General features: G+C 44.5%; 49 protein-coding genes, 1 rRNA gene and 1 riboswitch (1 of these 51 running past the window's edge). Of the genes, 36 read left to right on the top strand and 14 right to left on the bottom strand.

Going from position 1 to position 57,671, the window contains the following annotated elements; genetic code table 11:
* Positions 1-451, top strand: partial view of an APC family permease gene (locus NV379_RS20365; RefSeq protein ID WP_258209186.1) — the final stretch only. It extends 878 nt beyond the left edge of the window; the window shows 451 of its 1,329 coding nt (coding positions 879-1,329); its start codon lies off the left edge, out of view; the stop codon is at positions 449-451.
* A gap of 100 nt (positions 452-551) precedes the next feature.
* On the opposite strand, the gene NV379_RS20360 is transcribed toward NV379_RS20365, so the two are convergent.
* The gene (locus NV379_RS20360; protein ID WP_258209185.1) at positions 552-1,214 is read right to left on the bottom strand and encodes a hypothetical protein; all 663 of its coding nucleotides are present in this window, start codon (positions 1,212-1,214) and stop codon (positions 552-554) included.
* 134 nt (positions 1,215-1,348) lie between these two features.
* Here NV379_RS20360 and NV379_RS20355 point away from each other — a divergent pair, with 134 nt between their 5' ends.
* Positions 1,349-2,467, top strand: a complete 1,119-nt coding sequence (locus NV379_RS20355; protein WP_258209184.1) for a winged helix DNA-binding domain-containing protein — start codon at positions 1,349-1,351, stop codon at positions 2,465-2,467.
* Between the two features lie 13 nt (positions 2,468-2,480).
* On the opposite strand, the gene NV379_RS20350 is transcribed toward NV379_RS20355, so the two are convergent.
* Both NV379_RS20350 and NV379_RS20345 read right to left on the bottom strand, forming a co-directional pair.
* Positions 2,481-3,926: a VanW family protein gene (locus NV379_RS20350; protein WP_258209183.1), complete on the bottom strand. Its 1,446-nt coding sequence runs from the start codon at positions 3,924-3,926 to the stop codon at positions 2,481-2,483.
* Between the two features lie 175 nt (positions 3,927-4,101).
* Complete coding sequence (locus tag NV379_RS20345) at positions 4,102-5,214, bottom strand: acyltransferase (protein ID WP_258209182.1); 1,113 nt, start codon at positions 5,212-5,214, stop codon at positions 4,102-4,104.
* 171 nt (positions 5,215-5,385) lie between these two features.
* On the opposite strand from NV379_RS20345, the gene ftsE reads away from it, so the two are divergent.
* The 5 genes from ftsE (at position 5,386) to NV379_RS20320 (ending at position 11,132) form a co-directional block, all read left to right on the top strand.
* On the top strand, positions 5,386-6,072 hold the full coding sequence (gene ftsE, locus NV379_RS20340; protein ID WP_258209181.1) for a cell division ATP-binding protein FtsE: 687 nt from the start codon (positions 5,386-5,388) through the stop codon (positions 6,070-6,072).
* Positions 6,062-6,961 (top strand): permease-like cell division protein FtsX, encoded by a 900-nt coding sequence (gene ftsX / locus NV379_RS20335; protein ID WP_258209180.1) that lies wholly within the window; start codon positions 6,062-6,064, stop codon positions 6,959-6,961. The genes ftsE and ftsX overlap by 11 nt, the downstream gene beginning before the upstream one ends.
* Positions 6,962-6,989: 28 nt before the next feature.
* Positions 6,990-8,213 (top strand): murein hydrolase activator EnvC family protein, encoded by a 1,224-nt coding sequence (locus NV379_RS20330; RefSeq protein ID WP_258209179.1) that lies wholly within the window; start codon positions 6,990-6,992, stop codon positions 8,211-8,213.
* An 83-nt stretch (positions 8,214-8,296) separates the two neighbouring features.
* On the top strand, positions 8,297-9,745 hold the full coding sequence (locus NV379_RS20325; protein WP_258209178.1) for a S41 family peptidase: 1,449 nt from the start codon (positions 8,297-8,299) through the stop codon (positions 9,743-9,745).
* A 94-nt stretch (positions 9,746-9,839) separates the two neighbouring features.
* Positions 9,840-11,132, top strand: coding sequence for a PDZ domain-containing protein (locus NV379_RS20320; protein ID WP_258209177.1), 1,293 nt, complete (start codon positions 9,840-9,842; stop codon positions 11,130-11,132).
* A 63-nt stretch (positions 11,133-11,195) separates the two neighbouring features.
* Here NV379_RS20320 and NV379_RS20315 read toward each other — a convergent pair whose 3' ends face one another.
* The 4 genes from NV379_RS20315 to NV379_RS20300 all read right to left on the bottom strand — a co-directional run bounded on the left by NV379_RS20315 (position 11,196) and on the right by NV379_RS20300 (position 15,434).
* Positions 11,196-12,512: an oligosaccharide flippase family protein gene (locus tag NV379_RS20315; protein ID WP_258209176.1), complete on the bottom strand. Its 1,317-nt coding sequence runs from the start codon at positions 12,510-12,512 to the stop codon at positions 11,196-11,198.
* Positions 12,513-12,614: 102 nt separating this feature from the next.
* A complete protein-coding gene (locus tag NV379_RS20310) occupies positions 12,615-13,754 on the bottom strand; it encodes an amidase domain-containing protein (RefSeq protein ID WP_258209175.1) in 1,140 nt (379 codons plus the stop codon).
* Positions 13,755-13,888: 134 nt separating this feature from the next.
* Positions 13,889-14,650 (bottom strand): flagellar motor protein MotB, encoded by a 762-nt coding sequence (locus NV379_RS20305; protein WP_258209174.1) that lies wholly within the window; start codon positions 14,648-14,650, stop codon positions 13,889-13,891.
* Positions 14,637-15,434, bottom strand: a complete 798-nt coding sequence (locus tag NV379_RS20300) for a flagellar motor protein (protein ID WP_258209173.1) — start codon at positions 15,432-15,434, stop codon at positions 14,637-14,639. Before NV379_RS20300 ends, NV379_RS20305 begins: the two co-directional genes overlap by 14 nt.
* Positions 15,435-15,614: 180 nt before the next feature.
* On the opposite strand from NV379_RS20300, the gene uvrB reads away from it, so the two are divergent.
* From uvrB to NV379_RS20280, 4 genes are all read left to right on the top strand, one after another.
* Entirely contained in the window at positions 15,615-17,612 is a 1,998-nt protein-coding gene (gene uvrB / locus NV379_RS20295) for an excinuclease ABC subunit UvrB (RefSeq protein ID WP_258209172.1), read from the top strand.
* A gap of 18 nt (positions 17,613-17,630) precedes the next feature.
* The gene (uvrA, locus tag NV379_RS20290; RefSeq protein WP_258209171.1) at positions 17,631-20,519 is read left to right on the top strand and encodes an excinuclease ABC subunit UvrA; all 2,889 of its coding nucleotides are present in this window, start codon (positions 17,631-17,633) and stop codon (positions 20,517-20,519) included.
* A 154-nt stretch (positions 20,520-20,673) separates the two neighbouring features.
* Positions 20,674-21,354: a DUF3990 domain-containing protein gene (locus tag NV379_RS20285; protein WP_258209170.1), complete on the top strand. Its 681-nt coding sequence runs from the start codon at positions 20,674-20,676 to the stop codon at positions 21,352-21,354.
* Positions 21,326-21,718, top strand: a complete 393-nt coding sequence (locus tag NV379_RS20280) for a hypothetical protein (RefSeq protein WP_258209169.1) — start codon at positions 21,326-21,328, stop codon at positions 21,716-21,718. The genes NV379_RS20285 and NV379_RS20280 overlap by 29 nt, the downstream gene beginning before the upstream one ends.
* A 78-nt stretch (positions 21,719-21,796) precedes the next feature.
* Here NV379_RS20280 and NV379_RS20275 read toward each other — a convergent pair whose 3' ends face one another.
* Entirely contained in the window at positions 21,797-22,525 is a 729-nt protein-coding gene (locus NV379_RS20275; protein ID WP_258209168.1) for an alpha/beta fold hydrolase, read from the bottom strand.
* 134 nt (positions 22,526-22,659) lie between these two features.
* Here NV379_RS20275 and NV379_RS20270 point away from each other — a divergent pair, with 134 nt between their 5' ends.
* On the top strand, positions 22,660-23,610 hold the full coding sequence (locus NV379_RS20270; RefSeq protein WP_258209167.1) for a helix-turn-helix transcriptional regulator: 951 nt from the start codon (positions 22,660-22,662) through the stop codon (positions 23,608-23,610).
* A 368-nt stretch (positions 23,611-23,978) separates the two neighbouring features.
* Here NV379_RS20270 and NV379_RS20265 read toward each other — a convergent pair whose 3' ends face one another.
* Positions 23,979-25,592, bottom strand: a complete 1,614-nt coding sequence (locus tag NV379_RS20265) for a nitrite/sulfite reductase (RefSeq protein ID WP_258209166.1) — start codon at positions 25,590-25,592, stop codon at positions 23,979-23,981.
* Positions 25,593-25,894: 302 nt separating this feature from the next.
* Between NV379_RS20265 and NV379_RS20260 the strand changes: the two genes are divergently transcribed.
* On the top strand, positions 25,895-26,095 hold the full coding sequence (locus NV379_RS20260; RefSeq protein ID WP_258209165.1) for a hypothetical protein: 201 nt from the start codon (positions 25,895-25,897) through the stop codon (positions 26,093-26,095).
* 100 nt (positions 26,096-26,195) lie between these two features.
* Here NV379_RS20260 and NV379_RS20255 read toward each other — a convergent pair whose 3' ends face one another.
* Positions 26,196-27,188 (bottom strand): polysaccharide deacetylase family protein, encoded by a 993-nt coding sequence (locus NV379_RS20255; protein ID WP_258209164.1) that lies wholly within the window; start codon positions 27,186-27,188, stop codon positions 26,196-26,198.
* Positions 27,189-27,408: 220 nt separating this feature from the next.
* Positions 27,409-28,413 carry an acrylyl-CoA reductase family protein gene (locus tag NV379_RS20250; protein WP_258209163.1) on the bottom strand — a complete coding sequence of 335 codons (1,005 nt, stop codon included), beginning with the start codon at positions 28,411-28,413 and terminating at the stop codon, positions 27,409-27,411.
* Between the two features lie 212 nt (positions 28,414-28,625).
* Between NV379_RS20250 and NV379_RS20245 the strand changes: the two genes are divergently transcribed.
* The 13 genes from NV379_RS20245 to NV379_RS20185 all read left to right on the top strand — a co-directional run bounded on the left by NV379_RS20245 (position 28,626) and on the right by NV379_RS20185 (position 43,134).
* Positions 28,626-31,190: a U32 family peptidase gene (locus tag NV379_RS20245; RefSeq protein WP_258209162.1), complete on the top strand. Its 2,565-nt coding sequence runs from the start codon at positions 28,626-28,628 to the stop codon at positions 31,188-31,190.
* Positions 31,191-31,370: 180 nt separating this feature from the next.
* Positions 31,371-33,131 carry a methyl-accepting chemotaxis protein gene (locus NV379_RS20240; RefSeq protein ID WP_258209161.1) on the top strand — a complete coding sequence of 587 codons (1,761 nt, stop codon included), beginning with the start codon at positions 31,371-31,373 and terminating at the stop codon, positions 33,129-33,131.
* A gap of 62 nt (positions 33,132-33,193) precedes the next feature.
* Complete coding sequence (locus NV379_RS20235) at positions 33,194-34,258, top strand: acyl-CoA dehydrogenase family protein (RefSeq protein WP_258209160.1); 1,065 nt, start codon at positions 33,194-33,196, stop codon at positions 34,256-34,258.
* Positions 34,259-34,479: 221 nt separating this feature from the next.
* Positions 34,480-35,499: a hypothetical protein gene (locus tag NV379_RS20230; RefSeq protein WP_258209159.1), complete on the top strand. Its 1,020-nt coding sequence runs from the start codon at positions 34,480-34,482 to the stop codon at positions 35,497-35,499.
* Between the two features lie 319 nt (positions 35,500-35,818).
* Complete coding sequence (locus NV379_RS20225; RefSeq protein WP_258209158.1) at positions 35,819-36,103, top strand: hypothetical protein; 285 nt, start codon at positions 35,819-35,821, stop codon at positions 36,101-36,103.
* A 173-nt stretch (positions 36,104-36,276) separates the two neighbouring features.
* On the top strand, positions 36,277-36,762 hold the full coding sequence (locus NV379_RS20220) for a DUF2975 domain-containing protein (protein ID WP_258209157.1): 486 nt from the start codon (positions 36,277-36,279) through the stop codon (positions 36,760-36,762).
* Positions 36,763-36,851: 89 nt separating this feature from the next.
* A riboswitch (TPP riboswitch) is annotated at positions 36,852-36,949 on the top strand.
* Positions 36,950-37,052: 103 nt separating this feature from the next.
* Positions 37,053-37,730: a thiamine phosphate synthase gene (locus NV379_RS20215; protein WP_258209156.1), complete on the top strand. Its 678-nt coding sequence runs from the start codon at positions 37,053-37,055 to the stop codon at positions 37,728-37,730.
* Positions 37,715-38,845: a glycine oxidase ThiO gene (gene thiO, locus NV379_RS20210; RefSeq protein ID WP_258209155.1), complete on the top strand. Its 1,131-nt coding sequence runs from the start codon at positions 37,715-37,717 to the stop codon at positions 38,843-38,845. Before NV379_RS20215 ends, thiO begins: the two co-directional genes overlap by 16 nt.
* A gap of 6 nt (positions 38,846-38,851) precedes the next feature.
* Positions 38,852-39,055 (top strand): sulfur carrier protein ThiS, encoded by a 204-nt coding sequence (gene thiS, locus NV379_RS20205; protein ID WP_258209154.1) that lies wholly within the window; start codon positions 38,852-38,854, stop codon positions 39,053-39,055.
* Between the two features lie 4 nt (positions 39,056-39,059).
* Positions 39,060-39,890 carry a bifunctional hydroxymethylpyrimidine kinase/phosphomethylpyrimidine kinase gene (gene thiD / locus NV379_RS20200; RefSeq protein WP_258209153.1) on the top strand — a complete coding sequence of 277 codons (831 nt, stop codon included), beginning with the start codon at positions 39,060-39,062 and terminating at the stop codon, positions 39,888-39,890.
* The gene (thiE, locus tag NV379_RS20195; protein WP_258209152.1) at positions 39,880-40,551 is read left to right on the top strand and encodes a thiamine phosphate synthase; all 672 of its coding nucleotides are present in this window, start codon (positions 39,880-39,882) and stop codon (positions 40,549-40,551) included. Before thiD ends, thiE begins: the two co-directional genes overlap by 11 nt.
* 5 nt (positions 40,552-40,556) lie before the next feature.
* Positions 40,557-42,350 carry a phosphomethylpyrimidine synthase ThiC gene (thiC, locus tag NV379_RS20190; protein ID WP_258209151.1) on the top strand — a complete coding sequence of 598 codons (1,794 nt, stop codon included), beginning with the start codon at positions 40,557-40,559 and terminating at the stop codon, positions 42,348-42,350.
* Between the two features lie 13 nt (positions 42,351-42,363).
* Entirely contained in the window at positions 42,364-43,134 is a 771-nt protein-coding gene (locus NV379_RS20185) for a thiazole synthase (protein ID WP_258209150.1), read from the top strand.
* A gap of 91 nt (positions 43,135-43,225) precedes the next feature.
* Here the strand turns inward: NV379_RS20185 and NV379_RS20180 are convergent, their stop codons facing one another.
* The 3 genes from NV379_RS20180 to NV379_RS20170 form a co-directional block, all read right to left on the bottom strand.
* Complete coding sequence (locus NV379_RS20180; RefSeq protein WP_258209149.1) at positions 43,226-44,269, bottom strand: BMP family lipoprotein; 1,044 nt, start codon at positions 44,267-44,269, stop codon at positions 43,226-43,228.
* 99 nt (positions 44,270-44,368) lie between these two features.
* A complete protein-coding gene (locus NV379_RS20175; RefSeq protein WP_258209148.1) occupies positions 44,369-45,718 on the bottom strand; it encodes a DUF4179 domain-containing protein in 1,350 nt (449 codons plus the stop codon).
* Entirely contained in the window at positions 45,663-46,256 is a 594-nt protein-coding gene (locus tag NV379_RS20170; protein WP_258209147.1) for a sigma-70 family RNA polymerase sigma factor, read from the bottom strand. The genes NV379_RS20175 and NV379_RS20170 overlap by 56 nt, the downstream gene beginning before the upstream one ends.
* 238 nt (positions 46,257-46,494) lie before the next feature.
* Here NV379_RS20170 and NV379_RS20165 point away from each other — a divergent pair, with 238 nt between their 5' ends.
* From NV379_RS20165 to NV379_RS20120, 10 genes are all read left to right on the top strand, one after another.
* Positions 46,495-47,568, top strand: a complete 1,074-nt coding sequence (locus tag NV379_RS20165) for an ABC transporter ATP-binding protein (protein ID WP_258209146.1) — start codon at positions 46,495-46,497, stop codon at positions 47,566-47,568.
* A complete protein-coding gene (locus NV379_RS20160) occupies positions 47,561-48,277 on the top strand; it encodes an ABC transporter permease (protein WP_258209145.1) in 717 nt (238 codons plus the stop codon). The genes NV379_RS20165 and NV379_RS20160 overlap by 8 nt, the downstream gene beginning before the upstream one ends.
* Positions 48,278-48,282: 5 nt before the next feature.
* Entirely contained in the window at positions 48,283-49,665 is a 1,383-nt protein-coding gene (locus tag NV379_RS20155; protein WP_258209144.1) for a GldG family protein, read from the top strand.
* Positions 49,662-50,582: a DUF4340 domain-containing protein gene (locus NV379_RS20150; protein WP_258209143.1), complete on the top strand. Its 921-nt coding sequence runs from the start codon at positions 49,662-49,664 to the stop codon at positions 50,580-50,582. Before NV379_RS20155 ends, NV379_RS20150 begins: the two co-directional genes overlap by 4 nt.
* A gap of 145 nt (positions 50,583-50,727) precedes the next feature.
* Positions 50,728-51,147 (top strand): DUF6130 family protein, encoded by a 420-nt coding sequence (locus NV379_RS20145; protein ID WP_258209142.1) that lies wholly within the window; start codon positions 50,728-50,730, stop codon positions 51,145-51,147.
* A 284-nt stretch (positions 51,148-51,431) separates the two neighbouring features.
* Positions 51,432-51,800 (top strand): hypothetical protein, encoded by a 369-nt coding sequence (locus NV379_RS20140; protein WP_258209141.1) that lies wholly within the window; start codon positions 51,432-51,434, stop codon positions 51,798-51,800.
* A gap of 199 nt (positions 51,801-51,999) precedes the next feature.
* The gene (gene pcrB, locus NV379_RS20135) at positions 52,000-52,692 is read left to right on the top strand and encodes a heptaprenylglyceryl phosphate synthase (RefSeq protein WP_258209140.1); all 693 of its coding nucleotides are present in this window, start codon (positions 52,000-52,002) and stop codon (positions 52,690-52,692) included.
* A 15-nt stretch (positions 52,693-52,707) separates the two neighbouring features.
* Entirely contained in the window at positions 52,708-55,023 is a 2,316-nt protein-coding gene (pcrA, locus tag NV379_RS20130) for a DNA helicase PcrA (RefSeq protein WP_258209139.1), read from the top strand.
* A 21-nt stretch (positions 55,024-55,044) separates the two neighbouring features.
* Positions 55,045-57,069: an NAD-dependent DNA ligase LigA gene (ligA, locus tag NV379_RS20125; RefSeq protein WP_258209138.1), complete on the top strand. Its 2,025-nt coding sequence runs from the start codon at positions 55,045-55,047 to the stop codon at positions 57,067-57,069.
* Positions 57,070-57,397: 328 nt separating this feature from the next.
* Positions 57,398-57,671, top strand: a 16S ribosomal RNA gene (locus tag NV379_RS20120); the annotation flags it as partial.

The following is a 57,671-nucleotide window of genomic DNA, read 5'->3' as shown; positions in this document are numbered from 1 at the left end:
ATCCCTGTCTTCACACACAAGTGCATCTCGTTTGCTGTATGCAATGGGACGCGAGGGAGCGTTGCCAAAGCGTATTTTCGGATACGTAAGTGCGAAACGTGGAACACCTGTATTTAACATCATTATTATTGGTGCCATCTCGATGACAGCTGTATTCGGGGAGCTTGAAGTAATTTACTCGTTTATTAGCTTTGGCGCTCTAATTGGTTTCTTATTCGTTAATTTATCTGTTATTGCACATTATTACATTCGTGAGAAACGCCGTAGTGGTCTCGATTTCGTTCGCTATTTCTTAGCACCAGCGATCGGTGGAGTATTCTGTGTTTGGCTCTTCGTGAGCTTGAACATTTCTGCTTTACTCGTAGGTTCCGCATGGCTTGTACTAGGAGGATTGTACTTGTATTTCAAGCTAAAGCAAAACCCTTCTTTAGAATTCAATTTTACAAAATGAACGGTTAGTAGCAAGAAAAAGGAAGAAAACTGCCCATAGATTCTTAAGTAAAGCGCACTTTGCGACTTAAGGATCTATGGGTTTTATTTATGTAAGGATATTATTTCGGTTGTAAATTCAACGTTTCCACCATGTAACTTGCTAACGATTCGAGATGGTTGCTGATCGGAAGATTCGTGCTCTGAGTGGCTAGTTTCGCAGCGGGAACCATGGATAATTGAGCAGCAATGATGCGTGTAGACGGATTTTCTAATGCAAAAGTACTTAATCCACGTTCTACATTTTCTAAATATTCTGACTTCTTACCTTTCATAATGAGTTCAAAAGAATGCGGAATGAGCACAGATTGTGCCTCAATCTCCACACCTTGATTAGCAGCGAACTGACGAAACTGCGCCATCGTACCCTCAATCGTATTCGGATTCGTGAAAGCGAAGATAACAGGCTGCTCAAGCCTACATGTATCATGGAAGAGTGGCTGGTCGATTTTGATAATCGGAATGGAATAGCTATGGTTGTCAGGGATTGTTGCTGTGAAAAAGGTACAGGTGACGAGAATCGCATCGACGTGGCTTTTGACGATCCAATTGAGCGTTTCACTAACTTTGTGCTGGACCGTATCGGGTGTGAAGTCGGCATCCTTCTTCATTCGATCAAGACCCGGATCTACATAGTGAATCAATTCGATTTGATACGGACTTAATGCTTGCTCAATATGCTCGATGTTCGAGTAGTGGGCGTGAAAACAACCAATTCGAATCATAGGTGAACCCCCTCTTCAAGTTTGTAAGGGATTATAGCGTGTTTAATGGGATCTTGTAAATTGCTAGATTTGTTCGGATATAATAGGAATAAAAAAGGTAGTGTGCGTACTTAAACTCAAAAAGGGGTGGTTGTATGGGACAATCGCATCAGGATACAAACGCAGTGTTAAGTGTAAGGACGTTAAATCGAACGTTGCTTGCACGACAATGTCTGTTAGAACGCTCTGAGATGCCTGTCATGGACGCTGTGGAGCATTTAGTCGGATTGCAATCTCAAATGCCAACCTCGCCTTATTATGGACTGTGGACACGCTTGAAAGGATTTAGAAATGAAGATTTATCTATGCTCATACAAAATCGACAGATTGTGCGCCTTGCGATGATGCGTTCGACTCTACATTTGGTTACAGCAAAAGATAGTTTGGCACTTCGACCCGTACTGCAATCGATGATGGATCGGGAGTTAAAAGGAACTTTCAGCAAGCGATTGGAAGGAATTGATCTAGAAGAACTTAGTGCTATTGGGAGGCAATATGTAGAAGTAGAGCCGCGTACGCTAAATGATGTCGGATTATTTTTAAGTGAGAAATGGACGGATCGTGATCCGAAAGCATTGGCGAGTGTGATTCGCAACAAGGTTCCTCTTGTTCAAGTGCCGCCGCGTGGCTTATGGGGTAGTAGCGGACAAGCCATGCATACGAGTGCGGAGTTATGGCTTGGGGATGATCTGGCAAGGCAAGACGATTCGAAAGAAATGATCTTGCGTTACTTGCGTGCATTCGGACCTGCTACGGTAGCGGATATCCAGGCGTGGTCAGGGTTAAACAAGTTACGGGATGTAGTAAAGGAGTTGAAGCCACAATTGCGGATGTTCTTCGATGAACAAGGTCGAGAGTTATGGGATGTGCAAGATGCGCCGATTATGGATTCGGACCTACCTGCTCCACTACGATTTATCGGTGATTTTGATAATATACTACTCTCTTATGTAGATCGGAGCCGCATTATAGCAGATGCGTATAAACCTATTGTTTTCACGAAGAACGGAATCGTTCGACCAACAGTATTGCTTGATGGTTTTGTGAAAGGGGTGTGGAATATCGAGAGGGAGAAAGATTCAGCTAAGCTTGTCATCGAACCATTCGAACCTTTTTCCAAGGAAGATCAAGAGTTATTAACGCAAGAAGGTCTGCAGCTCCTTCAGTTTGCTGCTGAAGAAGCACAGACCTTCGATGTTCAATTCGTAGATTAAATGAATTCGTTCATTATATGCCTTCCTTATCGGTATAAATTGGCCCGCTGACACCATCTTCGATTTTCGGTTTTTCTTCTGATTTTTTCTCAGGAGGCGAAGTTAATTTTTGTACAGCAATGACCGTTGGTTGGGCGTAGTAAGTGTCACGGGATATTTTCTCACGACTAACGAATTGTCCGTTCTTGCGCATCGTTCGATACGTCTCGACAATATACCCGGGTTTACCTGCTAAGACTTGGACTTCTTGGTTGGGTGCTAGATCAGGGTTGGCTACATACTTCACTTCAGGTGGAATTTGCTCCACAACTTTGGACTCGATTTGATAGGTCGTGTCTTCTTTCAGTGTGCCGAAAAGTTTGACTGTGAAGCGCTCATTCGATGTCTCGGTACGTATGAGCAAATAACCATCCGTATTGTTGCGGAATCGGAAATTAATATATCCCGTTGAAAAAGTCGCGTCCTGCCCAAGCGGTGCATAGGAGATCGGCAGCGAATGGTTCCTGCGTTCGACAATGGCTAGACCGCTGCGCAGAACGGCATTATACAGCGTTGTGGAGACTTGGCATATACCGCCGCCGACTCCGGGGACGAGCTTGCCATTAAGGATAACCTTTGCTTCTTGGAAGCCGTAGCGCTTAGCAGTTGCTTCAATAACTTTCTCATAATCAAACACTTCACCGGGCTTTAGAAGCATGTCTTGGATGACAGCAGCGGTGGCTTCGACGTTGTGAAGTCTGCCAGGAGAAGGATCGACAATGGGCGTAGAGAATTCAACAATTTTACGAGTAATTCCTTGCGTCTTAAGGCTTTCAAGTGTGATCTCAGGTGGCATCGCATACGTTGGAATTTCGAGTGTAATCGGTTTGGCGTTTTGGACGATATATCCGATTGTCGGTAGGGACTTGATCAGCAGATCTTTCAATTTTTTTGATTCGATGCGAAGGGCTGTTTTCTCAGGGATGTAGTGAATTTCATCGGTCTCTGTGACCGTTCGTTTAGCAGAGAGTGGGAGTTCGCGGTAAAGGCCTGGCCAGCTTTGGGTAACTTGTGTGGTTAGTATGTTCTCATCGAAAGTTAGTGGGACTTGAATGCTCTGATCATCGAACGTCCATCTTGATTGGGCGCGATTGAGCAGCGATCCTGTAAACAAGCGATTGAGTGTGGCTTGTACGGCCGTATAATCTACACGAAGCCCTAATTGCTCAAGTGTAAACCTGCGAGGAGCAAGCCCCTTACTGGTCGCTTGGAGGACGACAGGTTGACTCTTTAGCAGCCTAACTTGTTCCTGCCATACTTTACGAAATTGCGTCAGCGATTGACCACCAGCTTCAATGCCTTCTACGCGAAACTCAGAAGGCATCGACTGCTGCTTAGCATATCCAATAAACGACCCCACAAGGGTAATTGTACTAACTATAGAAGTGACGAGAATTATAAGACGGCGATTCCATTTCATCGTCGAGAAGCTCCTTTTTTTATTTTCGAATGTATATTAAAAATTTTTAATGTAATGCAGTGACCGGACTTTTTCATTACATGCACTTCAGTCTCAAACATAAAAAATAAGCCTGTACCCCCAGTGTATTCTCCGACTTGGAGAAGTAGCACCATGAGGTACAGGCTTATTCGGTTTAGGACTTACTTGCAGCCGATGCAGTGACAGGTTTGGTTGCACGAAGCTGCTGTCTTCCTTTATGATAGAGCACTATGATCAGCCATGCGCCGCCGAAGCTGACGATCAAGCTGCCCATAGTATATAGATGGTAAGCAAGAGCAGTTCCGTTAATCGGATGTATGAATGTGCGATAGCCGCTTAACAGTGCCTGATGAATGAGATAGATGCCGAAGGATGCTTTTCCGACGCTTACACAACATTTCATTAATAGTGGCATATGCTTACGAACCCAAGTTCCGAGCCACAGAAGAGCGATACCTGCGCATATGGCATAAAGATTGTAAACCCCGTACCACCACTGCGATGTGAACCTCACCCCATAGTACGTACTTGCAATAAACGTACCGACATGCAGCACCGCCATGAGGAGTGCACTTGGCACGATCCATTTGGCATTTGTTTGCACCCACGCGATAAATTTGGCATAATGAACCCCAATTGCTGCTCCTAGTAAGAAAATGCCGAAATATGTCACACAAAGGGAGGCGGTGTGGTTAAACGTAAGACCGTAGAAGCGAAGTACATAGAAGGTGAGCTGAATGGCTACACCGATCGGAAGCAGCAATCGACAAAACCATTTCGATGCTTTTGCCAGTGTAATAAAGACTGGAAAAACAATGTAGAATTGGAAAATTATAATTAAATAGTATAGATGGTATGCGGCATCAGACCATTTTAATAGACTCAGGAAGTAGCGTGGATGGAATTCGACAGGTCCACCTGCGAGCCACTGGTTGTACAAATAGTAGAAGAGCGAGAAGACAAGGTAAGGAATTGCGATACTTGTCACTCTTTTGTAATAAAAAGTAAGACTCTTCTTCCAATCCCATTCGTCAAAATAATTATAGAAAAGTACAAGGCCGCTAATGAGTAAAAATACAGGAACGGCGAATGCGCCGAGATTGTTGAGGATGTAGTAACCCCAGTGTGATGTGCTGCCTTTTGCCAGTTCAACAGTCCCGTAGGACGTAGCGTGAATGAGGACAACAGCTAGGATACATATTGTGCGGACAACATCAATTTCTTCAATCTTAGGTCTGCGCTTTTTTGTCGATATCTGGCTTGACATACGTAACCTCCAGTTTGTAATAGAGACATTATATCTTATGTTTCTAGCAAATGCCCAAAAATATATTGGGTAAATAGTGTTATAATAGTCAAGGATGGCTGGAGAAGTACAAAGGATTTTAGGCGAAGTTGTCGAATACATAATATCGAATGATGGACAGGATGTGATAATGTGATTGAAATGCAGGATGTATGGAAAACGTACAAAAACGGAACACATGCACTGCGTGGTATAAATATTCAAGTAGACCGCAATGAATTTGTATACGTCGTAGGGCCATCTGGTGCTGGTAAATCAACATTTATGAAGCTTATTTATAGGGAAGAACGCCTCTCTAAGGGGCATATTTTTGTGAGTGGATTTAACATTGAGAAACTTAAAAATCGCAAAATCCCATATTTTAGACGCAATATCGGGGTGATTTTTCAAGATTATCGATTGTTGCCTAAGCTTACTGTCTATGAAAACGTCGCTTTCGCTATGGAAGTTATTGAAGCGCCAGCTAAACATATTAAAAAACGCACAATGGAAGTGCTAGATTTAGTTAAACTTAAAGATAAGGCGAGTTCCTTGCCAAGCCAATTGTCGGGTGGAGAGCAACAACGTGTCGCAATTGCCCGGGCAATAGTGAATAATCCGTCGGTAATTGTCGCAGATGAACCTACAGGTAACCTAGACCCGGAAACATCATGGGGCATTATGAAGTTGCTTGAGGAGATTAACTTCCGCGGTACGACGATTATTATGGCGACTCATAACAAAGATATCGTGAATGGCATGCGTAAGCGCGTTGTCGCGATTGAAAACGGACTGATCGTCCGGGATCAACAGCGAGGTGAATACGGATATGAAGATTAGAACTCTACTACGCCATTTACGAGAAGGATTGAAAAGTGTTATCCGTAACGGTTGGATGACATTTGCTTCTGTTGCCTCGATTACAATCTCCCTATTTATTCTAGGGATCTTTCTCATACTTAACTTAAACGTGAATTATATTACCTCGCAAATTGAGGATCAGGTTCAAATCCAAGTGTATCTGGAAGTCGAACTACAGAAGAATCAAGTCGATCAGATCGGCCTGAGCATCCAGCAGATGCCGGGTGTGAAGAAAGTGACCTACATTTCGAAAGAACAAGGCTTGCAGGATTTGAAGAAAAAACTCGGTGATGTACTGGAAGGTATCGATGAGAATCCACTCATGGATGCTTATACCGTAGAAGTCGATGATCCGAAGAATGTAGCCACAATTGCAGACTCGATTATAGCGCTGAATAAAGATCAAGCGATCAAGCCTATTTTTAAAGTGAATTATGGAAAAGGAACGGTTGAGACGCTCTTTAAGGTGACGCAATCGATTCGAAATGCAGGGCTAATTATCGTAGGACTTCTTGCCTTTACTGCTATTTTCCTAATTGCCAATACGATTAAGCTGACGATTCTAGCACGTGAGCGAGAAATTTCGATTATGAAGCTGGTAGGTGCTACGAACTGGTTCATTCGTTGGCCGTTCTTTGTTGAAGGCGCAATACTTGGCTTTGTCGGTTCCATTATCCCTGTCGGCATTCTTCTATACGGCTACTGGCAGCTAGAGAATTCATCGATGCTCAAAATCAAGTTGTTACTTATCGAATTTAAACCTTTTGCAGAGATTTCGTGGACGATTGCAGGCTTGTTAATTGCTCTCGGTGTACTCATTGGGGTATGGGGAAGTATTTTGTCCGTTCGAAAATCACTTAAAGTGTAAATGACAACCTTTAAGGAGGCCATTAGAATTGAAAAAGAAAATCGTACCGTTCGTACTGGTAGCAGCCATGCTGCTCACGATTAATCAACCGACAATCAGTCTCGCAGCATCTTCTGCGAAAATTAATAAGGAATTAGAGGCGATTCGTAAGGAAAAAGAGGCGGCTGAGAAGGCGGCTCGTAATACGAAGAGTCAAATTCAAGAGGTGAAGAAGGACCAAGCTACAACAAAACTAGAGCTTGCAGACATCAACACGCAGCTAAACAAAAGTTATGCGGAGCTGAATAAGCTTAATGTCAAATTGGAAGCAACTGAAACCGAGCTAAATAATCAAGCGAAACAATTGGATGAAGCCGAAGCACGTGTAGAGCGTCGTAATGATCTGCTCGAATCCCGTGTGCGTATGATTTATACGAATGGTCCTGTTTCCTATTTGGAAGTACTGTTCAGTGCGACAAGTTTCTCTGACTTTATTAACCGATTGGATTTGCTCAAATCTATTGTTGGACAAGATAAGGATATTCTTGAGTCTAACAAAAAAGATCGTGATATTGTCGTCGACAAGAAGCAGCAGGTGGCTGTTAAGCTTGGAGAAGTGAAAGTACTTCTAAATGAAGCAACAGCGGTGAAGCTTGCCCTGCAAAGCAAAGAACGAGAGAAAGAAGTTCGCGTTGCGCAACTGGAGAAGAAAGAAGAACAGCTTGAACATATCTCCGAGGAAGACGAAGAGCGTCTGATTGCATTCGCTCGTAAGGAAGCGCAGAAAATTGCTGAGCGCAACAAAGCGATTCAAGACGAGAAGAACAAGAATAACAATAACAACAACAATAATAATCAGCCAGCCTATAATGGTGGTAAGTTTGGGTTCCCACTTCCTAAATCCTATCCGATTACTTCCGGTTACGGCAGTCGAATTGACCCGATTACGGGTAAAGCAGACGTCTTCCACAAGGGAATTGATTTTGGTGCGCCAAGAGGGACAGCGATTCTAGCTGGTGAAGCTGGTAATGTCATTCTAGCTGGTCAGTGGAGCGGTTATGGCAACACGGTTATTATTGACCATGGTAAAGGGGTATGGACATTGTATGGACATATTCGCGAAGGTGGCATCATTGTGAAGCAAGGACAAGCTGTGAAGCGTGGTCAGAAAATTGCCGAGGTTGGTTCGACAGGCCAATCCACAGGTAACCACTTACACTTTGAAGTGCGTATTAATGAGAGTCCGGTAAATCCAGGTCCTTATTTGAAATAGGTTCATTTTCATAAAATGGAAGCGCCCTTCATATACTATGCAGACAAGCCAGCAGGCTATCGATCAAAAGGTGGTGTAACAACTTGCAGTTCAAAGGGCGCACTGTACTCGTATTTGTCCTACTTGGGATGCTTGCCAGTGCAGTATTAACAGTAATGATTGTTGATTCCAGAGCCGGACTGTTTGCCTCTACTCATGCTTCCAGCCCGAATGCGGAGAATTCGAATCTGACGAGCAAGGATTTAGGTAAGCTATCCTCTGCGTATAAGTTAATTGAAGAGCAATTCTATACCAAAGTGGATCACGATAAATTAGTCGATGGTGCAATTAACGGGATGTTAGGATCACTTGAAGATCCTTACTCGGTGTATATGGATGCGCAAGAGGCGAAGAAATTTGAAGAGGCTATTTCCTCCTCTTTTCAAGGAATTGGGGCAGAAGTGACGCTAGAAGAAGGTAAGGTCATCGTCGTAGCGCCGATTAAGGGTTCTCCTGCGGAGAAAGCAGGCGTACATGCCAATGATGTAATCTTATCTGTTAACGGTGAGAAACTCGATGGTATGACGCTAAATCAAGCCGTGATGAAAATTCGTGGTGCGAAAGGCACTCAAGCGAAGCTTGAAGTTGTACGAGCTGGCGTAAATACACCTATCCCATTCACGATTGTTCGCGATGATATCGATGTCGAGACCGTTGAAGCAGCAATGCTCGATCAAGGGATTGGCAAGATTGAAATTCATCAATTCTCCTCCAATACAGCAAAGCGATTCTTAGATGAACTTGCGAAGCTTGAGAAGAAGGGACTAAAGGGCTTAATTATCGATGTGCGTAACAATCCAGGAGGATTGGTTACTTCCGTAACAGAGATCTTGAATCCTTTTGTACCGAAAGATAAAGCACTGCTTCAAGTGGAAAGTCGAGACGGCAGTGTTGAAACGACGCATTCCAAGGGTCCGGGTAAATCGTATCCGGTCACTGTGCTAATCAATAAAGGAAGTGCCAGCGCTTCGGAAATATTAGCAGGTGCGCTTCAAGAAAATGTTGGAGCGAAGCTTGTTGGTGAAACAACGTTCGGCAAGGGTACGGTTCAAATGACATTTGGCAAAGAGCTCGGCGATGGCAGTAACATGAAGATGACTGTCTTCAAGTGGTTAACACCAAATGGTAATTGGATTCACAAAAAAGGGATTGCACCCGACTTTGCAGTGGAACAGCCAAGTTACTTCAAGGCAGCACCTTTATCCAAGAAGGAAGCTTTGAAGGCGGATACTACAGGTGATGATGTGAAAAATCTACAACTGATGTTATCTGGACTTGGTTATACGCTTGATCGTACAGATGGTTACTTTAGTTCAAAGACTGAGGCGATTGTGAAGCAATTCCAACAAGAGAATGGCTTGCCTGTAACGGGAAAAGTGGATAGCCCTACAGCTTCCAAAATTGAGAAAAAGTTGATCGAAACCGCGCGCAAGCCGGAGAATGACCTTCAACTTAAAGCGGCTAAGGATGAGCTTGCAAAGCTGCTTAAATAAACTGGCAGGAAATAATTAGATGAAAGTCGAATAGAAATGGGAGGGCTGCATAGCGGTCTTCCCATTTTCTTTTTAAACAAAGGAGAACTTGAATATGAATGTTGGATTTGAGATTCTGAATCAATTCGGACGAGCAGTGATTCAATTACTCATCAATCCATTCCTATATGTGAGTGCGTTATTCCTTGTAATGCAGTATCGCAAGCAGATTCAATTAGAGCGCAAATTGTTTCATAGCCGATTACATTCCTTGCGAAAAGAAGTGCTGCGTTCCATTATCGTTGGCCTGGTTGCGGGGATCCTGATTTCGGTGGTTATGGCGATGCTCGGCATTGTTATAACGCAGGGTACGGTCATCGTCTTATGGATCATCACGGTGCTAATGGCGATTGTACGCGTTCGGTTTATGTGTCTGGCTTATTCGGTTGGTGTGCTGGGCATCTTGCATGTCGGACTCTCATGGTATCCTGAAGCAATGCAGTGGGAAGTTATTGGTACGTTATTCAAGTGGATTCATGAGGCGCAGATGCCGGGATTAATCGCACTAGTTGGTGTACTCCACTTGGCGGAGGGATTGCTTGTAAGTAAGCAAGGGGCGAAGATGGCATCCCCGATGTTTTTTGAAGGAAAACGGGGGAAGCTCATTGGAGGTTATTCCTTACAAAGTTTTTGGCCGATTACGTTGTTCCTGATTGTACCGATGACAGGAGGCAGTCACGTAGAGTTGCCATGGCAAGCTTTATTTAGCGGTGATCTGTGGGGCGCTGGTTGGGCGATTCTAGGCTTTCCAATCATGATGGGGTATAGTGAACTCACTTTAACGTCTACACCGCCTGAAAAGGTGCGTAGAAGCGGCAAGCTGCTGATGATCTATGGTGTGGTCATCGTAATGCTTGCGGTGGGTGCTTATTATTGGAGTCCGGCGATCCTCATTGCGGCTGTCTTAAGTATCGGTTTACATGAAGGCATAATGGTTTATTCTCGTTATGTGGAAGCACGGCAGGTTCCGCTTTATGTTCATGATAATCGAGGACTACGCATACTAGCGGTATTACCAGGAAGCGCAGCAGAAGAGATCGGACTGCAATCGGGTGAAATCATTCGTAAAATCAATGGAATGCAAGTGCATAGTCGAATCGAGTGGCATGAAGCGATGCGAATGAATGCAGCATTTTGCAAATTAGAAGTGCTAAATATTAAAGGGGAAATTAAATTTGCGCAGCGTGCGATTTATGCAGGCGATCATCATACGCTTGGCATTATTCTAGCCCCAGACCAAGAAGCACAATACTTTGTGGAAATGCGTCAAACAAACTTATTCCGTTATTTGCGCAGCAAGCTATCTGGACGTACGATCAAGGCGGAACAATCAGAAGGTCAGTTATAGACAGTTATATACAGATTGGTGAGGCTCCTTTTACTTCGGTAGAGGGAGCTTTTTTAGGAACAATTAAGTCATCTTACGCATGTATTTGCGAATCGCAACAAGGTTCCACATTAAAGCGAGTAGCTCGAAACTGATCATCCCTATCGCGATTCCTTCGCGTCCGAAGCCGGGCAGACCGACCAATACATAACCGAGCAAGAGGTTGCAGCAAGTTCCGAGTAACAATCCGTTAAAAGGTTCCTTCCTTCTCCCGATCGACCACAGAATTAATGTTGATATTTCTCGCATACCAGCGATTAAAGGAATGATGGCTAAATAGCGAATACCTGTTGCCGCTTGGGTTGTGCCGTATAGGAGCATAGAGAGCTGCTCACTGCTTAATAGGAGGACTACTCCTGAGCCAACGCCCCAAATCCAACCGATATGAAGCGCAAGTCGCATTCGTCTAAAGAAGCTCGTGTACTGCATACTCCGCCAGTCAGAACTTAGTTTGGCAGCTAGGGTGTGCGTGAGTGCAGCTGTAAAGATGAGAGGCATATAGATGATCGTGGCTGCCATTCCGGTCATTTCACCATACAGTGCGCTAGCATGGGAAAAAGATAGCCCCGCATCTTGTAGTCTACGCGGAATAATGAGCGCATCAAGAAAGTCGGATATCGGAATGAGAAAGCGGCTTAACGAGATCATGTAGGAATCGTGGAACAATTGACGGATGTTACGACCAATGGCGAAGATGCCGAATTTTTTCTCCCGATACAGACCTTCAACGGGTCTTTTGGCAATCGCGAGAACGAGAAATATTAAGGCAGCAAGCGCACCAACGAATGTGCCTAACATGGCCCCGCTTACCGCAATTGCTGAACCACGAGTCACCCATAATACGACCAAAGCCAGCATAATGGCAACCCGAAATATTTGCTCAATGAGCTCGGATACCGCAATGCGTCCATACGCCTCAACACCTTGTAAGAGGGATCGAATAAGCGATAAGAAGGGTACGATGAGCAGAGTTGGTGCGACACACCGTATGGCAAAGGTCAGGTCAGAGTCGCCAAGCATACGAGCGAGAGCAGGGGCGTAGGTGAAGCAGAGAAAGCTGGCAATACCGCCAAGCAGAACGAACAGGACGGATATGATTTTGAAAAAACGCCAACCTTGATTTCGATCATTCGCAGTGGTGAGCGCGAGCACGGTCGGAAAGCCGCTTGTAATAAAAGTTAAGAGCAGCACATAAAAGGCATACACCATCTGATAACGGCCAATACCTTCAGGTCCTAATATTCGAAACAGCGGGATACGTGCAAAAAAGCCAAGTAGTTTGACAATCAGAATTGAGCTTGTCCGAAGTGCCATCTGCTTGGCGAGTGTAGGTAACGTCATAGATTCACCTCTAACATACCGCGAAGAACAGCTATTCCTCATTTATATGACAAGCTGTATGCAGATATGTTAGAAGGATTTGATCAAGGGCTTACTTGGTTATTAGTCCTTGATATGAATGAGTAAATATTGAGTTGTCTGGTCCCAGCCTAAATCAAATGGAACACGGTAGCGATCGGCTGTGTGTGAATTGACCAGCGGATAACCGTTACTGTCATAGCCTACGAATATGGAAAAATGATCGACATTCCCCTCCAGCATGTAAGCAATAAGATCGCCAGGGACTAGCTTGGCAATGGCTCCTTGAGGATGTTTGATCGTTCGTTTCACGATATCAGAGAAAGTTCCAGTTGTAATTAGGCTGGCATAGCCGTTATAGAGGAGAAAGTCTTTGAATCGATCTGTTTGAATCCATGCACGGCTCCCACCCTCATGAAGGATGTATTTCCACTGTTCGGTCATCGCGAGCCCGCCACCTTCTAGGGGGTCACCAATGACTTGTGAGGAGAAGTTGGTGCAGTCCCCACCTAGATACGTGTAATCGCGGTATTTGGTATTGTATTTTCCATTATTCCCAGTTCCCCATGCTGCACCTGCATATTTCGTCGCATAAGCGATAGCTTGCTCTCGATTGAACCGCTTTTTTTGTGCAGCACTTTGAGTGTGTTGCGAGTGACGGATGATGTCTGGGTTTGGAAAACCAGCAATGTGCTCCGGAGCGATTAAGTCGGGATTCTCGTCCATTGGGTCGAGATACCACTCACCAATTACTTGCCAGCCGTTTGCTGCATGTCGAAGGGTAAGAGCATGACGTGTACCCACTCCGAATGACTGGACGGCAATATCTGGACGTTCTTTATATTGATACGAGATTTTACTCGTTTGGAATAGAGCGACTTTGACGGTCGATCCTTCTTGATTGTAACGAGTAAGATTGATGCTCGCTGTTGCGTCGGTCAGCACGATACCTCTTTTTTCAGCCCAAGTTATTAGGTAGTGGGTACGATGCAATTCTTGCTCCATAGCACCTTTACTGGTTGCATTTTTCGAATCATAGTAGGGTTGAATTGCGCTAGGGTCACCGCTTTTAATAAACTGATTGCGTGCAGCATACAAGTTCGCCAGAAAGTTTGTTACTTCTTGTTTATCGGCTTGTGGTGCTGTATATGCACGAACGGAACTAGCAGATATTATCGATGTAAGCATCATCATGATGCATAAGTGGATCATTGTCTTTTTCATGATTTAACCTCGTTATCTAAGTCATGATAGCTAAAGGTTAGGATTGCCGTTCTCGTCTATTTTTATCAAATGAAAAGAGCCCTCCACGTAAATGTGAAGAGCTCTTACTTATAGGCATGGATAATATTTAGCGTTTAGCGAAGAATGATAATTTCAACTCGGCGATTCTTAGAGCGATTTTCCGCGGTATCATTATCTGTTTTAGGGACGGTATCTGCATAGCCTGTCGCGACAAATTGAGTCGGATTGAGGTTATTCTTCTGCGTTAAGTAACGAAGCACGTTCAGTGCGCGCTCACTAGATAGCCCCCAGTTGTCTCGAAACACGGAACCTGTAGCAACCGGTACGCTGTCCGTATGTCCTTCGATGGACACTTTGTTCTTTAGTCCTGGAAGCAGTGTTGCCAGCTTGTTCAGAATGTCGAAGGCAGGTGGTTTGAGTACGGCTTGTCCAGAGTTAAACAGGAACACATCATCAAGTGTAATTGCAATGCCGCGTTTGGTGTCGGCTACGTTAATTAGCGCATCCAATTGATGCTCACTGATGTAAGTGTCGATCTTGTTCTTAAACTCTTGCAGTTCTTTCTCTTTCTTCTCGTGCTCAGCCTTGTCCTTGTCGTTCTTCTGATCCATCTGATCGGTCTGTTTCTGATCTTGATTGGAGTTCGTATTGCTCATCTTGCCTGCAATCCCGTTATTCTTCGGGAGGAATGTCTCCGCTTGTTTGAACTGGTGCTGTAGGGCGGAAGCGAGCACGTCGTACTTACTAACATCAACTTTACTCATCGCATACATAATGATAAAGAATACGAGGAGTAAAGTAATTAAATCGGCATATGTGATTAACCACCGTTCATGATTGACGTGTTCTTCAGCTTTTTTTTTATTTCTCCTCACCTTCAAGAGCACCTTCTTCCGGTTGGTTCTTTGTAGCTTTTTTGTCACTAACGAAAGAAGTCAATTTCTTCTTGATTAATTGTGGATTTTCACCGGCTTGTAATGCCAGAATACCTTCTAACATTAATTCCATCTCAGCGATCTGCTCTTTGGAGCGGATTTTAATTTTGTTCGCGATTGGCAAGTAGATCACATTCGCACTAAGTACGCCGTAAAGTGTCGCTGTAAAGGCAACCGCAATTGCAGGTCCGAGTGATCCTGGATCATCCAAATTTCCAAGTACGTGAATTAGTCCCATTACCGTACCGATAATTCCCATTGTTGGCGCGTAACCACCTGCTGCTTCGAATACTTTGGTCATGCCATCACCTTTATGTTCGACAGCATCGATTTCAAGTTCTAGGATCTGACGTGTCAATTCAGGGTCAGTACCGTCAACAACCATTAATAATCCGTCTTTGAGGAAAGGATTGTCATGTTCTTGTGCGCGCTGCTCAAGTGCGAGTACGCCTTCACGGCGGGCAACAGTTGCCATCTCTACGATCTCTTCAATATTCTTAGATGAATCGCGTTTCGTTTCTTTAAATGCAACCCCAAGTGCTTGTGGAATTGTTTTGAGGACGTGTAGGGGAAAACCTACTGCTACCGCTCCGAAAGTTCCTCCAAATACAATAATAATTGCGCTCGGAATGAATAGTGATGAGAGATGTCCTCCATCCATAAGGTAGCCGCCGATAATGCCGCCTAAACCCAATAGTAATCCCAGCAGTGTTGTCAAATCCACTCGTGTACCACCCCTAGATCATCGTATGTGTACTTCATTGTTCACTCTTTGTTTGCAACAAAAAAGAAAAAAATGTATAATTTAATGAGAACAAACATTCTATTTCTTTTCTATTAGAATGCATAGTTAATTATCGGAAGTTCGATGTTAAAAGTTTATAGAGAAAGCCGGAGGAATTCGATGAGTGAATCTACGTTAAGCCAAAAGCCGTTTAAGCTGGTATCCGATTTTTCACCGCAAGGGGATCAGCCGCAGGCCATTGAAGAGTTAGTACAAGGGGTTCAAGCTGGCAAGAAATATCAGACACTGCTGGGTGCAACAGGCACAGGCAAGACGTTTACCGCTGCACAGGTTATTGCGAAGTTAAACAGACCAACATTGATTATAGCGCATAATAAAACTTTAGCCGCACAACTGTGTTCGGAGTTCCAAGAATTTTTCCCGGAAAATGCAGTTTCCTACTTCGTGTCCTACTACGATTACTTCCAACCGGAAGCTTATATCCCATCTTCAGATACTTACATCGAGAAAGATTCCAGTATTAATGAAGAGATTGACCAACTGCGCCATGCTGCAACAGCATCCCTTTTCGAAAGAAAAGATGTTATTATCGTTGCGTCTGTTTCGTGTATTTATGGTCTAGGTTCGCCAGAATCCTATGGATCATTGTTATTAGAAGTGCGAGTAGGTCAGGAGAAGTCACGTAATGAGATTTTGTCTAAATTAGTTGATATTCAATACGCACGTAATGATCTGAACTTTGTGCGCGGAACTTTCCGTGTTCGCGGTGATGTCATCGAAATATTCCCGGCATCGTTTAATGAGCAAGCATTTCGAGTGGAAATGTTCGGCGATGAAATTGAGCGTATTACAGAAATTGATGTACTAACAGGCGAAATCATAGGTGACAAAGACTACCTCGCAGTCTTTCCAGCGTCTCACTTCGTAACGGATGAAGTATCGATGAAGAAAGCGCTAGTGAATATCGAGCAGGAGCTCGAAGACCGATTGAAGGAGCTTCGAGACAATGGCAAGCTGCTTGAAGCACAGCGTCTCGAGCAGCGTACACGATACGATATTGAGATGATGCAGGAAATTGGCTTCTGTTCGGGAATTGAGAATTATTCAGGACCTCTGACGTTCCGTGAACGGGGAGCGACTCCATATACCTTGCTTGATTACTTCCCGCAAGATTGGCTCGTTATGGTCGATGAGTCTCACGTTACCCTGCCGCAAATTCGCGGGATGTATAACGGAGACCGCGCACGTAAAGAAATGTTAGTAGAGCATGGATTCCGTCTGCCTTCCGCACTGGATAACAGACCGCTTCGATTTGAAGAATTCGAGAATAAAGTGGGTCAGATGGTTTGTATCTCTGCGACACCAGGTCCTTATGAATTGGAGCATTGTCCTGAGATGGTCCAGCAGATCATTCGTCCGACAGGACTTCTTGACCCGATTATTGAAGTGCGTCCGACTAAAGGGCAAATTGATGATTTACTAGGTGAAATTCATGATCGGATCAAGAAGGCAGAACGTGTGCTTGTTACAACATTAACGAAGAAGATGTCAGAAGACTTAACGGACTACTTGAAGGAAGTCGGTATTAAAGTCCGTTACTTGCACTCCGATATTAAGACATTAGAACGGTTGCAAATCTTACGTGAACTGCGCTTAGGCGTATTCGATGTGCTGGTAGGAATCAATTTGCTTCGAGAAGGATTGGATCTACCCGAAGTGTCATTAGTCACGATTCTTGATGCGGATAAAGAAGGTTTCCTTCGTTCGGAACGCTCTCTGATTCAAACCATTGGACGTGCGGCTCGTAATTCCAATGGTAAAGTCATCATGTATGGAGATAAGATTACCGATTCGATGGAGAAAGCGATTGGGGAAACCGAGCGCAGACGCAGTATTCAAGAAGCTTATAACGAGAAGCATGGCATCACACCTACGACGATTGCTAAGAAGGTACATGCTGTAATTGAATCAACTAAAGTTGCAGAGTCCAACGCAGAATATACAGCAGAAGTGAAAGCACAGAAGCTGTCGAAGAAAGAGCGTAAGGCAGTAATTGAACGGTTAGAAATTGAAATGAAAGATGCGGCGCGTAACTTGCAATTCGAACGTGCAGCACAGCTTCGTGATGCGTTATTAGAATTAAAAGCAGAGGGCTAGGAGAGGGGCGTAGCTTCATTGGCTAAAGATCAGATTGTCGTTAAAGGCGCACGAGCGCACAATTTAAAAAATGTAGATGTCACGATTCCACGTGATAAATTTGTCGTATTAACAGGGCTAAGTGGCTCGGGTAAGTCGTCACTCGCCTTTGATACGATTTACGCAGAAGGACAAAGACGCTATGTAGAGTCTTTGTCCGCGTATGCGCGTCAGTTCTTAGGACAGATGGATAAGCCTGACGTAGACTCGATTGACGGGTTGTCACCTGCAATCTCCATTGATCAGAAGACAACAAGTCGTAACCCACGTTCAACAGTAGGTACGGTGACGGAAATTTACGATTACTTGCGTCTATTATTCGCACGTATTGGTCGTCCGCATTGTCCGACTCATGGAATTGAGATTACGTCCCAATCTGTGGAACAGATGGTCGATCGAATCATGGATTATCCGGAGAAGACGCGGATGCAAATCTTAGCTCCGCTTATTTCGGGACGTAAAGGTGAACATACGAAATTGTTTGCAGATATTCAAAAGCAAGGTTTCGTTCGTGTGCGTGTAAACGGCGATATTATGGATATATCTGAGAAAATTGAGCTTGAGAAAAATAAGAAACATACAATTGAAGTTGTTGTCGATCGTATCGTTGTGAAACCAGATGGGGCGTCACGTATTGCGGATTCCCTGGAGACAGCGCTGAAGTTATCAGGCGGTCAAGTACTGGTGGATGTGATCGATAAGGAAGAATTGATGTTCTCGCAAAACTTGGCTTGTCCAGTCTGCGGGTTTTCCATCGAAGAGCTGGCTCCACGGATGTTCTCCTTCAACTCGCCTTTCGGTGCATGTGGCGAGTGTGATGGGTTAGGGCAGCAGTTAATCGTTGATCCAGATTTATTGATCTCGGATTATTCGAAGACCATTGCAGACGGAGCGTTTGAAGCATGGGCAGGAGCAACTTCGAATTATTATCCGCAATTTATTGCGTCGGTTTGTGCGCATTATGGCATTGATAAGGACATTCCAGTGAGTGAGATTTCGGAAGAGCAAATGAAGATTCTTCTGTACGGTACTGGTGGAGAGAAGGTTCGCTTCCGTTATGAGAATGATATGGGTGCTTCCAAAGAAGCGTTAGTTCCATTCGAAGGGATTATTCGTAATTTAGAGCGCCGTCACCGCGAATCTTACTCCGAAGCGATGCGTGAACATATTCAATCCAATTATATGAGTTCGAAGAGTTGTCCGAAGTGTAAAGGGCAGCGCTTAAAGCCAGAGACTCTTGCAGTGACAATTAACGGTAGCAATATTGCACACGCAACATCATTATCCATTGGTGATGCGCAGGCATGGTTCGACGAATTGGATTTAACCGAAAAAGAAGCGACGATTGCAAACCTTATTTTGAAAGAAATAAGAGCGAGATTAGGATTCCTTGTGAATGTGGGTCTAGATTATTTAACACTGCATCGTGCGGCAGGAACTTTGTCTGGGGGAGAAGCACAGCGTATTCGCTTAGCTACACAGATAGGTTCATCATTAATGGGAGTTCTGTATATTCTAGATGAGCCAAGTATTGGACTTCATCAGCGTGATAATGATCGACTCATTAAGACACTTGAGCACATGCGTGATCTTGGTAATACATTGATTGTTGTAGAGCACGATGAAGATACGATGATGGCAGCCGACTATATCATTGATATTGGACCAGGTGCAGGTATCCATGGTGGTCATATTGTGGCACAAGGTACACCTAGTGAAATCATGGAGAATCCGAATTCTTTAACAGGTCTATATTTGAGTGGCCGCAGATTCATTCCTGTTCCACTAGAGCGCCGTAAGCCGAATGGTAAGTGGATCGAAATTAAAGGCGCTAAAGAGAACAACTTGCGTAATGTATCGATGAAAGTGCCTTTAGGTGTGTTTACTTGCGTAACAGGGGTATCCGGATCAGGAAAGAGTACACTCATTAATGAGATTTTATACAAAACTCTAGCCCATGAACTAAACGGTGCGAAGACACGTCCAGGTCAGTACAAAGAGATTTTAGGTCTTGAACATGTGGACAAGGTTATTGATATTGACCAATCACCTATTGGTCGTACTCCACGCTCTAACCCAGCGACTTATACAGGTGTGTTCGATGATATTCGGGATGTATTTGCTGCAACAAATGAATCGAAGATCCGTGGGTATAAGAAAGGTCGATTCTCCTTCAACGTGAAGGGTGGTCGTTGTGAATCTTGTCGCGGTGATGGGATTATCAAGATTGAGATGCACTTCTTGCCGGATGTGTACGTACCTTGCGAAGTATGTAAAGGAAAGCGTTACAATCGTGAGACGATTGAAGTGAAGTATAAGGGCAAGAGTATATCCGATATTCTGGATATGACGATTGAAGATAGTTGTGAGTTCTTCAAGAACATTCCGAAGATCCACCGTAAGGTAACGACTTTGCTTGATGTAGGTTTGGGCTATATGAAGCTCGGTCAGCCTGCGACTACACTTTCCGGAGGGGAAGCACAGCGTGTGAAGTTGGCTGCTGAATTGTATCGTCGCTCCACAGGCAAGACGATCTATATCTTGGATGAGCCAACAACAGGTCTACACATTGATGATATTGATCGCTTGTTGATCGTTCTGCATCGTCTTGTTGAGAATGGGGATAGTGTGCTAGTTATTGAGCATAATCTTGATGTCATTAAGACGGCTGATTATATTATCGACTTAGGTCCAGAAGGTGGTACTCGCGGTGGTATGATTGTTGCCTCGGGAACACCTGAGGATGTAATCCGTGTAGAAGCTTCTTACACAGGTAAATACTTAGGTCCAGTGCTAGATCGTGATCGTCAGCGGACGATAGCGCTCAGGGAGCAGGCAGCGGAGCTTGCTACTACGGCAACAACTTAGTGTTGATGATCAAGTCATGATTTTTGCACAATAAACAGCTAAGTTAATAACGGACTGTCTCATGGAGTGATGAACTTGATGAGACAGTTCTTTTTGCATATCGCCGAGACTCATTTTACATAATCTGCTATAATTGCGTTAGAGGTGGAGAAACGTGGAATATGGGCATCGTAAGTTTGAGTCGTCAATTGGCGGACAGTTGCTGTTACCGAAGTACGTGTTTCATGGAACGACAAGTAGTGTGCTCCCCGCAATGAGCGGCAGACTGCTGAATTCGAAGTATTGGCGTAAGACGGATCGAGATTTTGGAGCTGCATTCTATACAACGATTAGTTTCAGGCAAGCAGCAGATTGGGCAATCAGACAAGAGATGTATCAAATTGGCGCAGTAGGTTGTGTGGTCAAAATACATATTCATCCGGAATTACTGCCAAATGAGTTAAAGGGTCTCGTATTTGCAGGTGAAACGAACGAAGAATGGATCCGATTTATTGTCGATCATCGGTATGATTGTGATGAAGAAGGCTATGATCCTTGTGGAGAAGCGCATCCATCGCTCATTATTGGTCCGATGGCAGACAATAAAATTGATGTTGTACGTGCTGAATTTGCAAAACAGCAATCGAACTTGAATAATAAATATAATTGGTTTTACCAATGGATGACTCGTGAATATACTGATCATAGAAGATTGGATGCGATGGAACTGGGTAACCAGATCGCCTTTTGCAATGAAGCATTGAATGACGCCCTCACGTTGGAATCTTACTTTCAATATGATGGCAAGCGGAAGGAGTGGATTGAATATGGCACATCGGAAGCTGACACCATTTGAGGAAGCGATACGTCAGGCGTTAATTGATTACCATTGCGATGAGGCAAAGGCGAAGCGTATTATTCAGACGTATTTACCTGTCATACGCAGACTGGATGATCGACATGAAAGTGCGCGTGTATTGGCACAGCGATACATGCAAGCAGCAGATCAAGGCGTACGTGTGGAAGAATGGCTTCATCATATTGAAGCGACAGCGGCGAAGTATGGCGGAGCAGCCTATACACCTGCAAAGCCTGTAAAGCGAGCAACCAAAGCACGTAAAGTAACCCGCACAACGCGCGTCCGTAACAAGGCGGAATTAAGCGCATTAGCAAGCCCAACTCCTGCTCTAGATGCGAAGAGCAAGCGTGCGATGTCATAAATGAAAAAATAATTAAAAACCAGCCATCGGAATTGTTCCGACGACTGGTTATTTTATTTGAGTTGAATATCTTCACCCTTAGATTGCTTCAGATAGGAATTGATCCAATACGTGACGTAACCCTGTTGGGTTGCTAATCATTGGGAGATGACCGCTGTCTAGTGTACGAATGTGCTCTGGTTTGAGGTTAGCGATCATTTTCTTTTGCATGGTTGCATCGAATTGTCTATCCTTGCTTAATTGTACATACAACTTCGGAACAGGCGGAGGTGTAACGTCGATTGTGTCTGTATACACTCGGATGGATTCAGGTGCAAAGCTTTGCACGATTTGAGCAGCTTGAGCTTCGGATAGATCATTGCATAGACCACTGCGAATAGCGGATTCTGGTGGCTTCGTACCCATCTTGCGTATGATGAGCGACATAATCATGCGCTTCGGGAAAGGAAGAATCGAGAGGAAAGATCCGCCTTTCTTCGGGATAGCTGCGCCTACTGCAACGAAGCCAACAAGACGATCAGACAATGATTTAGCAACTTCTAGTGCTAGAATGCCGCCGAGAGAATGAGCCACAAGAACAATGCGCTTGACGCCCCATGCATCGATTTGTTGTTTGATATCACGAACATAGTCCATTAGAGTAAGATCCTTACGTGAAGCATCTTCTGCTGCACGCATCGGTAAATCAATGGACAAAGACGGATACTGAAAATCTGTTGCAACTTCACTCCAAATGCCACCATTCAAACCCGCCCCGTGAATAAATACGACGCCAACTTGTTCTTTCTTTTGCTCCAATTTTTCCATGTTTCATTCGCTCCTTATTGTTAACGTTGTGTTGTTTGTTGAATTCATCATAACTTATAAATAAGACAAATCTTGTCTTGTTTAAATGGTATAATTAACAAAATTAAAATAATTAAAAAAAGGTCGTGATCACCGTGCTAAAATCCCAACGACTGATTCAATTAATTATAATAATCAATGCGAAGAAGTCATTCACGGTACAAGAACTAGCGGATGAATTTGGCTTGTCTACCCGAACGATTACACGTGATTTACAAGAATTGAGCGAGCTTGGGGTTCCGGTCTATTCGGTTCAAGGTCGAGGAGGCGGGTATCGATTGCTTCAGGAGCGTATTCTACCTGCCATCTCATTCTCTGAACATGAAGCTGTGGCGATGTTTATTGCTTGCCAGTCACTTCAGCGAATGGGTGCACTGCCTTTTGCAGAGGAAGCAGATTCGGCATTGAATAAGTTCTATCACTATTTACCGGCGGATGTGCGAGATCAGGTAGATCGGATGAAGGGAAAGGTAGCGATCTGGAGTCCGAAGCGTAGTAATATGTCTTCTTCCATATTGCGAACACTATTGAAAGCCGTGATGCAGCAAGTCGCTGTGACCATTAAATATAGAAGTGCGAAGGGAGTAGGCTCCCGAGACATTCAACCGATTGGGTTATACGCCAGTCAAGGTTATTGGTACTGTCCTTCATTTAGCTTTAAGCATGAGCAAGTAAGGCTTTTCCGCGTAGACCGGATCGAGAGTGCTGTACCCAATACATCCATTCCATGCCGTCAAGAGGTAGGGCAATGGGACTTGTGGAGCACACCCGAGCAGAGTCACCAATCGTTAGTTACAATGACCGTCGAACTAACAGCCAAAGGTGCACATGAGCTCGAATCAGATGAGTACTTCGGATCTTCAATTGTGCAGCAAGAAGACGGTCGCCATATAGCATCGATCCAAGTGTCGGCAGCAAACTTAAACTTCTATAGTAACTGGATCTGGCGACTTGGAGATAACGCACGAATTATCGAACCTCAGAAAGCAATCACCTATACGCAGCAAAAGATCGAATCGATGCGGGTGCAGTATAGTGGGTCGTAGAATAAAATGAAAAAGCATCCCCTTCACGTTTACGTGAGTCAGGATGCTTTTTCATTTATTCTGGCTGTCACCTAAAGGGACAGCCTTATTTTTTTGCAGAGCCGAGTAATGAGTCGGAACGAAGGAGAAAAGTAGCAACTGCGAGTAAGCTTTCAATGAAGAGCGTGATCAACAAAGTTAAACGAAAAAGAAAGAGGTACTGGAGGAGCGAAGCGTTCGCCTTTGAAATCGTGAAAATACCACTTGGTCAATTCAATATTCACGATTGAGACAGCGACCGGAAGTACCTCTTTCTCTGCAGTGACCCAACTTGTTGATCACGCTTGCCCCGCAAACGAGCTTACTTTTTTCACAGTAAAGCAACCTTTTTACGAGGCAAGGATCTGAGTGAGTTGCTCCTGAAACGCCGCCACTCCCACACGCGTGTAGAACTGGTGGAAAGTTTCTTCTTCACTGCGATTTTCTTTGTAATATAAAATTAGTTGCGCGAGCACAGGACCGACTTGATCACCGACAACGCGACCTTTTAGTACTTTGTTAAACTCGGCACCAGGACCGAGAATACCGCCTACAGCAATGTCGAACGCATCGACCATGCCCTCAGGTGTTTTTACAAGTGAACCTTGCAAGCCGATGTCAGCAATTTGCTTCTGACCACAAGCATTCGGACAACCGACAAAGTGAATGCGAATTTCTTCATCGAGTTCAACATTAGCATCCAAGTATTCGGCTACGCGTACAGCGCGTTCTTTCGTCTCAACGATTGCGAGGTTACAGAATTCATTTCCTGTGCAAGATACCGTGCGGCTAATGAAATGTTTCGGAAACGGGGTTAGACGTTCTAACACAGGCTCGCGAAGTACTTCCTCTACACGATCATTCGGAATGTCAGGCAAAATAATATTTTGCGACATCGTCGTACGAACGACGCCTTGACCGTATTCATCAGCAATACGTGCAAGCTCCGTGAATTCTTCAGCATTTAGACGTCCCACTGGAACGCTAAGCCCAATATACGACAAGCCATCTTGCAACTGAGGATGAACACCATCAAAGTATGCAGCTTTCCAGCCTTCTGTCTTATCCTCACCGCGTGACGGCATTTCACCTATGAGTTCAATCAGCTTCTCAAGGAACTTCTCAGGCCCCCAATCTGCGACTAGGAACTTAAGGCGAGCATGATGGCGCTTTTCCCGATAACCATAATCACGGAAAATCGTTGTGATGCCGACTGCGACCTTTAGTACTTCTTCTGGCGTTACGAATAAATCCAATTGTTTCGCAAGATGTGGTTTCGCAGACAAACCGCCACCTACCCACACATGGAATCCGATCGTCTCCACACCATCAATGACTTTGACCGCAGGCGTATATGCTAAGCAGTTAATTTCGGCATGGGCCGAGTTGAAGGAGCTTGCAGAAATCGACATTTTATATTTACGAGGCAGGTTAGAGAAATCGCGGTTCATTAAGAAGAAGTCATTCACTTCTTCCACAAGCGCGGTAGTGTCCATCAATTCATCCGGATCAATTCCGGCAAGAGGATTGCCAACAATCGTCCGTGGGCAGTCACCACATGCTTCATAGGAATATAAGCCCACATCTTCTAATCTTTTAAAAATATCAGGTAGCTGCTCAACCGTCAGCCAGTGGAATTGAATCGCTTGGCGAGTCGTAACATCAACCAAACCCCGTCCATAATCTTGGGCAATCGAAGCTAATCCACGAACTTGAGCCGTGGTCATAATGCCAGAGTTAATCCGTACACGCATCATGAAGTAGCCGTTGCCTTTAGGCTTCTGCTCGTATACACCTGCCCATTTGAAACGATTTAAATCATCTTCAGGTATAGATGCATATCCTTCAAGTGCGTACTTTTCAATAATCGTGCGAATGACATCAAGACCATCTTTTTCAAGTTTCACCAGCTCCATCTTGTTTAACTTGGACGTATCTTGCGCCCAGATTGGGGTTTGACCCATCTGTAACTCCTCCTCCAACAGCAACCAAATTTATTAATTCCGATAGAAATAGTAAGAATATACTTATGAACATACTACCACACCCCTAAACACCAGTAAATTGATTTTTCTAAAAATAGGTATAAGGATTTTTGAAGGAAAGCTATAACAAAAGTTATAAATGTAGTGAGAAAAATGTGAATAATCGTGACAAATTTGTTACACCCGTTATAAATACATTGCATCCATGGAAAGTTCAAGATAACATAGGGTTAAAAGCTGGAAAAGTATGTGTTTGCATAGTTGAAGGGGAGGAATTACCAATGTTTTTAGCGGCAGAAGAAGTAGCTCAGAGCACATTCAGCGCCTTTGATCCATTCGTGCTTGTTTTGACAGTGCTGATCGCTTTCGGATTTATCCGTCTAGTCATAGCGCCTAAGAAAAATAAGTTTGCAATTGGCTTTGCATTCGTGAGCTTGGCTGTATTTGTTTTCATGGATGTAATTATGATTAAAGGCTGGTAAGTACATAAATAAGCAAGATAAGGCGGAATCCTTGGGAATGAATCCTGAGGGTTTTTTTGCGTTAATATAGCTTTTCTTATGACAAATAAAAAACCCTAGGCTAAATGCCCAGGGTAGTAAATTTATAAGAGCTTTTTAAAGTTCGATCGTCATACTTTTTCATTGTCATCCATAGCTGTTTGGCTGATAAATTCGGAACTCCTGCATTAATGCGGCTGATTAAGGTGGCTCCACGCTTGTTCATGCCTTCCTCTACTGTATAGAAAAGGTTAATGCCAAGCTCCTTACCGATGGAGATCGTATCCTCACTGTACTCGCCATAAGGGAACGCGAGAATGGAACGCGTATTGCTAACTTCTTTTTTCAAAAGTTCTTCGGCCATCATCAAATCTGCCTTGATGCGGGCTCGGTATTCCTCGCGGGTTTCACCTTGTTTATGTTCGCGATTGTATGCAGGGCTGGCGAGTGCACCAATTTTCGTGCCAGCGTCATCGATGTTGATTTTGCGATGGTGATCATAGGTATGGCTGTAAAAACTGAATCCTTTGCTGCGCATTTCTCTGATCTGATCCCATGTCATATGGGGAATGATCTTCGAATTGTAAATGTCAGTTGACTTCACAATAACGAAGTTGGTTGCGGTGACGTTATATTTTTGCAGGATCGGATAAGCATTCTGATAGAAGTCTTCGTATCCGTCATCGAAAGTAAGGACGACGGCATTATCGGGAATCGTTCGTATCTTGCCTGACATATAGTCTTCGAATTGTTCAATGGAGATGATGTTATAACCCTGATGAAGGAGCATTCGGATATGGCTTTCAAAATCAGCCGATGATAGCGCGAACGGTTGTCCGGAGTCTTTGATTTCATGATACATCAAGACGATCGCTTGATTACGATAATGCACTTTGCGCATCGGTTTATTCTTGAGCGATTTGAGGGTTTCACTGAATGAAACATTCGTGAAAGTGACTTGCAGGTTGTCGTCTACAGATACTGGATCAGGTGAGGGGGTTGCCTGTTTGTTCTGGCAAGCCGCTGCGACTAGCATCACCATGATGAGCAGTAAGAGCAAACAAAGTTTGCGCATTGTTCCATCTCCCCTACTTCTTGGAGTCTACGAAATTCATCATCATGATTTTTGTGAAATATAAGAAAGTAGGAGTGGTTATGCACTTTCGATAAATATTTCATGAGAAGCACTTGCCACCCGGGGTGGACGGCAAGGATGCTTCTACTTTTGTATGACGAAATGGATCGAATTGACTCATAAATTAATAGAAATTTCCGTAATAAATCTTATCACATCATTAAGTGATGCGCACTATGTTTCTACCAATTCCCTGACCTTCTAGTATATTGGTAAGTTTGGAAGGTAATTCTTCTAATGTTACTTCATTGGGCGTCGCTTCGAGAGCGGCAATAGGTTTCCATTCTCCGGCTAAAAGATTCCAGATCTTGCTTCGCAGCGGATACGGGCATTGCACGGAGTCAATGCCGAGCAGCGCTACCCCTCTTAAGATAAAGGGGTAGACGCCAAGGCTGGCAAGCGATGCTCCGCCAGCAAGCCCACTTGCCGCGACCGCACCGCCATAGCGCGTCGTCTTCAGCACGTTGGCGAGCATTTCGCCGCCAACCGGATCAACCGCGGCAGCCCAGCGCTCACGCGCGAGGGCGCCGGGGATCGGCCGCGCGATCTCCTCGCGCGGCACGATTACTTGCGCGCCAAGTCCGCGCAAGTAATCATGAGCTGTCACCGTATCCTTCCCGGTGACAGCCGCTACTTCGTAGCCGAGCCCTGCGAGCAGGGCAACGGCTACGGAGCCGACGCCCCCGGTGGCACCCGTCACAAGGACGGGGCCGTCTTCGGGGGCAAGCCCGTGCTGTAGGAGGCGATGCACAGAGAGCGCGGCGGTGAAACCCGCCGTGCCTAGCGCCATCGCCTCCTGCAGCGTTAGTCCGCTGGGGAGGGGAACGACCCACCCAGCGGGAACCCGCGCCACTTCGGCATAGCCACCGAAGTGAGAGACGCCCAGCCCGTACCCGGTCACGAGTACGGGGTCGCCTTCACGGAATCGCGTGTCGTGCGATTCCATGACCGTCCCGGCAAGGTCGATGCCGGGGATCATCGGGTACGAGCGGAGAATCCCGCCGCCAGAGGTTCCCGCAAGACCGTCTTTATAGTTAATGCTAGAGTAAGCGACACGGATCGTGACGTCGCCCTCTGGCAAATCAGATAGAGGTAGATTTTTCAAATCGAGTGAAACATCAGCTTCATTTTTATCAACAACAAGTGCACGAAATGTAGTAGTCATTGGACGTTCTTCCCTTCTGAACTGTTATTGTCAATCAAGTGAACATCTTCACAAATAGTATAACAAAATACCATTATATTTTCATATATGAAGCTTCGGACTGTGATAGAATGAGAAGGTCGCTTTTATGCAGGTTTGTATGATCGCGCGTCCACGAAATTGGACATACTAGATTTAGAAAGTTAAGGTTTCACGAAAGGAAACGAAATCAAATGTCATTACGAACTACGTTAAATAAACATGATATCGAATTACTTGCCCCAGCAGGGGATTGGGATTGTATGCGTGCGGCGGTTGCCAATGGCGCGAATGCGATCTTTTTTGGAGTAGAGAAATTTAATGCTCGCGCTCGTGCGAACAATTTTAAGATGGATGAGCTGCCTGAAATTATGGCGTTCCTACATCTATATGGTGTTAAAGGCTTCCTAACGTTCAACATTCTTGTGTTTGAAGATGAGCTGAAGGATGCGCAATATTTAATTGAAGCTTGTATTGATGCAGGTGTGGATGCAGTTATCGTTCAAGATCTTGGTGTTGTCAAAATGATCCGCGAGCTGTCCCCGGACTTCCCGATTCACGGTTCTACGCAAATGACGATCACGTCGCCAGAAGCGGTCGAATTTACGAAGCCTTGGGACATGGAGCGTGTCGTACTCGGTCGTGAGAATAATTTGAAGCAGATCAAAGCGATTGGTGATCAAGCGAGACTTCCAATGGAAGTATTCGTTCATGGTGCGCTTTGCGTATCTTACTCGGGTCAATGCTTAACATCAGAGATGTGGGGCGGTCGCTCTGCAAACCGTGGGGAATGTGCACAAGCATGCCGCTTGCCGTATGATCTGATGGTCGATGGCGTGCATCAGCCGATGGGTGATGTGACGTACTTGCTTTCTCCGAAAGACTTGGCAGCAGTTAGTCTAGTGCCAGAACTAATTGAAGCAGGCGTTACTTCTTTCAAAATTGAAGGTCGTATGAAAACGCCGGAATACGTGGCGAACGTGGTAAGTAAATATCGCAAAGCGATTGACCTTTATTTTGAAGGATCAGATGAAAGACCATCTAAGGAAGATATTCGTGAATTGCAGCAGAGTTTCTCTCGCGGCTTTACGAATGGATTCTTAACAGGGACGAACAACAAGCAGCTTGTTGACGGTACATTCCCGAAAAGTCGTGGGGTTTTCCTTGGCCGCGTAAGTAAGATTCTAAACGATGGTGTCGTGCTGGAACTTGAAGCACCGCTGAAGCGCGGCGATGGCATCGTATTCGACGCAGGTGATCCAACACAGAAAGAAGAAGGCGGTCGTGTATACGATGTACGCCGCAACGGTGTGAAGCTCGAAGAGGAAGCACAAGACGGCGAAGTGGAGCTTATTCCAGGACGCAGTAATGTAAACCTCAACCGCGTGCATGTCGGAGATAAAGTATGGAAAACGAACGATCCAGCACTCGACAGACGTCTGCGTGCAACGTTCGAACGTGAGGGTCCCTTCCGAATTTCACCTGTTCATATTAAAGTGCGTGGGAAGCTAGGCGAACCGCTTCAGACGTGGTGGACAGACATCGAGACAGGATACACCGTGCAAGTGGATTCCGAATTGATGCTGGAAACGGCACAGAAGCGTCCAATGAATGACGAGTTGTTCACGGAACAGTTAGGTCGTTTAGGTGGTACTGTTTATGAATTAGAAAGTTTGGATGCACAGCTTGAAGGCGATCTGATCGTGCCGATGCGTGAGCTGAACGGGCTACGTCGTAAAGCGGTTGAACAATTGGAAGATGCACGCGAAGTACCGCGTGCGTATGTGAAGAATACACATGGCAATGAGCCATATAACGTATATGCAGATGCAGCGAAATCGGAGCAACAGCCGAACCTTCTGCACAACCGATCTGCAGCAAGATTGACGGCGCTTTGCCGGAATATCGATCAAGTGCATGCCGCACTCGAAGCAGATATTGATCTGGTATATGCAGACTTCGAATTTATTAAGCAGTTCCCTGCAGCAGTGGAAGCTGCGCGTACAGCAGGCAAGCGTATTGCCCTTGCAACGCCGCGTATCCATATGCCAGGAGAGACAGGCTACTTCAATAACATTCTGAAATTGAAGCCTGATGCTGTCCTTATCCGCAATACAGGAGCTTTGTACTACTTTATGAAATATGGCGCAGAGCACCCAGAAGTGCAAATGCCTGAGCTGATCGGGGACTTCTCCTTGAATGTCGCGAATCATAAGTCAGCGGCATTGTTCTTACAGACAGGATTGTCCAAGATCACGCCTTCGTATGATTTGAACATTCAACAGATGGTGTACTTGCTGCAGCGCTGTGAGACGGCGAAGACAGAGGTCGTGATTCATCAGCACATGCCGATGTTCCACACGGAGCACTGTGTATACTGCACATTCTTAAGTGAAGGAACAGACTTTACGAATTGTGGTCGTCCTTGTGAAGAACAGCGCGTATCGCTTCAAGACCGAGTAGGGATGTCGCATCCGGTTCGTGTAGATGAAGGTTGCCGTAATACGGTGTATAACGCGATCGATCAATCCGGTGCAGAGTTTATCAACTACTTCATGGAGCTTGGCGTATCTTCGTATCGTGTAGAATTCTTAGAGGAAACACCGGATAAAGTCAGTGAAGTGTTGGACTTGTATAACCGCGCTATTGCAGGGGAAATTACGGGTAACCAAGTATGGAAACAACTTAAAGCAACGAATCAATTAGGGGTTACACGCGGGCAGCTTGTGAAATGGGGCCGTGTGGATTCCATGGAATAAAGGGTCACATTGAACCGTCTGGGCAACCAGGCGGTTTTTTTGTAAGTAATTGGATGTGAGTAAACGCCGCGTAAAACTAAACTTTTTTACATAGAAAACCGACATTATATCATATATAAACAAGGCGTTAGTGCAATTCAATTCACTAGAGAGAAATATAGTTAAAATGAGGGGGATTTTATGAAGAATACGAGTTTGATCTTCCGGTCTATTGTAGTTATGACTGTGTTGTCTCTTATACTCGCATCAGCATTAACGATGATTTCCTATAATCGATTAATCGCTGAACAAAAGCAACAGATGGTAGATATGGAATGGACGCTGCACAATATTTTTAAAGAAGAGTCTGATGCCATTGAAAATGTGAAGAATGTACTGAAACAAGGTACGAATAATCTTCAATCACATGCGAGTGTGAAACAGATTCAAGCTCTATTAAATAGTATGAAGAGTAATCAGATGATTCATTACAGTTATCTCATCATGCCAGAACTAGCGGCAAACGGAGACAAAGTAAAGCTTCAATTAATATTGGCGAATAAAGAATACTATGTGGATACATTTATTCCAGGAGCTTCGTTTGAGATTGATGGCGAATATGCAAGAACGTTCAAAGAAATGAATGAGAATGGTTATGCCACCTCCAAGCCATACGAGGACAAATACGGGAATTGGGTAAGTGTGATCAGCGAGATTAAGAATGATAAGAATGAAAAGATCGCTTACTTTGGCATTGATTTTAACTATACAGAAATTATGACCAATCAGCGAAATTTACTCATTCAAATGTCTTCTATTGGTCTTGGGATTGTCGCTGTAGTCGTGTTGATTACGTACTTCTTACTCCGTAATATACTTCGTCCAATTAGTGTCATGTCCAAGATGACGTTAGTCGCGGCAGAAGGTGATTTATCGGTACGGATTCCAGTTAAGAGTAAGGATGAGGTAGGTAGATTAGCCGCTAACTTTAATCAGATGATTGAAAGCATTCGCCTTCTTGCACAGAACGTGAAATCGACTTCTCAGCAAGTGACAAGCTCCTCTGATGCACTTCTGATAAGTGCAGAACAAACAACAAGAGCGACGAATGAGATTGCTTCAGCGATTCAAGAAGTCGCTTCTGGATCAGAGATGCAGATGCAAGCTTCGGAAGAAAGCAAAGTTGCGATGGCAGAGATGGCAATGGGAACGCAGCGGATTGCGGAATCATCGGCTCGTTTATCGGACTATGCAAGAGAAGTAACGGATGATGCAGAAAGAGGCAATCAGGTCATTATTCATTCCGTGTCGCAGATGGAGCTTATTCATACCACAGTTTCGCAAAGCGTAGAGATCTTAGATGATTTGAATCGTCGCTCACTCGAGATCGGGAACATTGTTACGATTATTTCCGATATTTCCAAGCAGACGAACCTTCTTGCACTCAATGCAGCGATTGAGGCTTCACGAGTTGGTGAGCATGGTCGGGGGTTTGCCGTGGTTGCGAATGAGGTGCGTAAGCTTGCTGAGCTTTCACGGGATTCATCGGAGAAGATTGGGGAGCTGCTAAGCACGATCGTGGATGATGTGAAGCGCGTTTCAACAGCAATGGGTACAAGCAAGGATCAAGTAGAAACAGGTGCGAAAGCTGTTAATATGGCAGGTCAAACCTTCGATGATATCGTCCGGTCCCTACGTAGTGTGCATGAACAAGTGGAGGAAGTATCTGCAGCGGCTGAGCAGATGTCGGCAGGTAGTGAACAAGTTGCGGCTTCCTTGGACGAATTATCTACAATTGCTCGAGGTGCTTCGATGAACTCGCAAAGTGTTGCAGCCTCTTCCGAAGAGCAAATGGCAATGATGGAGGAAATTTCGAGCTCCGCAACTTTACTACGTGATACGGTTACCCACTTGGAACAAGAGATTGGGAAATTCCGCTTGGATGGCGGAAAGTCGATTTAAGTCACAAACGAGTGTATGATGAGTGTTATAGCGATTTTTGACTTCGATTTGGAGGCATTCATATGACACTATTTCATTCCCAAGTTGTAGATACGATTCGTGCTTGTTCCGCGGAGATGGATCAGACAGGCATTGCAAGTAAACAAATACTAGATGTGATTGTAGAGCAAGGATTGTTTAAACTATTTGTCCCACAAGATCTTGGCGGCTTGATGACACCCATGCCAGAAGCTTTTCGAATATTTGAGCAGGGATCGTGGATCGATGGCACATTTGGTTGGCTCATAACCATTGGTTCCGGTGGGGGATTCTTTACTGCAACGATGCCGCCTACTACGTCTAAACGTTTATATATGAGAGACGATGCCGTAGTAGCAGGCAGTGGACACCCAATGGGTACAGCTGTGAAAGTGGACGGCGGTTATAATGTGAATGGGCAGTGGAGATTTTGCAGTGGTTCGACGCACGCAACACTCTTCACAGCGAACAGTTGGATTACGGATGAGAATGCAACTGAGCCACCGGTGATGCGCTCCTTTACTTTTCTACCTGATCAGGTGAACATTATTGCAGACTGGAATGCTTTTGGACTTCGTGCAACTTCGAGTTATTCGATAGAAGTCGTAGACGCTTTCGTACCTGATGAGATGACATTCGATATTATGAGCGAGCCGTACTATGATGAGCCGATCTTTAAGTATCCGTTCAAACAATTTGCAGAAGGTTCATTCGCTGCGGTATCCATGGGACTCGGCAGACATTTCCTAGAGGAAGCACGGAGTATGGTGTCTCGTTATCAGGATAAATGGTCGCACACCGACCGTTATGCTTTCGTCATGAAACAAATTGGACAGGCAGAGATGAACTTATCTGGTGCAATAGCAGATTTCTACTCATCAATTGAAGATTCGTGGAACAAACATATAAGCGGGGAACCGCTAACAGAGGAACATCTCGAAGAGGTAAGCAGAAAGTGTAAGAAAGTCGTTCGCGTTGCGGTTCAGGGTGCAGAGTTGATCTACCCTTACTTAGGGATCCACGCTGTCATGCAAGACACGCTCATTAACCGCATCTGGCGCGATCTGCACACGGCTTCCCAGCATGCGATGCTGATTGAATATGAATAGAAGTTTAATCTGGAATAAGGATCGTTCGAGCTATCGAGCGGTCTTTTTTATCAAAAAAGAAATGGGGAATCCCCTCTAAATTGGTAAATTGTGATATACTATTTAAATGTATTAATAATCAAATAGTGGAAGTGGGGGATGAAATTGATGTTTCCAACTTCATAAAGGTTGGATTTGTGTTAGGTAATACAGAATCAAGATACATACTACGGAGGTCTAAAATGAATAGTAACTTACGCAAACTAGTCACAATTTTCACATTGATATCATTGTTAGTTTTAACCGCATGTTCCACAACAACACCTAAAGAAATCATCAATGAGGCATATACGAAGAGTGGAAGTCTGAAATCTTTTGCATTTGATTACAACATGAAATTACAGGCTAACAACGACGCATCCAAATCTTCTAATCCGGTTGAAGCACAAGCACTTGCTATGCTCCAGGACGCTAATTTAAGTATTAAAGGGAAGTATGATAAGGAGAAGGAACGTTTACAAGCGGTACTAGGCATTAGTCTGAATGGGGACATGAAAATATCCTTGGACATCCCGATTCTTTATGCGGATAAAAAAATCTATGTGAAGATCCCGAACATTCCATTCTATCCACTTCCACAGGACATGGTGGGTAAATACATTGTACTCTCGGATGCTATTGAAGGACCTGGGAAAGCCATGAACAATAGTGAGCTAGGAACGTCGCTTGCAAAAGAAGTTATTGGACTACTCGTTGATGACTTTAGTGGTTCGGAGTACTTTACCATTGTCGATAAGAAGGATGCAGAAGAAGGTCTTAAAGATTCGAAGCACATTTTGAAGTTCCAACTAAAGGATGAGACATTGGATAAGTTCGTACAAACGTTTTCTAAGACAACTTATCCGAAACTGTATACAATTCTAACGAATGAGAAGTATACGCAGCTAATGAAAGACATGAACTTTGATACAAGCGATATGAATAAAGAAGTGGTTGAGTCTGATATGAACAGCGCTTTAGAGAAGTTCCATAAAGACATGATGCTGGGAGATTTCACACTTATCACGGCACTGAATAAGGACAATTATGTATCAGACCAGAAGGTTTCGCTAGATATTACAGACAAGAGTGCAGATGGAATGAATATTAAACTTATTTTATCGAGTAAAATAACGGAGCAAAACCAGGAAATAAAGTTTGATATGGAAATTCCGTCACAAGATAAAATTGTTGATCTTACGAATCTCTTGGGTGGACAATAAATACGAACATCTATGAGTTTAAAGGGCCGCTTGAGCAATCGAGCGGTCTTTTTATTTTGCTATGAAAAGGGGAAGGAGTGTTCAATCCATAATATGGAAAACTATGTTACAATTCAAATAAGCTGAATTATTGATGGGGATGGGGTGTGGAATCGAGATGTCGTTTAAGGTTATATGGGGAATTGTGTGTGCTGCACTTATGATTTTCATTTGTGTTCAATCTTTTCGATCGAGAAAAAAGGTTGGTGTAATCTTTTTAAAGGGAAGTGGTAATTTCGGGATTCATGGTTTGTTTATCTACATTTGTATAATTACCCTTATGTATTATTTCTTTGATCATCTTTGGTTTGGTTTAATTGCGGTTATTTTTGTAGGATGCATATTTTTTCTTACTGGCGTTGGTGAAGTTTATCTCGGTGAAAGAGGAATCAAGATCAAAGGCTCTTATATTCCAAAAGATAAAATTATAGGCTACCGCATCGCCGAAGGATGGATTGGTAAAGTTGTATTCTTCATCGATGGTAAGGACGGTGTTACGGTCACGTTTACACGTAAGGATATCAGTGGCAGTGTAGAGGTAATCTTGGATCAATATTTTACATAAAAGAAATCAAAGGGATTAAACTCTTAAATTTTATAGTTAGAGGAAGAGTATTTCTGTGTAATGAGAAATGCTTTTTTATTTGGTCAAACTTGTTAGAAACAATATTAATTTATTGTAATACGATAAACGATATGCTAAAGTCATTGTATCATTAAATCCGTGAGGTGCTTTAAATGCATGCTAAACAAGGTTCAACCAATTTCTTAAAAGCAGTTATTGTTCTGATTGGAATTGCAGTGCTTGCTTTATGTATATTAATAGTGCCCCATATAGCGAATTTCGCAGCTGAATTGTATACAAGCATTGTCCCAATGAAATATCTCATTGTCATCTTGATGTATGGAGCAGCTGTGCCATTCTATTTTGCTCTTTATCAGGCTTTCAAACTTTTAGGGTACATTGACGCTGGTACAGCGTTCTCAGATCTATCTGTAAAGTCGCTAAAGAATATTAGATGGTGTGCAATTTCAATCAGTGGTTTGTATGTAATGGGCTTGCCACTCTTTCGTCTTATAGCGAAGAAAGTTGATCCTCCTATTGGATTTATAGGCGCCATTATCATAGTTGCTTCGCTCGTTATCGCCGTTTTTGCTGCTGTACTCGAGCGGCTTCTACAAGAAGCGATTAGCATAAAATCAGATCATGATTTGACGGTCTGAGGTAAGCCAAACGAGAAATGAGTGAGTTTTTAAATTCGTGTGTAGCCAACACATCGAACAAGTGATATAGTTAAGACAATTTTATAAGCGACGAACACTAGGGGAGCCCTTGCGGGCTGAGACAATTAATGGACCCTTTGAACCTGATCTGGTTAATACCAGCGTAGGGAAGTGATACGAACGATTGTTTATGTGCCGATTTGTGTATGTATTGAGGTACTTAGAGCGATAGTTAGACCACTTTCCTGCGGGAAGGTGGTTTTTTTGTTGCTTGAAGAAGGGTGGTAGGTATGGCGGAACTACATCTTGTTTCATCTGGAACAATACCCATTGAGCGATTTGTGCACATTGCGTCTAAGGTAAATCCTTATGTGGATTATGTTCATCTGCGAGAGCCGAGTCTGAGTGCCCGTGAATTGTGGGAGACCACGGTTTATATGCAAGATCAAGGCATTCCTCTAAGCAAAATCATCATCAATGATCGCGTTGATGTGGCAATCGCAATGGGAGCAGGCGGTGTGCACCTTGGGCATCGAAGTTTGCCAATACACGTGGTGAGGCGACTCTTGAATACACATATGAGTTTAAATTCTGAAGCGGGCAATACGTCGCAGCCTCTACCTGCGATCAAGCTGGGTAGCTCCGTTCATTCTATGGATTCCGCTATGGCAAGTGAACGCGAGGGAGTCGATTACTTGTTCTACGGGCATATTTATTCGAGTTTCTCCAAGCCTAATTTAGAGCCTCGTGGACTCGAGCAGCTTACAGATGTCGCGAAACTTACGAGCAGGCCCATTATTGCAATTGGGGGTATTCGTCCTTCTCATATACCCGATGTGATGCGTACAGGGATTTCCGGTATTGCGGTAATCAGTGGCATTCTCAGCAGTCCAGATCCACTGGAAGCTGCAAGGCAATATCGAACAATGCTGGATCGCGAGGGGGTGGCGACGTGCATAGATCCGTAGATGTCGTCATCATTGGCGGTGGTGTAATTGGCTGCTCCATTGCGTATCAACTTGCGAAGCGTGGCATCCAAGCTATCATTTTGGAAAAGGATCGCATCGCTTCAGGTGCATCATCTGCTGCGGCAGGCATGCTCGGGGCGCAGTCTGAGCAGTTCCAATCTCCTGCATTATTTGATCTTGCGAGGCAAAGTCGAGCAATGTTTCCAAGTCTTGCAACGGAGCTCCGTGAAGCAAGCGGGATCGACATCGGTTTCATGCAGTTTGGAATGCTTAAAGTTGCATTATCTCCAAACGAAGCAGCTGAACTTCAGCTAACAACGAGCAAGCAGTTAAGTGTCGGTGAGCAAGCAGAGTGGTTAGATGCGTATGCAGCTAGACAGCTTGAACCTGAACTATCTGATCACATCATAGGCGCGATGCATATTCCCGGTGACGGCCACGTTGTCGCACCAGATTTAACACAGGCGTTTGCCCGATCATCGATTCGGCACGGTGTGGAAATTCGAGAGTTTGCCGAAGTGTTGCAACTACTTCACCGTGACGGACAGATTGAAGGGGTGAAGACATCGAAAGAGACACTTTATTGCAAACAAGTCATTGTGGCCACAGGAGCAATGACCCAACCTTTCTTTGCAAAAGTGGGGGTGCATGTTCCGATTTACCCGGTTAAAGGCGAATGTTTTGCAGTTCGGATGGCAAAGCCTCTTTTTCAAAAAACGATCTATACCGAAAGCTGCTATCTCGTTCCCAAAAGAAGTGGGGAAATCCTCATAGGTGCCACGACGACACCGAACTGTTGGGATACAAAAGTGACATTACAGGGGCTTGTAACATTGTTTGAACGCGCTCAACAGCTGATTCCTGCTATACGTCATACCGAGTGGAGTCGAACATGGGCAGGTTTACGACCGCAGACAGCAACGGGCATGCCTTATATGGGCGAGCACCCACAGCTTCGGGGATTATTTCTTGCAGCTGGTCATTACCGCAATGGCATTCTGCTTAGCCCAATCACTGGACATATCATGGCTGAACTTATTACTGGCCACACACCTATTCAGGATATTCGTCTTTTTGCTGTACCTGAATCATCAACTCATACCGTGGAGGTGTAACACTTCATGTGGTTAAACATTAACGGTGAGAAAGTGGAGGTACCCGAGACCATACATACTGTTGCGGATGTACTGAAGCATTTTGAACTGGAACAAAGAATCGTCATTATTGAGCTGGATCAGCACATTATCGACAAGTCACACTACGAGAACACCGAAGTGCAGCAGGGTAGTCGAATGGAAATTGTGCATTTTGTAGGCGGGGGGTGAGTAGATGATCGCCAAAGCATTGACGATTGCAGGCTCTGACAGCGGAGGGGGAGCGGGTATTCAGGCTGATCTGAAGACTTTTCAAGAGCTTGGTGTATACGGAATGACGGCCATTACTGCCATTACTGCCCAGAACACATTAGGCGTGCATGCTGTTGCTCCGATGACGCCGGAATTAGTCATCAATCAAATCCAGTCTGTCGTAACTGATCTGAGACCCGACGCTATCAAGACAGGCATGCTGCACAATTCGGAGATTATACAGGCAACTGTGGAATGCATTCGAGAATATGATTTGCGCAATATTGTCGTGGATCCAGTCATGATCGCCAAAGGCGGTGCTTCCTTACTCGCTCAAGATGCAATTACTGCACTTATTAAACATTTACTGCCCTTAACAGACATGATTACACCTAATATTCCAGAAGCAGAAGCACTCACGGGGTTAACGATTCATTCCATGAATGATCGAATGGAAGCATGTCGGCATATTTACGCGTATGGCGTCCGATATGTGCTTATCAAAGGCGGTCATGATGCTGAGGAGCAACATTCAGCAACGGATCTACTTTACGATGGGGAAGTTTTCATCACTTATACCGAGCCAAGAATAGCAACTAAACATACACATGGCACGGGCTGCACGTTCTCGGCGGCGATTACAGCTTGTCTGGCGCAAGGAGATTCGATTCCAGATGCGGTAAAGACAGCCAAAGCGTTCATTCAAGCGGCAATCACAGATTCTCTGAACATTGGGCAGGGGCACGGACCTACGAACCATTTTGCCTATTACAATCATCATTTGCAGAAAGTAGGTCATCAACATGCACCGTGACCAACTTAAGTTGTATCTGATCTTCGGCAGCTGCAATGTTCGTACAGACCCGTGCAAAGTACTGGATGATGCCATCCGAGGCGGCGTAACCATTTTCCAATATCGGGAAAAAGGATCAAATGCTTTAACCGGTTCAGCTAAGTACCATCTCGGCAAAGAACTTCAAGCCCTATGTAAGAAGCATCAAATCCCGTTTATCGTCAATGACGATGTTGAGCTTGCGATGCAGTTAGATGCAGATGGGATTCATATCGGGCAAGAGGATGTAGCAATTACTGAGATTAAGGAATTATTTCACCCCATTAATCATCTTCCTCGTAAAATAATCGGCGTATCCGCCCACCAAGTAGCGGAAGCCGTTCATGCCATCGAGCACGGTGCTGATTATCTCGGAGTCGGACCGATGTACCTGACCCAGACGAAGAAGGATGCACGAGAAGTCGTGGGGCAATCCATGATTAAGGAAATCCGGAAACACGGTATCACCCTTCCACTTGTCGGTATTGGTGGAATTGACACTTATAATGCTTTACCTGTGATCGAAGCGGGTGCAGATGGAGTTGCCGTTATCTCTGCAATCAGTCAGTCACAAGATCCCATGCATTCCGCACAGCAATTCATTCAATTGATCCAGCCAATTTTAAATATAAGTGAGGTGTAGGAACGATGAGTCAAATCATTAACAATCAACAAGCAAGCGAAACGAAGCAAGTATCGATCTCAAGTTTTCCTAATAGTCGTAAAGTGTACACAGAAGGATCTCGCCCTGACATTCGTGTAGCCATGCGTGAGATAGCGCAAAGCCCTTACGAAAGCAGCCGAGGTGTTGAAGAGAACCCACCAATTCGAGTTTATGACACAAGCGGACCTTACACGGATTCGGAAGCTACAACAAATATTAGTAAGGGGCTTCCCGCTCATCGTCTATCTTGGATTCAAGAGCGTGGAGATGTTGAGTATTACGAAGGAAGAGAAGTGAAACCTGAGGATAATGGACTTCGTGCGAATGATCCGCTAGCGAATCAACAAGTTTTTCCTGGACTTAATCGCCGTCCACTTCGTGCGCAGGAGGGTCAGAATGTTACGCAGATGCACTATGCGCGTAAAGGTATCATCACACCTGAGATGGAATACATTGCGATTCGGGAGAGTGTGAAACCAGAGTTTGTACGAGATGAAGTGGCAAGGGGGCGCGCGATCATTCCATCTAACATCAACCACCCTGAGAGCGAGCCGATGATTATCGGACGTAACTTCCTAGTTAAGATCAACGCGAACATTGGGAACTCGGCTGTTAGCTCTTCGATCGAGGAAGAAGTGGAGAAGATGACGTGGGCAATCCGTTGGGGCGCGGATAACGTCATGGATTTATCGACAGGCAAGAACATACATACAACAAGAGAGTGGATCGTTCGTAATTCCCCGGTTCCAATTGGGACAGTTCCACTTTATCAGGCGCTCGAGAAAGTGAACGGTAAAGCCGAAGATTTAAGCTGGGAAGTGTATCGCGATACGTTAATTGAGCAGGCGGAGCAGGGCGTGGACTATTTTACAATTCATGCAGGTGTACTGTTACGATATGTTCCGCTCACAGCGAAGCGTCTGACAGGGATTGTTTCGCGCGGCGGTTCGATTATGGCAGCCTGGTGCTTGGCGCATCATCAAGAGAACTTCTTGTACACCCATTTCGAAGAGATATGTGAAATTATGAAGACTTACGATGTGGCATTCTCACTTGGAGATGGTCTGCGTCCTGGATCGATCCAGGATGCGAATGATGAGGCTCAGTTTGCTGAATTAGAAACGCTAGGAGAATTAACGAAGATTGCATGGAAGCATGATGTACAGGTGATGATCGAAGGACCGGGACATGTGCCGATGCACCTGATTAAGGAGAACGTTGATAAGCAGATGGAAATTTGCCAAGAGGCACCTTTCTACACGCTAGGACCACTAACGACCGATATTGCACCGGGTTATGACCACATTACATCAGCGATTGGTGCAGCAATGATCGGTTGGTTTGGTACAGCGATGCTATGCTATGTGACACCGAAGGAGCATCTAGGATTACCGAATAAGAATGATGTTCGAGATGGTGTGATTGCTTATAAAATTGCGGCGCATGCTGCTGATTTAGCAAAAGGCCATCCGGGTGCACAGGATCGGGACAATGCGTTGTCTAAAGCACGCTTCGAGTTCCGTTGGCGCGATCAGTTCAACTTATCCTTAGATCCAGAGCGGGCAATGGAATTCCATGATGAGACGCTGCCAGCAGAGGGGGCGAAGACTGCGCATTTCTGTTCGATGTGTGGACCGAAGTTTTGCAGTATGCGGATTACCCAAGATATTCGTGACTATGCCGATCAACAAGGGTTAGATGAGAAGTCCGCGGTAGATCAAGGGTTTGCTGAGAAATCGCAACAGTTCCGTGAAGCAGGTAGTCACATTTATACTTAGGAGGTGCGCGTACATGCTGCAAATTGGTTCTTTTTCATTCGATTCAAGATTGTTACTTGGAACAGGTAAATTCCCGAATTTTGATATTCAGAAGCAAGCAGTTGAAGCATCTCATGCGGAAATACTGACGTTTGCGGTTCGCCGTATGAATATATTTGAACCGAGTCAGCCCAATTTTCTAGAGATGCTCGATTTAAGTAAGTACACGCTACTTCCCAATACTGCTGGTGCGTCTACTGCGGAAGAGGCTATACGAATCGCACGACTCGCCAAGGCATCTGGCTTATGTCATATGATTAAAGTTGAAGTAATCGGCGATATGAAGACACTACTGCCAGACCCTTTTGAAACGTATAAAGCGTGTGAGCAGTTATTAGAAGAAGGATTTACGGTATTGCCGTATATCTCGGATGATGTGTTACTAGCTAAACGATTGCAGGAGCTTGGTGTTCATGCCGTCATGCCGGGTGCATCTCCAATTGGTTCGGGGCAGGGGATTGTGAATCCGCTGAATCTAAGTTTTATTATCGAGCAGGCCACAGTTCCTGTTATTGTAGATGCTGGGATTGGCAGTCCCGCAGACGCAGCACTTGCGATGGAACTTGGTGCAGATGGAGTGTTGCTAAATACTGCCGTGTCGGGTGCAGAAGATCCTGTGAAGATGGCACTTGCCATGAAACTTGCGATTGAAGCCGGAAGATTAGGCAATGAGGCGGGGCGTATTCCGAAGAAACGCTATGCATCAGCTAGCAGTCCAACGGTAGGTATGGTCTCAAGTTCATAAGTCATCATACATCCTTACCAACATGCAAAAAAGCCACTCTTACCCCGCATATCGCGTGCAAGAGTGGCTTATGTTTTAACTAATCCAATGATTAGGAAGTTGGAACTTTAATTTCACCGCTAATGATCTTCGCTTTGAACTCTTCTACTTTAGCCAAGACATCAGCAGGAACGTTCTTGGAGGAAGTGTCTGCAAGGCCAACACCGTTCTCTTTAAGTCCTAGAACCGTTGTTTTACCGCCAGCAAATTTACCATCCATCATATCTTTGGAGACACGAAGAACTGCGTCATTTACACGTTTCACCATGGAAGTTAGCGTAACTTCGTCACCGAACTCTACGGATTGGTCCATATCTACGCCAATTACCCAAGCTGTTTTACCTTGTTTCACACGGCTTTTTGCTTCGTTGAATACACCGTTACCTGTTTCACCAGACGCGTGGAAAATAATGTCCACACCGCTGTTGTACATGCTTGCCGCTGCAGCCTTACCGAAGTCTGGCTTATCGAATGCGCCTGTGTAGTTCGTTGATACTTTTGCATCTGGATTTGCAGCTAGAACCCCAGCTTTAAAACCAACTTCAAAGCGCTTAATAACCGGAATTTCTAGACCACCGATGAACGCGACTTTGTTTGTTTTTGTCATCATACCTGCTACAACACCAGCAAGGAAAGAACCTTCATTTTCTGAGAAAAGAATGGATGCTACGTTCGGAAGCTCCACGACATTATCGATGATCGCAAGTTTTTCTTCAGGATTTTTCGAAGCGATTTCTTTTACTGCATCACTTAGAGGAAGTCCGATTCCCCAAGTTAGGTCATAGTTACCCTTAACGAATTGGCTCAAGTTCGGAATGTAATCCGCATTGCTCTTGCTCTCTAGGTACTTAACAGATGCCCCAGTTTCTTTACCTAGATTTTGCAAACCATCCCAAGCACCTTGGTTAAAGGACTTGTCATTCACGCCGCCAACATTCGTAACCATTCCGATTTTCACATCGGATTTTCCGTTACCTGCACCTGGTGTAGGTGTAGTTTCCGCTTTCTTACCGCCGCCGCAGCCTGCTAGAACAATGGAGCTGACCAGCATAGCAATACCTGCACGCTTGATCCAATTTGTTGTCTGTTTCTTCATCGATGTCTCTCCTTTTATGCAAATCGTTCATAAGTATACACTATTTACTAAGGTGAGACATCCATGTGATTTATATACATTTTATTAAAAATATTCAATTTATTTAATTTGCACACGAAACGGTTTATTAATATAGGAAGGATAGGATGATAGTGTAAAAGTGAGATTGCCTTTATAGTCTTTGTTCGGAATTTGAAAAGAATTGATTAACTTCGCAATCGGTTTGCCGCTGTCTTGAATAGAGCCTGACGCTCTGTCTACACTTATTATTTGTTTGCCCTCATCCCAAATCACGCTACCTGGGAAGGGTAACATCCGCATGGATCGTTCGTTCATCTTTGCATTTGGCATATCAATAGCAAGATCAACATTGATCATCCCATCAGGAGTAGGAGTGTAATATCCTAATGCCATGCCTTCAGGTGCTTTTACAAGTTTTTTGCTTATGGGGTCGAGAATCACTTCTAATTGTTCCTGTTCTAATGCCATGGCTTGGCCACCCTCAATGAATAGTTGTTTTGGTTTTGTAAAATAGTTGCTTTGGAATGAAAATGTTGCTTGATTACCAGATCTTCCGAGTAGAATACTGGTTAAGGTTTCACCTTTTTCATTCACAATTTTAATGTCAGGTAAATCGAATATTTGTTTTGTATTACTCGGGTCAAAGCTTACATCTAATGTAATTCGTGTTGGATGAATCGTTGCTTCTCTTAGTGTGAGTTTCTGACCTTCTATAATAACAGTTTGATCAATTGCATAGGTCTGTTTGAGTCCCTGGAATTTGGCTACATCTATTGTAAAAGGAATACGCCATGTCATGCCGCTATTTGTAGTTTCTAATTGGAACACAGCTTGACTAGGAAAAGGAGTAGACGTTTTTTCAAATTGGACATCAAACGTGTTGTGGAATTTAGTTGGATCATTGTCATCGAATCGATAGTAGCCATAGCCAGATACGAGTAAATTTTTATCTTTTTCATCTTCAAACGTTAGCTTAGGCTGACCCGAGAATTGATGATCACTCTGACCTTTTGGGAAAGTAACGGAGTAGAATACATTCATTCTCGCTTCATCCACAATGATGCCTTCCACTGTTACCTGAATTCCATCTTGGACATCAGATAATCCAATCGGTTGTATGAAATCATTTTGCAGAGCTGCAGTTAATCCTTGATCCCCGCTAATCATCCGCACGATTTCGTTCATTCCCGGAATTTGCTTCACCAGTGCTGCAATAGCCGGTGATGTTCTGACAGAGATCACGAATGTAACGATCAGCATCACACAGGCTGCCGCAGACCACATCTGCATCTTCCATTGATTACGTTGTTTCTTGGCTTGGTTAATCCCTAGCTTCACATGTAAATCAATCGTAGATGGTATAGGAATCGCACTATATTGATTGCGAATTTCTTGGAATGCTTGCTGTTCCTGTTTGGTTTCGCTCATCGATCTCACCCTCTTTTCCCATAATGGTGCGTAATTCGGTTAGTGCTTTATGTAGATGCGTCTTGGTCGTACCTTCGGGTTGATCCAGCAACCCGGCAATCTGCACAATCGTTAGATCTTCTAAGTATTTAAGAATGACGATTTGTTTGGATTGTGGTTTTAATCGATCAATTGCCATATGCAAATCAATCGCATCATGTTGATCGAGCTGAGTATGGCCACTCGTCATTTGAAGATTTACCTGCATATCGATTTTCTTTCTAAATCCTCGACTCTGCCTTTTTAACTCATCCATACATACATGGAGCATAATACGTGTCACCCATGTCCGAAATAGGTGTGGTTCACGCAGCTTTCGAATTGCCTTATATGCTCGATATGTCGTTTCTTGCAGCGCATCTAACGCATCGTGTTCATTCTTCAGGTGCATGTAAGCAATGCGATACAGCATTGTTTTCACATGATCCATGAGCTCAGCGAATGCCGAATCATCATATGTCCGTGCCCGCTCGACTAGAGCTAGTCCCGCCTCATCCACAGAGCGTCCTCCCCCTCGTATTTGAATTCCAATTGGACTGCAAACATGTTTGAATCTGTCTATAATACAGCGTACAACCCCTAATGGTTTTTTGAAAATAAAAATAATTACTCACTCGCTCGCACACGTTCACAATTTAGACATATTATTTTAAGCTTCGTTTCAGGCTTGCTTCATGTGTACTTATACAAAGTCCCGTATATTGGAGTGTATTAACGTGTGAAATGGAGGGGACCGTGTGCTCGAAGTAAGAGGAATCAGCAAACGGTATGAGAACGATCGAGGCGTAAGATCGATCGATTTTGACATGCAGCGAGGAGAGATCGTCGGTTTTCTTGGGCCTAATGGAGCTGGGAAGACGACTACCATGCGCATGATTACTGGTTATTTGAACCCAACTGCTGGAAGTATTCTAATTGATGGGGTTTCGATGCAAGATCAACCGAAGCAAGTGCGTCGTAAGATTGGTTACTTACCGGAGACACCGCCACTTTATCCAGAGATGACGGTTCAGTCTTATTTGAAGTTTGTAGCTGATATCCGGGATGTACCTTATCGCGAACAGAAACAGCGTATTGGTGATGTAGTAGATAGACTCGGTTTGCAGGATCGAGAGAAGCAAGTCATTCGTTCCTTGTCTAAGGGATACAAGCAGCGCCTAGGACTTGCACAGGCAATCATACATGGGCCTGATCTGCTCGTACTGGACGAGCCTACTTCAGGGCTTGATCCGAAGCAAATTATTGAGATTCGCCAATTGATACGAGAACTTGGAGAGAACCATACTGTACTGCTATCCACACATATTTTGCCGGAAGTAACAGCGATTTGTAATCGTGTACTTATTATTAATAAAGGCAGTATGGTGCTTGATGGAAAGCCCGAAGAGCTTGGTCAGAAGATGGGGGAGAAATTCGAAGTGTCGTTGCAAGTTAAAGGTTCCTCGGAGGCTGTTGAACAAGCTATTGGTGATATTGGCTATTTAACAGAGCCGATGAAGCAAGATGGAGAAGATACGGTGCGATTACGAGTTGCTTCAGAAGATGGGTCGGATATCCGAGAATCGTTATTCTACCGATTTGCACAAGGTGGGTATCCGATCCTAGAGATGAAGCGGGAAAGTCTTTCACTGGAGGAGATCTTCTTACAATTAACACGTGAGGACGCAAAGACCGAACAAGTACAAGGAGAAGCAGGCGAAGAGGAAACAGACCAAGAAGCTCTTAACAGTGAAGGATTAACACAAGATGAACAGTCTATAGAAGAGTCGCCATCACCTGTAGTGGATAAGGAGGTGGACAAGCATGCGTAAGACATGGGCGATTTGTCGCAAGGAGCTTCAATCCTTCTTCTACTCACCTGTTGCATATGTCGCATTCGCTTTCTATGCACTGCTCTCGAGTGTGATGTTCTACATGAATTTTGTCGGTATGCAGCCTAGTATTATTGATGTCCGGTATATTGTCTCGAACACCGCATTCATTTATTTGTTCATCATTCCACTGCTCACGATGCGGCTGATGGCAGATGAATTTAGACAAGGCACGGATGAACTTTTACTCACATCACCAACGAGTCTAACCGAGATCGTACTTGGCAAATATGCAGCAGCATTGGTCGTGAACACGGCACTCATGGCATTCTCTTTTATATATGCACTTATCATGGCGGCTTATGGTCCACTCGATCAGCCCGTATTATGGCTTTCTTATTTAAGTATCTTCCTTGTTGGGGCAGCGATGATGGCAGTCGGCTTGTTCGCCTCGTGTCTTTCCAGTAACCAGATGGTTGGCGGGATTATCGGACTTGTCATCCTACTATTGTTCTGGGTAATGGATGCGATCGGCAACAGTTTTACTGGCAAACTTAAAGACATCATCACGCAGTTCTCACTTAGTAATCGATCTATTAATTTACAAAAAGGAATTTTAAGCGGTGTGGACATCTTCTTCTATATTGGTCTTGTCATCGTGTTCCTGGTGCTTAGTATTCAAGTTGTACAAAGAAAGCGGTGGAGGTAATGAGGATGAAACAATGGCTGCGCGGCACGAATGCCGCTGTCCTATCCGTTGCCGTCATCGGCATTTTTATCGCATTAACGATGTTGGTTGGCTCCTTTAAAGGCTTTGAGTGGGACTTGACGAAGAATAAGAACTTTACCTTATCTGAGCAGACGAAGTCGGCATTAAGCGAGCTTAAGCAAGATATTCGGATCGTTGCACTGACGAATGCAGGAGTCGGTCTGAATCACGAAGTGATGGATATGCTGAAGGAATATAAGAAGCGTTCCTCTCACATTACCGTTGAAGAATACGACATGACCAAGGAACCTTCGATTGCCAAGCAATATGAGGTGGATGCCAATGGCACGATCGTACTGGAAAGCGGCTCGAACAAGAAAGTCGTTCATTTCTACGAGATGTTCATGGCAGATAACACGACTGGCGGTTATCAGTTCACTGGTGAAGAGAAATTTACGAATGCGCTTATGGGCTTAACTTCAACAGAAAAGCATACCGTTTACTTCTTAACCGGACATGAAGAGACACCGCTTGAGCAGATGAGCGCGCTGCGTGCTTCGCTTGAGGGTGAGAATTATGTCGTGAAGGAACTGAACTTGCTTCGAGAAGGGGCAATTCCAGCTGATGCTGAGATGATATTTGCTGTAGGTCCGAGTAAAGACATTAGTGATAAAGAGACGGAACTGCTTCGAACCTACATGAATGGCAAAGGCAAGCTGTATCTATCCTTAGGTTTCAACAAAGATATGGCATCCTCTTGGAAAAATATCGACGGGATCATGGCTGATTACGGTATCAAAGATCAACATGCGATAGCGGTTGAGTCGAAGCAGAATGCTTTATTTGATCCACTTACGATTATTCCTAACTATGGTTCGCATCCGATTACGGACCAGTTAGCGAAGTATGATCTCATTACGCTCCTCTCGCTTGCGATTAGCATGAATCATGATGAAGCGAATGAGAAATGGACGGCAACGCCGATTTTACAAACATCCGATCATGCTTATGGGGAGACAGACATCGCATTGTTAGGTCAATCCAAGACGACTCAGGATGACAAGGATATGAAGGGGCCACTCAATCTCGGTTATGTCATCGAAAGCAAAGAAGGTAAACCGAAGGCGATCTTCTTAGGTAGTTCGACGATCTTAATGGACGGGGAGATCAACAAGCAGGGCAATCGAGACTTTGCACTTAATGCAGTTTCATGGTTACAAGAGAAAAATGATGGTGTAACCATTCGTCCACGCCAAGGTGCTAATTATCAAATGGCAGCAATGACACCAGGTGGAGCACAATCGATATTTTGGGGAACGATTGTCATTATTCCATTACTCTTCTTATTAACAGGCGGATGGATTTGGTGGAGGCGTAGACTCGGATGAAGCGATACATTCCAACCTTACTATTAGTCGTTATTTGCATTGGGCTGTTCTGGTATACAGGTGGACGCGATTTTTATGAAGAGACATCTGAAGAGAGCAGTCAGAGACTATTCGCATTTGAACAAGATGATGTGAACAAGATGATGGTGAAATGGAATGAGCAAGAAGTTGATATGAATCGGCAAGACGATAAATGGGTAATGGAGAAACCGGCTGCTTATCCGGTCAATCCGAATATGGTTAGCAGTTTTCTTGAATCTTTAAGTGGTATCTCGCAAGATATGATCGTAGAAGATAATGCATCCGACTTAGGCAAGTATGGACTAGAGAAGCCAAGCGGCGAGTATGAGGTTACGTTAAAAGATGGGAGTAAGCAGCTCCTTCGGATCGGCGATGAACTGCCTGTTCCAGGCAATTATTATGCAACAATTGATCAATCGAAGCGGGTTTATCGCGTAGGAGCTTCAAGTGTACAGGCTTTGCAAAAAGAGCCCCTGCATTTTGTAGCGCGTACCCCTGTTTCCTTTAACTCAGATCAGGTGACAGATGTGACGTTCCATTGGAATAAGGAAGAATGGTCGATGAGTAAGGCGAGTCTCGATCAGACTGCTATTTTATCCAAGTGGAAGCTAGGTGATCAAGAGTTAGATGGAAGCAAAGCGAACATGTTGCTCGACAAAATCTCGTTTCTTGCCACCGAGCAGTTGATGAAGCCCGCATCTGAAATTTCCATGAAAGCACCTGAACTAACCATTACGATCAAGATGACCCAAGATGGAACATCGAATACAATAACCCTTCAAGGCAAAATTGAGGGGGATCAAGTATGGGTTGTGAGTTCTGGTGGACAGTGGGCTTATGCGATTGCATTAAGTGAAGTGCAGACTGCATTTGATCAAGCCAACCAATTAAAATAAACAAATATAATAAGCGTGCAACAAGAACCTGTGTCCTTTTTCAAAAAGGATGCAGGTTTTTTTGTGTAGGAATAGGCATGTATCAGGCTTGGACGACATATACAAGTTACAGGGATGTCCAATTTGGTATAAGAGGTGGTAGACAATGAACAAAAGAAGACTCGCTCTTGGACTTGCAGGCTTACTCGTAATTAGTGGACTTGGTACAGCGTGTTCATCCTCTTCAACATCGAGCGGAGCTGCGGATCAGCAGCATGAAGCCGGTATGGAGATGAAGAAGCCTTCCATTGATGCGAATATTAAATCAACTGGAACCAGTGCGACGATTGTGTATACAGTTAAGAATTTCACCTTAACTGAAGACCATATGAGTCAAGCGAATGCTCATAATGAAGGGCATGTGCATGTCATTGTTGACAATGTAGATCGTGCTAAGCTGGGGGAGGAGAAGACAATTCTACTGGAAAACTTGAAACCAGGTAAGCACACTGTCGTTCTCAGCTTACAGCAGAATGACCATACCCCACTTGGGATTAAGAAAGAGTTAGAAATTGTGATCAAGTAATTAACCTAGCTAATTATTGACGGTTTTATGGAAAAGTCCATCCAAAGAAATGGAAATGGACTTTTTTTCTTCACAAAATATTTTACAGTCTTTGTCAATGTGGTAAGGTGAGAGGAGGAACTGGATAGAGAAGGTGTTAAAGGTGCGAAATGGGATGTTGTGCATACATATACAGGACTGCCGACTCTAACAGAAGTTTAGGAAATTGATTATAATGGCAGGATAAGAGAGTTGTACGGTCCCATGTGAATCCGGTATTTCTATTGTAAAGGAGCGTTTTACGTATGTCAGACCCCGCAGAAAAACAGAATCAACAAATTATGCTGCAAGAACTTGAACAAATGCTTCCTGAGTTTACTGACATCCATTCCTCATTTGAGAGGCTTGCACCTATGATTGACCGATTTACACTCCTCATGAGACAGGTGTCTACCTTAGAACCACAAAGCATTGAGCAATTTATACATATGATTGATAATATGAAAGACAATAGACGTCAATTTAGCGACATTTATGCAATTCTTTCGGGTATGTATGTCAAAATGAAATACACCTCTCATTTGGTTAGCCCTGCTCAAATTACGAATGAGGATAGTCCACTCTCGAGTACACTACATAATGGCGTTACCCAAATTTCTGATTTATCTAAGTAAATATACCCTAGAAAATAAATAGGAATGAAGTCCGATAATAGATACACTGACCTACATTAGTCAGTGTATTTTTTTCTATTTTTCGAAGGTGATTTTCCAGTTTTCACTTCGCTATTTACACATTTGACAGGTGTACATGGGTAGAATAGACTGAGGTGAATAGTTCAATTTGGGATGATTTTGATGTGGAGGGTACTCGTTGATTATAGATACAAAATCGTGGAGACATGTATTTAAATTAGATCCTGACAAACAATTAACCGATGAACAATTAGAACACTTGTGCGTATCTGGCACAGATGGGATAATGGTAGGAGGTTCGACAGGCGTTACCTATGAGAACACGGTGGATTTACTGGCGCGCATTCGTCAATATGAAGTGCCCTGTGTACTGGAAGTGTCGCATCGCGATGCCATTGTACCCGGTTTTGATATGTATATGATTCCTGTCGTACTCAATAGCGGTGATCCCCAGTGGATTGTGGGTCAGCAGATGGAAGCAATCGCGGAATATGGTTCATTAATGGACTGGGACGAAATTTTAACCGAAGGTTATATCATTTTGAATGGAGACTCGGCAGCAGCTAAGCTCACCTCCGCACAGACGGATATCAGTGAACGTGAAGTGGTGGCTTATGCGCGTATGGCAGAGCAAATGTTCAAGATGCCGATTTGCTATGTCGAATATAGCGGAACTTTTGGTGATATGGATATCGTTCGTCAGGTCAAAAGAAACCTTCGCGATACACAACTTATGTACGGCGGTGGAATTAATAGCTTAGAGAAGGCAAAGCTTGCAGGTGAAGCAGCCGATACCATTATTGTAGGAAATATTATTTATGAAGATTTCAATCAAGCGTTGGCAACCGTTGCAGGCTGCCAATCCATGTAAGGAGGAAATTTCGAGATGTGGAATCAACAACCGAACATTCTAGAAGCCATCTCCCGACTAAATCCGCCCCAGCGTCAAGCTGTTGAAGCGGTGAATGGTCCATTGCTGATCATGGCAGGTGCGGGAAGTGGTAAGACGCGCGTACTGACGCATCGTATTGCGTATTTAATTGCCGAGCGTAAAGTGGCGCCGTGGAGCATTCTTGCGATTACATTTACGAATAAAGCAGCTCGTGAGATGAAAGAGCGTGTCGATAAACTTATTGGTGTAGCGGGTAACGATATTTGGGTATCCACCTTCCACTCGATGTGTGTGCGCATTTTGCGTCGTGATATCGATCGTATTGGCTATACGTCCAACTTTACCATTCTGGATTCTTCCGATCAGCTTTCTACCATTAGAGGCATCATGAAAGAACAGAATATTGATGTGAAGAAGTTTGAGCCAAAAGCGGTTCAAGCGGAAATTTCGACTGCGAAGAATGAACTGATTACGCCTGATCGTTATGAGAGTAAGATCGGGGACTATTTTCAAGGATTGGTCGGCAAAATATACACCGCTTATCAGAAGAAGCTGAAGACGAATAATGCACTTGATTTCGATGATCTCATTATGAAGACGATTGAGCTATTTAAAGAAGTGCCGGAAGTACTTGATTTCTATCAAAATAAATTCCAGTACATTCACGTCGATGAGTATCAAGATACGAACCGTGCGCAGTACATGCTTTGTAATATGTTAGCAGATAAACATCACCGCATTTGCGTAGTAGGGGATAGCGACCAGTCGATTTATCGCTGGCGTGGAGCAGATATTACGAATATCTTGAATTTTGAACAGGATTATCCGGAAGCACAGACGATCTTGCTAGAACAGAACTATCGCTCGACAAGCAACATTCTGAAAGCAGCGAACGAAGTTATCTCTAATAATACAGGTCGTAAACCGAAGAAACTTTGGACAGATCGTGGCGACGGAGAGAAGATCAAGCTATATCAAGCGGATTCGGAGCATGCCGAAGGTTATTATATTGCGAGTGAAATCAGTCGTAATCGTGGTAAAAGTAAAAACTATGCGGATCATGCAATTTTGTACCGGACGAATGCACAGTCTCGGGTAATCGAGGAGATTTTGATCAAATCGGAAATTCCTTATCAAATCGTGGGCGGCGTAAAGTTCTATGATCGCAAAGAGATTAAGGACATTCTAGCTTACTTACGTCTACTATCGAACCCGAATGACGATATTTCCTTAATGCGAATCGTCAATGTACCGAAGCGTGGTATCGGGGATACATCGATGGAGCGGGTTTCTGAAGCGGCGGCACGCCGCGGTATTTCGCTTTCTGTCATGCTCGACGAGGTTGAATCCATTGAGATCACATCACGTGCGCGCAATGCATTAGGCGATTTCCGTGAGATTGTTATGTCCTTGCATCATATGGTTGAGTACCTGACAGTTACCGAATTAACGGAAAAGATGCTTGAACTGACGCAATATCGGGAAGAACTGAAACGTGAGAACACCCTAGAGTCCAAGGCTCGTTTAGAAAATATCGAAGAATTCTTGTCCGTAACGATGGACTTCGAGAAGCGTAACGAAGACAAGTCCCTCGTGTCTTTCCTAACAGACTTGGCACTTATCGCAGATATCGATGTGATGGACAAAGAAGAAGGGCCGCAGGATTCCGTCGTCTTAATGACGATGCATGCTGCCAAGGGTCTAGAGTTCCCTGTCGTGTTTATCGCAGGGATGGAGGAGAACATCTTCCCAAGCTCCCGTTCCCTAATGGAAGCTGATGAGCTTGAAGAAGAGCGTCGTCTCGCATACGTAGGGATTACCCGTGCCGAGACGGAGCTTCATCTCACATGCGCGAAGATGCGCATGCTGTACGGCCGGACGAGCGCGAACGCACCGTCCCGGTTCATTGCCGAGATCCCGGCGGATCTCGTATTGGCGGCAGGCGCCGCAATTGGCGGTCGCGGAAGCTCCGCCAGCTCGGGCTGGTCGCCCGCACCACGTGGCGGCATGGCCGCTAGCGGTGGTGCCCGCACCTCGTGGGGTGCGGCAGGGGCTAACTCCACCGGCATGAGCGGTGGAGCAGGTGCCAGCGCGACCTCCCGTGTGGTCGCGAAGCCAGTGAGCACGGTGAACACCGTGCTCGATTATGCCGTGGGTAACAAAGTATCCCACGGGAAGTGGGGCACCGGTGTCGTCGTCTCCGTCAAAGGAACAGGCGACGACACCGAAGTGCAGATCGCGTTCCCGGCGCCGGTCGGCGTCAAGCGATTGCTTGCCAAGTTCGCGCCGATCACGAAAGTGATCGAATAATCGAGAGGAGGACCTAAGCTTATGTCTGATGTTAAACAACAAATGACCCTGCTAATCGATACCATCAATCATCACAATTATTTATACTACACGCTGGATCGTCCTGAGCTTGCTGATGGAGAGTACGACCGCATGTATGATCAACTTGTTCAATTGGAGCTAGAGAGCGGAATCGTACTTTCGAACTCTCCAACTTCACGTGTAGGCGGTGATATGCTTAGCGGCTTTACGCCGCATCGTCACCAGGCGCGGCTATGGAGTCTGGACAAAGCGCAGAATGAATCGGATTTGGAAGCGTGGCATACACGTGTACACAAGTTGATCAACGATTACAATTCACGTCATCCAGAGAATCCATTGCCAGCCCCTTCTTTTGTTGTGGAGTTGAAGTTTGATGGTTTAACTCTGAACTTAACCTATACGAACGGTACGCTCGTACAAGCAGCTACCCGAGGAACGGGTGAAGTGGGCGAAGGTATTTTGGCACAAGTTCAGACGATTAAATCCATTCCTCTCGAAATTCCATATAAGAGCGGAACCATTGAAGTACAGGGCGAAGGCATTATGAACTTGTCCACTTTGGAAAAATACAATGAGACGGCTGCCGACCCACTCAAGAATGCACGTAACGCTGCAGCTGGAGCACTTCGCAACCTCAATCCTAAGGTAACGGCATCACGTAAATTGAATGCTTACTTCTATAATGTTGGTTTTAAAAGTGCCGAACCTTTTGCTAACCATCAAGAGATGGTACAGTTCCTAGCCGACAATCGATTCAAGGTAAGCCCGTATATTCACTATGCGGATAACATTGAGGATGTCGCGAAAGAACTGAACAAAATCGCGGAGCAGCGTAGCACATTCGATTTCCTCATTGATGGGGGCGTTGTGAAGCTGACGGATATGCGTACACGTGAGGTGCTTGGATATACCGAGAAGTTCCCGCGCTGGGCAGTTGCGTTTAAATTCGAAGCAGAAGAAGCGACTACAATCTTAGAGTCCGTTTCATGGAATGTTGGTCGTACAGGCAAAGTAACTCCGATTGCTAAAGTGGAAGCTGTTGAACTTGCCGGCGTTACTGTACAGAACTGTACACTTAACAACATCGGCGATATCGAGCGTAAGAACTTGAAGTTTGCTTTGGGTTCATCTGTCTTTATTCGTCGTTCGAATGACGTAATCCCAGAAATCTTGGGTAAAGTGACGGAAGAAGCGGATGGTCAAGAGATCGTGTTCCCAACGCAGTGTCCAGACTGTGGTTCTGAGCTCGAGCAGCGTGGTGCGCATCTATTCTGTCCGAATCGACTAGGTTGTGCACCTCAGTTGATCGGGCGTATTACCCACTTTGCATCCCGTGATGCGATGGATATAGAGTTTTTCAGTGAGAAGACTGCAGAGCAGCTTCATCAAGAGTTAGGTGTGCGTGATCCAGCAGACCTCTATACCTTAACGAATGAGCAGCTGCTTGGTTTGAGCCGTTTTGGTGCGAAGAAAGCATCGAATCTTATCGATGCGCTCGACAAATCCAAGACTCGTGATCTTGCATCCTTCTTGTTTGCACTTGGCATTCCGAATACGGGCAAGACGACGACCAAAGTGCTTGCTGAACATTTCCGTTCATTAGAAGCGTTAATGGCAGCTTCGCAAGAAGAGCTCATGGCACTTCATGATGTGGGTGCGATTGTAGCTGATTCTATTTATTCGTTCTTCCGTGATGAGACGATGATCGATAGTGTGCAGCGTCTGCTTGGAGCAGGTGTTACTCCGACCATGCCAGAGGTTATGGAGCAGCAAGCTGCTGACACTGATCATCCTTTCTATGGTAAGACAATAGTAATCACCGGTTCGTACGAATCGTTCAGTCGTGATGAGCTAGGACGTAAGCTTGAAGCTTTAGGTGCGAAAGTGACAGGCTCGGTTTCCAAGAAGACGGACATAGTCGTTGCTGGTGAGAGTGCTGGTTCTAAACTAACGAAGGCGCAGGATCTCGGAATCCAGATCATTGACGATGAACAAGAGCTATTGAAGCAAATAGGCGAAGCATAATAGGTATATAGAAGAGCGAGAGTTGCCGCTGCGGTGGTACTCTCGTTTTTTATGTGTTGAAGTGCGACGTTTATTAACGTTATTAATAGTGTAAAGTAGTAATAATTTAGCAGTAATATTTTACCTTTATAAAAAGAGTTGCATTTAGTAAAAGAACCTGATAATATTAGTTCTTGTCACCGCGAGTGACACAAACAAGATGAAAAACAAAGCTCCTTGAAAACTGAACAAATCGATTGTAATACAGCGATAAAATAGTCGATGACACTTGTTTTTGCAAGTGATCACGACAAAGCGAGTCAGCAAGTTTTATGAGCAATCAGCTCTTTTAATGGAGAGTTTGATCCTGGCTCAGGACGAACGCTGGCGGCGTGCCTAATACATGCAAGTCGAGCGGAGTTGTTCCTTAGGGGATAGCTTAGCGGCGGACGGGTGAGTAACACGTAGGCAACCTGCCTGTAAGACTGGGATAACTCACGGAAACGTGTGCTAATACCGGATAAATAACATTCTCGCATGAGAGAGTTAGGAAAGATGGAGCAATCTATCACTTACAGATGGGCCTGCGGCGCATTAGCTAGTTGGTGAGGTAATGGCTCACC

Source organism: Paenibacillus radicibacter (assembly GCF_024721995.1).
GTDB lineage: Bacteria > Bacillota > Bacilli > Paenibacillales > NBRC-103111 > Paenibacillus_AM > Paenibacillus_AM radicibacter.
Note: the sequence above shows the minus strand (reverse complement) of the source record. Positions and strands in the feature narration are given on the sequence as shown.

Coding starts and splice junctions, on each gene's coding strand:
- NV379_RS20360 (WP_258209185.1), bottom strand. CDS start 1,214: ATGATTCGAATTGGTTGTTTTCACGCCCACTACTCGAACATCGAGCAT.
- NV379_RS20355 (WP_258209184.1), top strand. CDS start 1,349: ATGGGACAATCGCATCAGGATACAAACGCAGTGTTAAGTGTAAGGACG.
- NV379_RS20350 (WP_258209183.1), bottom strand. CDS start 3,926: ATGAAATGGAATCGCCGTCTTATAATTCTCGTCACTTCTATAGTTAGT.
- NV379_RS20345 (WP_258209182.1), bottom strand. CDS start 5,214: ATGTCAAGCCAGATATCGACAAAAAAGCGCAGACCTAAGATTGAAGAA.
- ftsX (WP_258209180.1), top strand. CDS start 6,062: ATGAAGATTAGAACTCTACTACGCCATTTACGAGAAGGATTGAAAAGT.
- NV379_RS20320 (WP_258209177.1), top strand. CDS start 9,840: ATGAATGTTGGATTTGAGATTCTGAATCAATTCGGACGAGCAGTGATT.
- NV379_RS20315 (WP_258209176.1), bottom strand. CDS start 12,512: ATGACGTTACCTACACTCGCCAAGCAGATGGCACTTCGGACAAGCTCA.
- NV379_RS20310 (WP_258209175.1), bottom strand. CDS start 13,754: ATGAAAAAGACAATGATCCACTTATGCATCATGATGATGCTTACATCG.
- uvrB (WP_258209172.1), top strand. CDS start 15,615: ATGAGTGAATCTACGTTAAGCCAAAAGCCGTTTAAGCTGGTATCCGAT.
- NV379_RS20280 (WP_258209169.1), top strand. CDS start 21,326: ATGGCACATCGGAAGCTGACACCATTTGAGGAAGCGATACGTCAGGCG.
- NV379_RS20275 (WP_258209168.1), bottom strand. CDS start 22,525: ATGGAAAAATTGGAGCAAAAGAAAGAACAAGTTGGCGTCGTATTTATT.
- NV379_RS20265 (WP_258209166.1), bottom strand. CDS start 25,592: ATGGGTCAAACCCCAATCTGGGCGCAAGATACGTCCAAGTTAAACAAG.
- NV379_RS20260 (WP_258209165.1), top strand. CDS start 25,895: ATGTTTTTAGCGGCAGAAGAAGTAGCTCAGAGCACATTCAGCGCCTTT.
- NV379_RS20255 (WP_258209164.1), bottom strand. CDS start 27,188: ATGCGCAAACTTTGTTTGCTCTTACTGCTCATCATGGTGATGCTAGTC.
- NV379_RS20250 (WP_258209163.1), bottom strand. CDS start 28,413: ATGACTACTACATTTCGTGCACTTGTTGTTGATAAAAATGAAGCTGAT.
- NV379_RS20245 (WP_258209162.1), top strand. CDS start 28,626: ATGTCATTACGAACTACGTTAAATAAACATGATATCGAATTACTTGCC.
- NV379_RS20240 (WP_258209161.1), top strand. CDS start 31,371: ATGAAGAATACGAGTTTGATCTTCCGGTCTATTGTAGTTATGACTGTG.
- NV379_RS20235 (WP_258209160.1), top strand. CDS start 33,194: ATGACACTATTTCATTCCCAAGTTGTAGATACGATTCGTGCTTGTTCC.
- NV379_RS20230 (WP_258209159.1), top strand. CDS start 34,480: ATGAATAGTAACTTACGCAAACTAGTCACAATTTTCACATTGATATCA.
- NV379_RS20225 (WP_258209158.1), top strand. CDS start 35,819: ATGTATTATTTCTTTGATCATCTTTGGTTTGGTTTAATTGCGGTTATT.
- NV379_RS20220 (WP_258209157.1), top strand. CDS start 36,277: ATGCATGCTAAACAAGGTTCAACCAATTTCTTAAAAGCAGTTATTGTT.
- NV379_RS20215 (WP_258209156.1), top strand. CDS start 37,053: ATGGCGGAACTACATCTTGTTTCATCTGGAACAATACCCATTGAGCGA.
- thiS (WP_258209154.1), top strand. CDS start 38,852: ATGTGGTTAAACATTAACGGTGAGAAAGTGGAGGTACCCGAGACCATA.
- thiD (WP_258209153.1), top strand. CDS start 39,060: ATGATCGCCAAAGCATTGACGATTGCAGGCTCTGACAGCGGAGGGGGA.
- thiE (WP_258209152.1), top strand. CDS start 39,880: ATGCACCGTGACCAACTTAAGTTGTATCTGATCTTCGGCAGCTGCAAT.
- thiC (WP_258209151.1), top strand. CDS start 40,557: ATGAGTCAAATCATTAACAATCAACAAGCAAGCGAAACGAAGCAAGTA.
- NV379_RS20185 (WP_258209150.1), top strand. CDS start 42,364: ATGCTGCAAATTGGTTCTTTTTCATTCGATTCAAGATTGTTACTTGGA.
- NV379_RS20180 (WP_258209149.1), bottom strand. CDS start 44,269: ATGAAGAAACAGACAACAAATTGGATCAAGCGTGCAGGTATTGCTATG.
- NV379_RS20175 (WP_258209148.1), bottom strand. CDS start 45,718: ATGAGCGAAACCAAACAGGAACAGCAAGCATTCCAAGAAATTCGCAAT.
- NV379_RS20160 (WP_258209145.1), top strand. CDS start 47,561: ATGCGTAAGACATGGGCGATTTGTCGCAAGGAGCTTCAATCCTTCTTC.
- NV379_RS20155 (WP_258209144.1), top strand. CDS start 48,283: ATGAAACAATGGCTGCGCGGCACGAATGCCGCTGTCCTATCCGTTGCC.
- NV379_RS20150 (WP_258209143.1), top strand. CDS start 49,662: ATGAAGCGATACATTCCAACCTTACTATTAGTCGTTATTTGCATTGGG.
- NV379_RS20145 (WP_258209142.1), top strand. CDS start 50,728: ATGAACAAAAGAAGACTCGCTCTTGGACTTGCAGGCTTACTCGTAATT.
- NV379_RS20140 (WP_258209141.1), top strand. CDS start 51,432: ATGTCAGACCCCGCAGAAAAACAGAATCAACAAATTATGCTGCAAGAA.
- pcrA (WP_258209139.1), top strand. CDS start 52,708: ATGTGGAATCAACAACCGAACATTCTAGAAGCCATCTCCCGACTAAAT.
- ligA (WP_258209138.1), top strand. CDS start 55,045: ATGTCTGATGTTAAACAACAAATGACCCTGCTAATCGATACCATCAAT.